We start from the raw sequence: 55793 nt of genomic DNA, 5'->3' as shown, positions 1-55793 counted from the left end.
CGTCGGCGTAGCGGGCGACGGGGATCCAGTCGGAGTCCTGCAGCCAGTCGCTGAAACCCCCGATGCGGCTCAGCGCCGGCATCACCGCGTCCCGGGTCCGGGTGACCGCGCGTCTGCGCTCGGTGATCATCCGGCCGACGAACACGGCCCGCCTGGTGACCTCTTTGACGTGCGGCTTGCGTTCGGCCTCGTAGGAGTCGAGGACCGACTCGGGCAGCTCGCCGCGCAGCACCGCCCGCAGCTTCCAGCACAGGTTCGCCGCGTCGCGCACGCCGGCCGCCATGCCCTGGCCGATCCACGGCGGCATCGCGTGCGCCGCGTCCCCGGCGAGGAAGACCCGGCCCACCCGGAACCGGGCCGCGAAGCCGATCACCGCTACGTCGTAGGTACCGCCCCCGGCACTCTCCGCGGCGCTCTTCTCACTCACCAGGCCACCTCACCGTGTCCCTCGACCCTTGCTGTAGCGTCCACTACAATTGGAACGGTCGCTACGTTAATTTGGGTGTGGAATATGGTCAAGAGCCGCAAGGGCGGAAGGGCGTACTCGACGACCAGGCCGCAGACGGCACTCAAGAAGCGCGCGAACGGAGTGGAGTCCCGGCAGAAGATCCTCGACGCCACCGTGGAGATCGCGGGCGAGCGCGGGTACGAGGGCACGTCCATCGCCGCGGTCAGCGCCAAGTGCGGGCTGCCGGCCAGTTCGATCTACTGGCACTTCAAGGACAAGGACGACCTGATCGCCGCAGTCATCGAACGCAGCTTCGAGACCTGGCCGGCCGCCGTGGAACTGCCGGGCAAGGAGGCGGACACCCCCCTGGAACGGGCCACCGCCATGGCCGCGAACGTGGCACGGTCACTGGTCGACGAGAAGGCGAAGCCGGATCCCCGCCGGGAGACCTCACGCCGCGGATCCGCGGCGGTCAGCGGCCGTCGCGGAGCACCCGGGACAGCCCCAAGGCTGCCGTCCGGACCGCGGGGGCCAGCTGCGCGGGGCGGTAGCGTTCACGGGGTACGGCCACCGACAGAGCGGCCACCACGGCGCCGCCGGCGAAGACGGGGGCGGCGATACAGCTCACCTCCGAAGCGGCCTCCTGCTCTTCGTAGGCGAGCCCGGAGACCTGGATCTTCTCCAGCGCCAGGCGCAGGCGGTCCGGGTCGGTGATGGAGTGCGGGGTGAGGCTCGGCAGCGGGCGTGACAGGACGTCCTCCAGCAGTTCCGCACCGGAGAAGGCGAGCAGGGCCTTGCCGACGCCGGTGCAGCTCAGCGGGAGGCTGCCGCCGATGCGCGAGGGCAGCCTGAGGGCCTCATGACCGTGGATGCGTTCGAGATAGACGACGTCCATGCCGTCCCGCACGCCGAGATGGACGGTCTCACGGGTGGCCTCGAACAGATCCTGGAGGAAAGGCAGGGCCGCCTCCCGCAGATCGAGGCGGTGCGGCACCAGCGAGCCCAGCTCGAACAGCTTCGCGCCCAGCCGGTAGTGCGGGCCGGTCCGCTCCAGCCACCCCAGCCGGACGAGGTCCCCCGCCAGCCGGTGGACCGTCGGCTTGGGCAGACCGGTGCACTCCGAAAGTTCCGAGAGCCGGAAGGGTCCCCCGGTCGGGCTGAAGCAGTCAAGAATGATCGCGGCCTTTTCCAACATATTGCCGCTCAGGTTGTTCCGTGTCACGGAACAGAGTTTGTCCATTCGCCAGTCCGCTGTCTATATCGAAGGCGAACCACCCCTTTCTCTGCTTCTGGAGACGCCCCATGGCGAATACCACTTTCTCGGCCGTGGTCAAGGCCGCCGATCTGCTGGCGGAGGCCACCCGTACCGGTGTCGCCTGCCCGCCGGTGCGTGAGCTGTTCGACGACGGCGGCGACCTGGAGACCGCGTACGCCGTGCAGCAGCTGAACGTCCGGCGCGGTCTGGACGCCGGCCGCCGGATCGTCGGCCGCAAGATCGGTCTGACCTCCACCGCCGTGCAACGTCAACTCGGCGTGGGCCGCCCCGACTTCGGTGCCCTCTTCGCCGACATGGCGGTGCCGGACGGCGGCCGGGTGGCCGGCGGCCGGCTGCTCCAGCCCAGGGTGGAGGCCGAGGTCGCGCTCGTGATCGGCCGGGACCTGCCGCATCGGGAGTGCACGGTCGTGGACGTGGTGCGTGGGGTCGACTTCGCGCTGCCCGCGCTGGAGATCGTCGACAGCCGGGTGCGGGGCTGGGACATCTCCCTGGTCGACACCGTCGCCGACAACGCCTCCTGCGGCCTGTACGTGCTGGGCGCGACGCCGGTACCGCTCACCGCCGTCGACCTGCGCGCCGTAACCATGTCCATGACGCGGAACGGCGGGACCGTCTCCGAGGGGACCGGCGCCGACTGCCTCGACGGCCCCCTGAACGCGGCGGTCTGGCTGGCCTCGGCGCTCGCCGAACGGGGCGATCCGCTGCGCGCGGGCGACCTGGTCCTCACCGGCGCCCTCGGCCCGATGACGCCCGCCGAGCCGGGTGACGTGTTCGAGGCCCGCATCTCGGGGCTCGGTGCCGCACAGGTCCGCTTCGCCACGGAAGGAGACGCCCGGTGAGCACCAGAACCAAGGTCGCCGTCATAGGTTCCGGCAACATCGGCACCGACCTCATGATCAAGATCCTGCGCCTGTCGGAGACCCTGGAGATCGCCGCCATGGCCGGCATCGACCCGGACTCCGACGGCCTGGCCCGGGCCCGCCGTCTGAAGGTGGCCACGACGCACGAGGGCGTGGCGGGGCTGGTCGCCCTGGACGAGTTCGCGGACGTCGAGATCGTCTTCGACGCCACCTCGGCCGGCGCCCACCGCCACCACGACGCGGTGCTTCGGCCGCTGGGCCGCACCCTCGTCGACCTCACCCCCGCCGCGATCGGCCCGTACGTGGTCCCGCCGGTCAACGGAACCGACCACCTCGACGCCCCCAACGTCAACATGGTCACCTGCGGCGGACAGGCCACCATCCCCGTCGTCGCCGCAGTCGACGCCGTGACCCCGGTCCACTACGGCGAGATCGTCGCCTCCATCTCCTCCCGCTCCGCCGGCCCCGGCACCCGCGCCAACATCGACGAGTTCACCGAGACCACCTCGTCCGCGATCGAGAAGGTGGGCGGCGCGGCCCGCGGCAAGGCGATCATCGTCCTCAACCCGGCCGAACCCCCGCTGATCATGCGGGACACCGTGCACTGCCTGGTCTCCGACTGCGCCACCGAGGCCGTCACCGCGTCCGTCGAGGAGATGGTCGGCCGCGTCCAGGCCTACGTGCCCGGCTACCGCCTCAAGCAGCAGGTCCAGTACGACCGTGTGGCCGCCGACGACCCGCTGCGCACCCTTGTCCCCGGCACCGACGGGGCCCTGAAGGTGTCCGTCTTCCTCGAAGTCGAGGGCGCCGCGCACTACCTGCCCGCCTACGCCGGCAACCTCGACATCATGACCTCGGCCGCGCTGCGCACCGCGGAGCGCATGGCCGCCTGCCGCGCCCCGGAGGTGGCGTCCCGATGACCCGTCTGTACGTCCAGGACGTCACCCTGCGGGACGGCATGCACGCCGTCCGCCACCGCTACACCGTCGACCAGGCCCGCACCGTCGCCGCCGCCCTCGACGCGGCCGGAGTCGCGGCCATCGAGATCGCCCACGGCGACGGCCTCGCGGGCTCCAGCGTCACCTACGGTGTGGGCGCCCACACCGACTGGGAGTGGATCGAGGCGGTGGTGGACGCCACGCAGCACGCGGTGCCCACGACCCTGCTCCTGCCCGGCATCGGCACCCTGCACGATCTCCGGCAGGCACACGCTCTCGGTGTCCGCTCCGTTCGCGTCGCCACGCACTGCACCGAGGCCGACATCTCCGCCCAGCACATCTCCGCGGCCCGGGACCTGGGCATGGACGTGGCCGGGTTCCTGATGATGTCCCATATGGCCGAGCCCGCCGAACTGGCCCGCCAGGCCAAGCTGATGGAGTCCTACGGCGCCCACTGCGTGTACGTCACCGATTCCGGCGGCCGGCTCACCATGGACGGCGTCCGCGACCGTTTCCGCGCCTACCGGGACGTCCTGGAACCGACGACGGCACTGGGCATCCACGCCCACCACAACCTCGCTCTCGGTGTCGCCAACACCGTCGTCGCCGTCGAGAGCGGCGCCGTACGGGTGGACGCGTCCCTCGCCGGACAGGGCGCGGGCGCGGGCAACTGCCCACTGGAGGCGTTCGTGGCCGTCGCCGACCTGATGGGCTGGGACCACGCCTGCGACCTGTTCCCCCTCATGGACGCCGCCGACGATCTCGTGCGGCCGCTGCAGGACCGCGAGGTGCGGGTGGACCGCGAGACCCTCAGCCTCGGCTACGCGGGCGTCTACTCCAGCTTCCTCCGCCACGCCGAGACCGCCGCCGCCCGCTACGGCCTGGACACCCGCGGCATCCTCGTCGAGGCCGGCCGGCGGCGCATGGTCGGCGGGCAGGAGGACATGATCACCGACATCGCCCTGGACCTGGCCGCCCGCGCGGACGCCACGCCCTGATCCGGTCCCCCGGTGGGCCCTTGGCGGCCCGGCAGGGCGGCCGGGACGCCGGTCCGGGGGCGGTGGCTGCGCCGGCCCGCAACAGGCCCTCGTGCCGGCCCCCGCCCGGCTACGGAGTCAGCCCTGCCTTCGCGCAGGCGGACCGCAGCTGCGGTGTGCAGATCTGGGCGATGGTGTACACGCCGTCCTTGACGAGGGTCTGCTCGATGTTGGCGGTTGTCACGGCCACGGGGGTGAGGAGCACCGACGGGATGTGGTGGGTGGTGGGGCTGTCGGTCGTCGTCGGGGCGATGGTGTGCAGTTTCTCGCCGCGGCCCAGGTCGACGGCCATGGCAGCGGCCGCTTCGGCTTCGGCGCGGAAGGACTTGTACACCGTCATGGACTGCTCGCCGTCGACGATGCGCCGCACCGCGTCGAGGTCGGCGTCCTGGCCGGTGACCGGGGGAAGGGGCCGGACGTGGGCGGTCTTGAGCGCCGAGATGACGCCTGCGGCCATGGCGTCGTTGGCGGCCAGGACGCCGTCGATCCGGCCCGGGCCCAGGGCCGAGACGGCCGCGGACATGTTGGCGTTCGCGTTGTCCGTGCTCCAGCCCGGGGTGTCGTAGGAACGGCCGATCCTCACCTTGCCCCGCAGGACGGACAGTGCGCCCCTCTTGTACGACGCGGCGTTGGCGCTGGTCGGGTCGCCGTTCATCATGACGATGGTCCTGTCCTCGGTCGGGGCGTGCATGGCCTTCAGGAGAGCCTGGCCCTGCAGCGTGCCGACCTCTACGCCGTCGAAGCTGACGTAGCCCGAGATCGGGCCGTCGGCGAGCCTGTCGTAGGCGACGACGGGGACGCCCGCGTTGTGCGCCTCCTGGACGGTGGAGCGCAGCGCCCGGTTGTCGGTGGCGCCGAGGACGATGACCCTGACCCCCTTGGTGATCATGGCGATCATCTGTTGCCGCTGGACGGTCGAGTCGTCGTCGGCGTTGGCATAGGCGACGTCGCAGTGCGGGCAGAGCTGTTTGACCCGTTGCTCGATCAGCGGCTTGTCGGAGTTCTCCCAGCGTGGCACCACCCGGCTCGGCAGCAGCAGGCCGACGGTGAAGCTGTCCGTGGTGGCTGTCCCGTCTCCGGTACAGGCGGCCGACGGCACGGCCAGCACGCCTGCGACCAGCGCGCCGACGACATACCGCGCACGAGACGCCACGCGTTGCCTGCGATACGTCATGATCGGTCACCGTCCTCGGCGCCCGGGTCCGCGCCCACGGAAACGGGTTCACGGCGCGGTACCGCTATCTCGCTGCACACCTGCTTGCCGCCGGCCATCGGCATGGTGCCGAAGGACTCCGACACCGCCTCGACCAGGAGCAGCCCCCGGCCGCCGGTCGACTCCCAGTCCACGATCACAGGCCTGGCGGGCGCCCGCGGAGAGGAGTCGCTCACACAGACACGCACCCGGCCACCGCGGAGCGTCAGTTCGAGGCGGACCGGACCCTGGGTGTGCACCAAGGCGTTGGTGACGAGTTCTGACACCACCAGCAGCACCGGGTCGGTGGCTTCCTCGACCTTCCAGCGGCGCAGCGTGCGCGCGGTGAAGCGGCGGGCGTGCATGACGGCGTCGGGCAGCCGCCACACCGCCCAGCCCGAGCGGATCGGCCGGGTCTTCATGCCGTCGTAGCGCAGCAACAGCAGCGCCACGTCGTCCTCGCGACGACCGTGGTCGCCCAGCAGCTCGTCGGCCACCCGCCCGGGATCCGACGGGTCGGCCGTGGCGAGGGTGGCAAGGGCGCGGCGCATGCCCTCGTCCAGGGGCAGATCGGCGGCCTCGACCAGACCGTCGGTGACCAGGGCGAGCAGCGTTCCGGGCGTCAGCGCCACCGCGGTCATCGGGAAGTCGGCCTCCATGGAAATGCCCAATGGAAGGCCGCCCTCGACCTCGACCTCCTCGGTGCTGCCGTCGGGATGGCGCAGCAGCGGAGCGACGTGCCCGGCCCGGACGAACAGGACGTCGCCCTCGTCCACGTCCAGTTCGGCGTAGCAGCAGGTGGCGAACAGATCCGTCTCCATGCCGACGAGGAGGCGGTTGGCATGGGAGACGACCACGTCGGGCGGGTGGCCCTCCACCGCGTACGCCCTGACCGCGGTACGCATCTGTCCCATGATCGTCGCGGCTGCGGCGCTGTGGCCCTGCACGTCGCCGATGACCAGCGCCACCCGGTCCTCGGAGAGGGCGATCACGTCGTACCAGTCGCCGCCCACCTGCAGTCCCCGCCGGGCGGGCAGATAGCGGGCGACGGCGATCCCGCCGGGAAGCTCGGGCAGACGCCGCGGCAGGAGGCTGCGCTGCAGCATCGTCGCGAGTTCCTGTTCGGCGTCATGGGCGTGGGCGCGGGTGAGGGCCTGGCCGGCCAGTGAGGCGGTGGCGATGAGCAGCGAACGTTCCTCGGGGAGGAACTCGTGCGGCCGGTCCCAGCCGATCAGGCACACGCCGACGGCCCGGCCCTTGGCGGGCAGCGGCAGGACGGCAAGGCCTCCTGGGCCGATGCCGTCGAGTCCCGGTTCGAAGGCAGTGCCTGCCGGCCGCAGGTCCATACGTCCGTCTCGCAGAGCCGTCTGCAGGGTGGGCAGGGCACTGAGGGGTGCGTCGGGCCATTCCGAGCGCCACTGGAGACGCCATGTCCGCGGCCAGGCGGCGGGCTGCGGCGGGTCGAGCAGAGTCACCTGGAGCCGTTCGTCCTGCAGCTCGGCGAGTGCCACCCGGTCGGCGCTCAGGGGCTCGCGCAGGGCGGTGACGACCACGTGGCTGACGTCGCGCACGGTGGTGGCCTCGTCGAGTGCGGCGGTCAGCCACTGGATCCGGGAGACGTCGTCGGCCCCCCGGTGCAGGACCGAGGTCGCCGTCACCACACCCAGCACCTGCTCCGGCCTGCCGTCGGTACCCGCCGCCACACGGCACCTCAGGCTCAGCCAGCGCATCTCACCGGTGGGGTAGCGGACGCGGAAGTCCAGTTCGCGTCGGCCGAACGTCCGGGTGGACGGCTCCAGCACCGACATCAGCGCGGGCAGGTCTTCCGGCAGGGCGTGCGCGAGCAGGGAGTCCGCCTTGCCGTCGAAGTCGTCCGGCTTGATGCCGACCAGTTCGCGGAGCGTCTCGTCCGCCTCGATCACGCCGGTTTCCGGCACCAGGACGAAGGAACCCACGCCCATACGGCGCAGCGCGGAAGCCAGGGGGGCCGACGGCGGCCCTCCCTCGGCCCCCGCCTCCAGTACGCCGGCGACCGCGTTGGCGTAGCGCTCCAGGAAGCGCTGCTGCTCGGCTTCGAAACCGTTCTCGCCGGCGCCCACCACGACGAGGCAGCCGAGCCGTCCGTCCTCGGCACCCAGGGGCAACGCGCCGAGCGATGTCCGGCCTCGCGGCGGCATCGGACATCCCTCGGGACAGGAGGCGAGGGCCGCGGGGGTCAGCCACACGGCGTGGGAGGCGCGGAAGGCGCGGGCCGCGGGTGAGCCGCCGGACAGGGCCAGGCGCTCCGGCAGTCCGTACTCGCCGGGGGCGCATCCGGCCGTGTCCACCGAGCGAAGGCCGTCAGAACCCGCGTCGGGCACATAGAGCACGACCAGCGCCGCTCCGGCGAAGGTCAGGGCGCGGATGCCCGCGGGGGTCTCCGGCCCCGGCGGTGAGCCGGTGCCCGCGACGCCGGGCCCGGACGTACCCGGCTGTGGGAGTCCGGCCCGGGCGCTGCCGTGGTGAGGCATGTCCGCATCCACCTCCCGTCCGCGCCGGGGGTGCCGACCTGCTGCCACTGCGCACTCCCCCTCACCAGAATCGCATAGAGGGGCAAACGTGACAGGTTGCCACATGTCGGCCGCGTGGCACCGAGTTCGCAGTTCACCGTGGCCGGTGTCAGACTGGCGAGGCGGTGGTTTTGCCGCTTTCACCCGATATGGGCGAGTGCGGGCCGAGACCTCGCCTCGCTCCGGCGCGCCACGCCGCTGCACCGCGGTCGCAGCCGCACGGCTTCGGGAGGAGGGAGGCCTCGCGCATGAATGCCTGCGTCCGGGACACCGCCCTTGCCCTGGCGGCGGTCTCGACGGCCGTGTCCCTCACCGCCTGCGGATCGGGCGCCGGGAACACCTCCGGCTCGGGGAGCGCGCGGACGATCGGCGTGCTGCTGCCGGACTCCACCACCGCCCGCTGGGAGACGCAGGACAGGCCCCTGCTGGAACAGAAGATCCGGCAGCTGTGCGGCGACTGCAGGATCGAGCACGCCGACGCCAAGGGCGACGTGGCCCTCCAGCAGGAACAGATGGACTCGTCGATCGCCCATGGGGTCGACGCCATCGTGCTGGCGGCCGTCGACGCCCGGGCCATGGGTGCCTCGGTGGGAAGAGCGGCTGCCGCGCACATCCCGGTCATCGCCTACGACCGCCTCGCCGAGGGCCCGATCTCGGGCTACGTCTCCTTCGACGGCGAGGACGTCGGCAGACTCCAGGGCAAGGCGCTGCTGACGGCCATGGGCGCCAAGGCGCACGGCGGCCGGATCGTGATGATGAACGGCGACCCCGGTGACCCCAACGCGCTGTCGTTCAAGCAGGGCGCGCTGTCCGAACTCCAGGGGAAGGTGACGATCGCCAAGCAGTACGACACCCCGCAGTGGAGCACGGAGGCGGCAGACCTGAACATGGCCGCAGCCATCTCCGCCCTGGGCGCCGACAGCATCAACGGCGTCTACGCCGCCAACGACGGGCTCGCCGCCGGCAGTATCGCCGCCCTCAAGGCCGACAAGGTCAGCCCGTTGCCACCCGTCACCGGGCAGGACGCCGAGCTCGCGGCCGTACGACGCATTGTGGGCGGGGACCAGTACATGACGGTCTACAAGCCCTTCGGACCCGAGGCCGCCGCGGGCGGCGCCATGGCCGTGGCCGCCGCGCGTGGCCGGCCCCTCGACGAGGTGGCCACCAGACGGGTGAAAACCCGCAGCGGCGCGGAAGTTCCGGCCGTGCTGCTCACCCCGGTGTCCGTGACCCTTGCCACCATCAAGAACACCTTGGTGAAGGACGGCGTGTACACGCTCGGACAGATCTGCGGCCCGCCACTCGTGCGTGACTGCCACAAGGCCGGACTGACCTGACAGGCGGGACCGGCCGCCCCGGGCCCCGGAAGGAGATGATTCCCTTGCCGCCCCCCTTGCTCGCCCTGCACGGCGTGTGCAGGCGGTTCGGAGTCGTCGAGGTCCTCCGGGACATCGAGCTGGAAATCCACGCCGGCGAGGTCCTCGCTCTGCTGGGCGACAACGGAGCCGGCAAGTCCACCCTGGTCAAGGTGATCTCCGGGGTCGCTCCCGCGGACAAGGGGAGCATCGAGTGGGAGGGCCGGCCCGTTCACATCCGGCGTCCCCAGGAAGCCCGGGACCTCGGCATCGCCACCGTCTACCAGGACCTGGCGCTGTGCGGAAGCCTCGACGTCGTCGGCAACCTCTTCCTCGGACGGGAGATCCGCAGGTTCGGCTTCCTCGACGAGGTCGAGATGGAGCGCCGCACCACGCAGCTGTTGGAGCGCCTGACCCGGAGCGTCCCCGATCTGCGCGGCCCCCTGGTGTCACTGTCCAGCGGGCAGCGGCAGACCGTCGCCATCGCCCGCTCGCTTCTCGGCGACCCGCGCGTCCTCCTTCTGGACGAACCGACCGCGGCGCTGGGGTTCGAGCAGACCACCGAGGTCCTCGACCTCGTCGACCGCCTCCGCGACCAGGGCCTGGGGATTCTGCTCATCAGCCACAACATGGGTGACGTGAAGGCCCTCGCGGACCGGGCCGCCGTGCTGCGGCTCGGCCGCAACAACGGCTTCTTCGACGTGAGCACCACCTCCCAGGAGCAGATCGTCTCCTCCATCACGGGCGCCACGGACAACGTGCCCCGCCGGCCGGCCCACCGAGATGCCGAGTGGTGAAAGGGATGCGTGACATGCCGGACGAGACGCGGGCCGATCCCACGGCAGCCACCGCGAAAGCCCGTCAGAACCATGCCGGGCGGGCCGTCGGCCGTGCCGTGGCGGACTGGATCGCCGTCCGGCGGCGCCGGCTGAGCGCCGGTGAGCTGGGCTACCTGCCCGTCACCCTGGTCCTCGCCGCGGTCTGGATCATCTTCCAGGGCCTGGATTCCACCTTCCTCTCGCCCCGCAACCTGTCCAACCTCAGCGTGGACATCGTGGGCACGGGTTTCATCGCGGTGGGCATCGTCTTCGTGCTCCTGCTCGGTGAACTCGACCTGTCGGTCGGCTCGGTCAGCGGGTTCGCCGCCGCGGTCTTCGCGGTGCTCAACGTCAACAACGGCGTGCCGGAGTGGCTCGCCCTGATCGCCGCAGTGCTCACGGGCACCGCGGCGGGAACGGTCCAGGGGTACTCCATCGCCAGGACCCGGGTGCCGGCCTTCGTGGTCACCCTCGCCGGGCTGCTGACGTGGAACGGCCTCATGCTCGCCATCCTCGGCACCAGCGGCACCATCAACCTCGACGAGGACGGACTCATCGCCCATCTCACCGGCTACTACTTCACCAACGCCGGCGTCGGGTACGCGGTGGCGGCGCTCGCCACGGCTCTGGTCTTCCTCGCCTCCTACCTGGACAGGCGCCGCCGCAGGGCCGTAGGCATGCCGCACCGCCCGCTGCACACCATCGCGGTGCGCACAGGAGCAGTGGCGGTGATCGCGTTCGGCTCCGTCTACCTGCTGAACCAGTTCCAGGGCCTGCCGCTGGCTCTGCTGATCTTCCTCGTCACGGTGGCGGGCCTCGACATCGTGCTCCGGCGCACGCACTACGGCCGGCAGGTCTACGCACTGGGGAGCAGCGTCGAGGCATCCCGTCGCGCCAGCCTGAACGTGACCGCCGTACAGACGGCCGTGCTCGCGGTCTCGGGCACCCTGGCGGCGACCGGTGGCCTGTTCCTGGCCTCGCGCATCACGTCGGTGAGCCAGAACTCCGGCTCCGGCGTCCTGCTGCTCAACGCGATCGCCGCCGCCGTCATCGGCGGCACCAGCCTGTTCGGAGGACGCGGTACGACCTGGTCCGCGGTGCTCGGCATACTGGTCATCCAGTCGATCGCCTCGGGTATGGCCCTCACCGACACGCCCACCGCCGTCCAGCTGGTGATCACGGGCGGGGTGCTCTTCGTCGCGGTGGTCCTCGACTCACTGTCCCGACACACTCTGCAGGCGCACGGGCGCGCCTGAGACGGGATTCGTAGGGGGGTTCCTCCCGCACGTATATTGGACAAACAGACAATTCGGCATCGGCCAGGTGGCATGTGTCCGCCGGCCAAGCGAGCCCGCCACCGGACGGCAGGCGCTTCGGGACCCAGCGCGAGGAAAGTACCGATGAGGCCCAGACCCGTCCTCTGCGCCACTGCTTCCGCCCTCTCCGCGCTGGCGCTGCTCAGCGCCTGCGGCGGCGGTTCCGGCAGCACGGCCACGTCGAGCGGCGACAAGCCGCTGGTCGGCGTCGACTACCCGCGCTCCGACACCGACTTCTGGAACGCGTACATCAAGTACACGCCGGAGTACGCCAAGCGACTCGGCCTCTCGCTGAGGACCACCAACTCGCAGAACGATGTCGCCAAGCTCGCCGCCAACGTGCAGACACTCATCCTCCAGGGCGCCAAGGGCATCGCGGCGGCCCCGCAGAGCACATTTGCCATCGCGCCGATTCTGGCGCAATTGCAGGCGGCGAAGATCCCGGTCGTCACCATCGACACGCGCCCCGACACCGGCAAGGTCTACATGGTGGTCCGCGCCGACAACCGCGCCTACGGCGAGAAGGCATGCAAGTACCTGGGCACCAAGCTGGGCGGCAAGGGCAAGGTCGTGATGCTCCAGGGCGACCTCTCCTCGATCAACAGCCGTGACCGCACCGAGGGGTTCAACGCGTGCATGAAGGCGGACTATCCGGACATCAAGGTGTTCGCAGAGGCCACCAACTGGGACGGGGACGTCGCCGCGCAGCGGCTCCAGACCGACCTGACCGCGCACCCGGACATCAAGGGCATCTACATGCAGGCCAGCTTCGCCCTTTCCGGCACGCTCCACGTGCTCAGGCAGCAGGGACTGCTGGTCGGCCCGAGGGACCCGAAGCACGTGTTCGTCGTCTCCAACGACGGCATCCCCAGAGAGCTCAGGAACATCTCCAGCGGCACCATCGACGCCACCGTGTCCCAGCCGGTCGACCTCTACGCCAAGTACGCCCTGTACTACCTGAAGGCCGCGATCGACGGGAAGACGTTCAAGCCCGGCAGGACCGACCACGGGAGCACCATCGTGCGGGTTCGCGACGGACTTCTGGAAGACCAGCTCTCCGCCCCGCTCGTCACCGCCGACGGCGGCACGTACGGCGGCGTCCCCAGCCTCAAGAGCACCGACCCCTCCCTGTGGGGCAACAGCCTCGGCTGACACCGGTGCCCACGACGTCAGCAGTCTCCGTCCGATCAGGCGATGAGCAGGCCGCCGTCGCTCACGAAAGCGAGTGTGGCGCCGAGAACCTCATCGTGCCCGGTCAGATGGCACCATGGATGGCCTGTTCGAAGCCCTCGACGTGGCTGCGGGCGAGTTGCGCCGCCCGGTCCGGATCGCCGGCGACGATCGCCTCGATCAACGGCCGGTGCTCCTCGACATGGCCGGCCATGTCGGAGAGCCGGTCGATGAACAGGCACCAGATACGGGTGGCCAGGTTGTCGTACCGGACGAGGGTGTCCTCCAGGTACGGGTTGTGCGTGGCGCCGTAGATGGTGCGGTGGACCTGAAGATCCAGGTGCATGAGCTCGGCGGCGTCACTCGACCGGGAGTCCGCGGCCTCCAGGCGTCGCCGCAGCGCCGTGAGTGCGGCACGGTCCGCTGCCGTCGCGCGCCGGGCGGCCTGGGCGCAGGCCAGGGGTTCGAGCTCCTTACGCACCTCGGAGATGTGCGCGAGGTCGGTGATGTTGACGTCGGTGGCGAAGGTTCCCCGGCGGGGGTAGGTCGTGATCAGGCGCTCGTACTGGAGGCGCTTGAGCGCCTCGCGCACCGGGGTGCGGCCGACGCCGAGGGACTGGCCCAGCTGCTCCTCGTTGATCGGCGCACCCGGCCGGATCTCCAGCATGACGAGCCGGTCCCGGATGGCCCGGTAGGCGCGTTCGGCGAGGGAGAGCTCCTCAGCTTCCGCGGTCTCGGCCGCCACCTGCTGCATGAATTGCCCCCTTGACCTGGTTCGCGAGCTCACATACCTTACCGCAGAGTCTAATATATTAACTGGACACCAGACGGCTGTCAGGATGGTGCACGGATGACAACCCACTCGTCGCTCAGCACACCCACATCCCCCCTCGCGCTCCCGCTCGGTGAACTGGACCCGGAGATCGCCGCCGCGGTCGACGCCGAGCTGCACCGCCAGCAGTCCACCCTGGAGATGATCGCCTCGGAGAACTTCGCCCCGGCCGCCGTCATGGAGGCCCAGGGCTCGGTGCTGACCAACAAGTACGCCGAGGGTTACCCGGGCCGCCGCTACTACGGCGGCTGCGAACACGTCGACGTCGTCGAGCAGCTGGCCATCGAGCGGGTGAAGGAACTGTTCGGCGCCGAGGCCGCGAACGTGCAGCCGCACTCGGGCGCCCAGGCCAACGCGGCAGCGATGTTCGCGCTGCTCCAGCCCGGCGACACGATCCTCGGCCTCGACCTGGCGCACGGCGGGCACCTCACCCACGGCATGCGCATCAACTACTCGGGCAAGCTCTACGACGTCGTGCCGTACCACGTGCGCGAGTCCGACATGCGCATCGACATGGACGAGGTGGAGCAGCTAGCCCTCGCGCACCGGCCCAAGATGATCGTCGCCGGGTGGTCGGCCCACCCCCGGCAGCTGGACTTCGCCGGGTTCCGGCGGATCGCCGACGCGGTGGGCGCCTACCTGATGGTGGACATGGCGCACTTCGCCGGACTGGTGGCCGCGGGTCTGCATCCCAGCCCGGTGCCGTACGCCGACGTCGTCACGACCACCACGCACAAGACCCTCGGCGGCCCGCGCGGCGGGGTGATCCTCAGCCGGGCCGGCCTGGCCAAGAAGATCAACTCCGCGGTCTTCCCGGGCCAGCAGGGCGGCCCCCTGGAGCATGTCATCGCGGCGAAGGCGGTCGCCTTCAAGGTGGCGGCGGGCGAGGAGTTCAAGGACCGCCAGCAGCGCACGCTCAAGGGCGCGAAGATCCTCGCGGGCCGGCTGCTGGCCGACGACGTGGCCGAGGCCGGTATCACCGTGCTGACCGGAGGCACCGAGGTCCATCTGGTCCTGGTCGACCTGCGCAACTCGGCGCTCGACGGGAAGCAGGCCGAGGACCGGCTGCACCGCATCGGCATCACCGTCAACCGCAACGCGGTGCCGTTCGACCCCCGCCCGCCGATGGTGTCGTCGGGCCCGCGGATCGGCACCCCGGCCCTGGCCACCCGGGGTTTCGGCGAGACGGAGTTCCGCGAGGTCGCCGACATCATCGCCCAGGCCCTGAAGGGCGAGCGGCTCGGCGACGAGCGCGCCGCCGAGCTGCGCGGCCGGGTCGAGAAGCTCGCCGCCGCCTTCCCCCTGTACCCCCACCTGCCCTACGCGAACGGAGCCGCGGCATGACCGCCGAGCCGCTGCCGGAGCACCCGGACTTCCTCTGGCGCAACCCCGAGCCGCGCTCCTCGTACGACGTCGTCATCGTCGGCGCGGGCGGCCACGGTCTGGCCACCGCCTACTACCTCGCCAAGAACCACGGCATCACCAACGTCGCGGTCCTGGAGAAGGGCTGGCTGGCCGGCGGCAACATGGCCCGCAACACCACGATCATCCGCTCCAACTACCTGTGGGACGAGAGCGCGGCGATCTACGAGCACGCCCTCAAGCTGTGGGAGCGGCTCCCGGAGGAGCTGGACTACGACTTCCTGTTCAGCCAGCGCGGTGTCCTCAACCTCGCGCACACCCTCCAGGACGTCCGCGAGGGCACGCGCCGGGTCAACGCCAACAAGCTCAACGGCGTCGACGCCGAGTGGCTCGAACCGGAGGACGTCGCCAAGGTCTGCCCCATCGTCAACGTCTCGTCCCGCACCCGGTACCCGGTCCTCGGCGGCACCTTCCAGCCGCGGGCCGGCATCGCCAAGCACGACCACGTCGCCTGGGCGCTGGCCCGCCGGGCGGACGAGCTGGGCGTGGACCTGATCCAGGGCTGCGAGGTCACCGGCTTCGTCAAGGACGGCGACCGGGTCGTGGGCGTAGAGACCAACCGGGGCCGTATCCTCGCCGGCCGGGTCGGCCTCGCGGCCGCCGGGCACAGCAGCGTGCTCGCGGAACTGGCCGGATTCCGGCTGCCGATCCAGTCCCACCCGCTCCAGGCGCTGGTCTCCGAGCTGCACGAGCCGGTGCACCCGACGGTCGTCATGTCCAACCACGTGCACGTCTACGTCTCCCAGGCGCACAAGGGCGAGCTGGTGATGGGCGCGGGCGTCGACTCGTACAACGGCTACGGGCAGCGCGGCTCCTTCCATGTGATCGAGCAGCAGATGGCCGCCGCGGTCGAGCTGTTCCCGATCTTCGCGCGGGCGCACGTGCTGCGGACCTGGGGCGGCATCGTCGACGTCTCCCCGGACGCCTCTCCGATCATGGGTGCCACTCCCGTCGGGAACCTGTACGTCAACTGCGGCTGGGGAACGGGCGGTTTCAAGGCCACTCCGGCGGCCGGCTGGGCCTTCGCGCACACCCTCGCGACCGGCGCACCGCATGCGCTGAACGCCCCCTTCGCCCTCGAACGCTTCACGACGGGCGCGTTGATCGACGAGCACGGCGCAGCAGCCGTGGCCCACTGACGAGACGGCTGAAAGAAGGACACCGTGCTGCTGATCAGCTGCCCATGGTGCGGTCCCCGTGACGAGACCGAGTACCACTACGGCGGACAGGCCCACGTCCCCTACCCCGGGGATCCCGCCGAGCTCACCGACGAGCAGTGGGCCGAGTACGTCTTCTACCGCGACAACCCCAAGGGCCCCTTCGCCGAGCGGTGGGTGCACAGCACCGGCTGCCGCCGCTGGTTCAACGTCCTGCGCGACACCGCCACCAACGAGGTGCTCAGCTCCTACCGGTCCGACGAGCCCCGCCCCGAACTGCCCCAGGCCGGAGGGAACCGATGACAGACCAGGACTTCCGGCTCCGGGAGGGGGGCCGCGTCGACCGCGGCACCGTGCTGCGCCTCACCGTCGACGGGCGGGAGCTGACCGGGCACCCCGGTGACACCGTCGCCTCGGCGATGCTGGCGAACGGCCTCGTCGAGGTCGCGCCCTCGCTCTACCGCGGCCGTCCGCGCGGGATCGTCGCCGCGGGCGTCGAGGAGCCCAACGCCCTGCTCCAGATCGACGGCCCCTGTTCCGAGGGCATGCTGCCGGCGACCGCGGTGGAGCTGTACGACGGCCTGTCGGCGACGTCGCTGTCCGGCATGGGCCGGCTCGACCCGAGTCCCGACCCCGCCGTCTACGACAAGAAGTACGTGCACACCGACGTCCTGGTCGTAGGCGCCGGGCCCGCCGGGCTCGCGGCCGCCGCCGCTGCCGCCGGTTCCGGCGCCCGCGTGCTCCTCCTCGACGACCAGCCCGAGCCCGGCGGTTCGCTGCTCTCCGGGCGCTCCGAGCGGGTCGGCGGGCACAGCGCCCTCGAATGGGTCGCCGAGGTCCGCGCGGTGCTCGACGCCGCCCCCGAGGTCACTGTCCTGTCCCGCACCACGGCCTTCGGCTCGTACGACGCCAACTACGTGCTGGCCCTGCAGCGGCGCACCGATCACCTCGGCGCCTCCGCGCCCGAGGGCGTCTCCCGCCAGCGGCTGTGGCACATCCGGGCCCGCCAGGTGGTCCTGGCGACCGGCGCGCACGAACGTCCGCTGGTCTTCGCCGGGAACGACCGGCCCGGGGTGATGCTCGCCGGGGCCGTGCGCACCTACCTCAACCGGTACGGCGTGGCGGCGGGTTCGCGGGCCGTGGTGAGCACCACCAACGACAGCGCCTACGACACGGTCGCCGACCTCCATGCCGCCGGCATCGGCATCGCCGCCGTCGTGGACGCCCGGCCCGAACTGTCGCACCGCGCCGCCGAGGTCGCCGTGGCGACCGGGGTGCGGGTACTGACGGGCAGCGCGGTGGTCGACACCGCGGGCGCCGGCCGGCTCACCGCCGTCACCGTCCAGTCCCTCGACGCCGAGGGCCGGCTGACCGGCGCACCCGAGTCGTTCGACTGCGACCTGCTCGCCGTCTCGGGCGGCTGGAGCCCGGTGGTGCACCTGCACAGCCAGCGGCAGGGCCGGCTGCGCTGGGACGAGACCCTGGTCGCGTTCGTGCCCGACGGCAGCGTCCGGGACCAGCAGGTCGTCGGTGCGGCCCGCGGGACGTACGACCTCGACGGCAGTCTGGCCGAAGGGGCCCACGCGGGCACGCGGGCCGCGACGGACGCCGGGTTCCCGGTCGCCGTACCGTCGCCCGGCGAGGCCCGGCCGGCGGGCCCGACGCGTGCCCTGTGGCTGGTGCCCGCCCCCGACGGCGAGCCCGGCGGCTGGGACAGCCACTTCGTCGACCTCCAGCGCGATGTCACCGTCGCCGACGTCTGGCGGTCCACCGGGGCCGGCATGCGCGGTGTCGAGCACGTCAAGCGCTACACCTCGCTCGGTACCGCCAACGACCAGGGCAAGACGTCCGGTGTCAACGCGATCGGGGTCATCGCCGAGGCCCTCGGCGGTTCGCTGGGCGAGGTCGGCACCACGGCCTACCGGGCGCCGTACACGCCGATCGCCTTCGCCGCCCTGGCCGGGCGCGAGCGCGGTGAGCTGTTCGACCCGGAGCGGACCACCTCCATCCACAGCTGGCATGTGGCGCACGGCGCTCAGTTCGAGGACGTCGGACAGTGGAAGCGCCCCTGGTACTACCCGCGGCCCGGTGAGGACATGGACACCGCCGTGGCCCGCGAGTGCCGCGCGGCCCGGGAGGGGGTGGCGTTCATGGACGCCTCCACCCTCGGCAAGATCGAGATCTGGGGTGCCGACGCGGGCGAGTTCCTCAACCGCATCTACACCAACGCCTTCAAGAAGCTCAAGCCCGGTCTCGCCCGCTACGGCGTGATGTGCAAGCCCGACGGCATGATCTTCGACGATGGTGTCACGCTGCGCCTCGACGACAACCGCTACTTCATGACCACCACGACCGGCGGCGCCGCCGGGGTCCTGGACTGGCTGGAGGAGTGGCTGCAGACCGAGTGGCCCGAACTCGACGTGCACTGCACCTCGGTGACCGAGCAGTGGTCGACGATCGCCGTTGTGGGCCCCCGCTCGCGGGACGTGGTCGCCCGGCTCGCGCCGGACGTCGACCTGTCCGCCGAGGCGTTCCCGTTCATGGCCTTCCGCGAGACCACCCTGGCCTCCGGCATCCCGGCCCGGATCTGCCGGATCTCCTTCTCCGGCGAACTCGCCTACGAGATCAACGTCTCCGCGTGGTACGGCCTCGCCGTCTGGGCGCAGGTGTACGGGGCCGGACAGCCGTACGGCATCACTCCCTACGGCACCGAGACCATGCACGTGCTGCGGGCCGAGAAGGGCTACATCATCGTCGGCCAGGACACCGACGGCACGGTCACCCCACAGGACGCGGGCATGTCCTGGGTGGTGTCCAAGCAGAAGGACTTCGTCGGCAAGCGGTCGTACTCCCGCGCCGACACGTCCCGCGCCGACCGCAAGCAGCTGGTCGGCCTGCTGCCCGCCGACCGCACGACCCGGCTGCCGGAGGGCACCCAACTCGTCGCGCCGGACGTCGACTTGGCGACAGTGCCGGTACCGATGCTCGGCCATGTCACCTCCAGTTACCACAGCCCGGCCCTCGGCCGCCCGTTCGCCCTGGCCCTCGTCGCCGGCGGGCGGGCGAGGATCGGCGAGACCCTGCTCGCCCCGGTGGGCGAGGACCTCGTGCCCGTCGAGGTGACCGACTTCGTCCTCTACGACCCCGAAGGGACCAGGCGAGATGGCTGAGCCGACGATCACGGCGGACGCGGGCGCGGGACCGGTGGCACTGCGTACCAGCCCCCTGGAACATCTGGCGGAGCGGATGCGCGAGGCCGCCGTCACCGGCGCCCGGGGAGTCACGCTCGCCGAGTGGCCGTTCATCACGATGGTGAACGTGCGCGTCGACCCCGAGTCCGAGGCGGCCGACCGCATCGGGAGCGCCCTGGGCGCGCCGCTCCCCCGCGCGTGCGGCGGCACCGCCACCCGCGGCCCGCACACGGTCGCCTGGCTCGGCCCCGACGAGTGGCTCGTGCTGTCCCAGGCCGACGCGGGGGCCGTGACCGACGAGTTGCGGCAGGCGCTCGGCGGGGATGCGGGCTCGGTGGTGGACGTGTCCGCGAACCGCACCACCCTGGAGCTGGGCGGTCCGGCCGCCCGGCAGGTGCTGGAGAAGGGGTGCCCGCTGGATCTGCACCCCCGCGCGTTCGGCCCCGGCCAGGCGGTGTCGACCACGGTCGGCCCGGTCGCGGTGCTGCTCTGGCAGGTCGACGAGGCGCCGACGTACCGGCTGCTGCCCCGTTCCTCCTTCGCCGACCACCTGGCCCGCTGGCTCATCGACGCGATGGGCCAGTACCGCGTCCCCGAGGTCCCCTGACGGCGCTCAGCGCGTTCGACCTGTACTCGGCCGGCATCGCAACGGACGGCGTTCGCCGCTCTCGCGCGGGGCGAGGCGTGGCAACCCGGGAAGATCCTGGGCAGCCATGACGGCCGGGGGACACCGGTGTCCGGGTCGAGCACCGTGACCAGGGCTGGGCCCCCAGATCGGTGGCGAACTCACGCACCGGGGGGTCGATGGTCCGGGCTGGCCGTCCAGCGCGGGTTGGGGAGGAAGGGCAGGTGGCGCTCACGCGCCAGGTCGACCCTGGTCGAGTGAACCAGCTGGGTGCTGCCGAGTCCCCGCAGCCTGCGCTTAATCGCCGGGGCCGCCCTGTCCCACTGCACGTAGGGCAAGGACCTGTCGGTATCGAGGCCGTTGGCAGCGATCTGTTCCAGGACGTCGGCTACGACCGCACTGAACGCGCCATCGAAGGCGGGGCGGTCAGAGCTGGTGGCGGCGATCACCCAAGCGTGCAGCTCCGCGTCCGAGGATCTGGCCAGCTGCGCGATCCGGGCCGCCCGGCCGGCATGGCAGAGGTCCACCACGAGGAGCGTCGGCTCCGATCGAAGCTCGGACGGCCGACTGTCAGCGAGGCCAAGGCCATACCCAGGAACAAGATCCGGACCTTGCTGAGGGCCGGAACATCATCGCCGGATTCACTCGTTCACGCTGGTCAGAGCCGCGCAGAAGCTGTACCACCAGGAGCCCGGAAACCCGCTGGCGTGACCTTCGCGCCCACAAGGTCGATACTGCCGTGAGGAAAAGTACAACGCTCGTGCTCACATCCCCATCCACACCTGACGAACCGTCATCGAAGTCAGCATTGAGTCAGCATCAGCCTCGCCACAACCCGCCGCGTACCGCTACGGGGCGCCAAGATCAAGAACTGCCGAAACCTACTCTGCCCTGGAAAGAAGCAGGTCAGAGACGAGTCTGCTAATCTTGCTGGGAGTATCACATGAAGATGCTGATCAACGTTCCGGAGACCGTGGTGGCGGATGCGCTGCGAGGCATCGCGGCGGCTCATCCCGACCTCACCGTGGACGTGGAGAACCGGGTGATCGTACGGCGGGACGCCCCCGTCGCCGGACAGGTCGCGCTGATCTCGGGCGGCGGTTCCGGGCATGAGCCGCTGCACGGCGGATTCGTGGGTCCCGGGATGCTGTCGGCCGCCTGTCCCGGCGAGGTGTTCACGTCCCCCGTCCCGGACCAGATGGCCCGGGCCGCCGCGGCCGTGGACAGCGGGGCCGGGGTGCTGTTCATCGTGAAGAACTACACCGGTGACGTGCTCAACTTCGACATGGCCGCCGAACTCGCCGAGGACGAGGGCATCCAGGTGGCGAAGGTGCTCGTCAACGACGACGTGGCCGTCACGGACAGTCTCTACACGGCGGGCCGGCGCGGCACCGGCGCCACCCTCTTCGTCGAGAAGATCGCCGGGGCGGCCGCCGCCGAGGGGCAGCCGCTGGAGCGGGTGGAGGCCGTCGGGCGCCAGGTGAACGAGAACTCCCGCAGCTTCGGCGTCGCGCTGAGTGCGTGCACCACTCCGGCCAAGGGCACCCCGACCTTCGACCTGCCGCCCGGCGAGCTGGAGTTGGGCATCGGCATCCACGGCGAGCCGGGCCGGGAGCGGCGGGCCATGATGACCTCCGGCGAGATCGCCGACTTCGCGGTCAACGCCGTCCTGGAGGACATGCCCCCGCACAACCCGGTCCTCGTCCTGGTCAACGGCATGGGCGCGACCCCGCTCCTTGAGCTGTACGGGTTCAACGCCGAGGTCCAGCGGGTGCTCGCCGAGCGCGGCGTGAGCGTGGCCCGCACACTGGTCGGCAACTACGTGACCTCCCTGGACATGGCCGGTGCCTCGGTCACGCTCTGCCAGGTCGACGAGGAGCTGCTGCGGCTGTGGGACGCGCCGGTGAAGACGCCGGCGCTGCGCTGGGGCATGTGAGCGAGAGACAGCACCGACCTGCGTCCGTACCGCAACGCAACGCAAGGAGATCCAGTGCTCGACGCCGACTTCTTCCGCCGCTGGATGGCGGCGACCGCCGCCTCCGTCGACCGCGAGGCGGAGCGGCTCACCGCCCTCGACTCCCCCATCGGGGACGCCGACCACGGCAGCAATCTCCAGCGCGGGTTCAAGGCCGTGGTGGCCGCGCTGGAGAAGGACGCGCCGGAGACCCCGGGTGCCGTGCTGACGCTCGCCGGACGCCGGCTGATATCGACGGTCGGCGGCGCGTCCGGGCCGCTGTACGGCACGCTGCTGCGCAGTACCGGCAAGGCGCTCGGCGACGCGGCCGAGGTCAGTGAGGGCGAGCTCGCCGAGGCGCTGCGGGCCGGGGTGGACAAGGTCATGGCGCTCGGCGGGGCCGCGCCCGGGGACAAGACGATGATCGACGCCCTGGTGCCGGCCGTCGACGCGCTCGGCGACGGTTTCGGGGCGGCTCGGGCCGCCGCCGAACAGGGCGCCGAGGCGACGATTCCGCTGCAGGCCCGCAAGGGCCGCGCGAGCTATCTCGGCGAGCGCAGCATCGGCCACCAGGACCCCGGCGCCACCTCGTCGGCGCTGCTCGTCGCGGGACTCTCGGAGGCGGCCGGTGAGTGAGAACAAGCTGGTAGGGATCGTGCTGGTGTCGCACAGCGCACAGGTCGCGGCGTCCGTCGCGGAGCTGGCCGAGGGACTGGCGGGGGGCCCCACGACGGTGCCGGTCGCCCCGGCGGGCGGCACCGAGGGCGGCGGGCTCGGCACCAGCGCCGAGCTGATCGCCGCCGCCGCCGCGTCCGTGGACCGGGGCGCCGGGGTCGCCGTCCTCACCGACCTGGGCAGCGCGGTGCTCACCGTGAAGGCGCTGCTCGCCGAGGGCGGCGAGCTTCCGGACGGCACCCGGCTGGTGGACGCGCCGTTCGTCGAGGGCGCGGTCGCCGCGGTCGTCACGGCCGCCACCGGGGCCGACCTGGACGCCGTGGAGGCGGCGGCCGCCGAGGCGTACACCTACCGCAAGGTCTGAGGCCGCCCTAGCCGAGTCCCTCCGCCGCCACCGCGAGGGCCGAGCGCATGGTCGCCGTGAGCTCGGCCTCCGCCGTGGCCGGGTCCGTGGTCTCGTCGGCGACCCGCCAGGCGTAGTGCTCGACGGCCGCGCGCAGGGCCGCGTTGAACATGGCCGCCTGAATGGTGGGCCGCAGGTCGTCGGCGGGCAGCCCGGAGCGTTCGGCGAGGGCGCGGGCGAACGCCGGTTCGGCCTCGTCGTAGGACTGCAGCCACTCCGCCCGCAGGCCCGGTTCGCCGCGGGTCAGCCGGACCAGGGCGCCCATGGTGGCGCGGTCGGGGCCCGCGACCAGCCGGCTGTCCGTCGGTACGGCGTCCTCGAAGGCCTCCTCCAGCGGCTCTCCGGGCCGCCAGGCCCGCAGGCAGTCGGCGACGGCCTCGATGCCGGCCGCGAACAGCGGCCGTACGCAGGCCTCCTTGCTCGGGAAGTAGCGCCACACCGTGCGCGCCGAGACCCCGACCGCCTGCCCGATCTGCTCGCCCGTGGTCGCGGCCACCCCCTGGGCGACGAACAGCTCCACCGCGGCGCGGGCGATCTCCAGTCTGATCTCGGCCTTGCGCTCCTCGGTCAGCGGCGGCCGTCCCGTGCGTCCCCCTGCGGTCATCTGTCCCTCCGGTGCCGGTGCCTGTCGCACCCGGATTCTCCCCGAGGAGCCGAGGTGGTGGAAATTCCGGCCCGACTTTATGTCACTTAGCGACATTAAGTCGTATGGTGTGACCGCACCGGGCGCGTGGCGCCCACGAACCACCTGATGGGAGCACCACATGGCCAGCGGACTCGACGGGCGCGGCGTCATCGTCACCGGCGCGGGATCGGGGATCGGGCGCGCCGCCGCCCTGGCCTTCGCGAGGGAAGGCGCCCGGGTCCTGGTCGCCGACCTGAACGCCGAGGCCGCGGGCGCGGCGGTGGCGGAGATCGAGAAGGCGGGCGGTACGGCCGTGGCCGTCACCGGCGACCTCAGCGAGCAGTCCGTGGTGGACCAGGTGGTCGCGACCGCGGTGGAGCGGTTCGGCGGGGTGGACGTCCTGGTGAACAACGCCGGGATCATGGACCGGATGTCCGCGCTCGCGGACGTCAGCGACACGGAGTGGGAGCGGGTGATACGGGTCAACCTCACCGCGCCGTTCCTGCTCACCCGGGCGGTGCTGCCGCACATGCTGGCGGCGGGCCGGGGCGCGATCGTCAACACCGCCTCCGAGGCCGGTCTGCGCGGCAGCGCGGCGGGTGCCGCCTACACGGCCTCGAAGCACGGTGTCGTCGGCCTGACCAAGAACCTGGCGGTGATGTACCGCAACCAGGGGATCCGGGCCAACGCGATCGCGCCCGGCGGCACCAGGACCGGCATTCAGATCGACCTGGAGGACGGCGCCCACGGGCCGGCCGCGCTCGGCCCGTACTTCGGCAACGTGGGCCAGGTCTCCGAGCCCGAGGAGCAGGCGGCCGCGATCGTCTTCCTGGCCTCGGACGCGGCGAGCAACATCAACGGCGCGATCCTGCCGGTCGACAACGGCTGGGCGGCCGTCTGACCGGCACGGGCGGGGGCGGCCCGGTCACCGGTCAGCGTCCTCGGTGAACTGCTCCGCCAGCCGCTCCCCCTCCGCCTCCGCGGCCGCGCGGTCCTCGATGGGGTCGACCGCGGAGTCCTTGAAGACGATGTAGGTGACACCGGAGGCCACCCCGCCGACCCGCGGGTCGGGGTTCACGCCCAGCGCCTTCGCGGTGGCGTACGAGGCCTCACCGATGATGTCCCGCGGCCCGGTGTCACCGACGACGGCGTACTGCACCCGGCCCTTGTAGATCACCGCGGCGACCGCACCGCCCCGGATGCCGGACGCCCAGTGGTTCCAGCGGCCGCTGGGGCCGGGTACGACGACGTAGGGCAGCTTCTCGGCGTTGAGCTGGCGGCCGTTGGACTGCTGGTAGGCGGTGGCTGCGGAGAACGCCGGGTCGGCGCCGCGGTTGCAGTGGGCGGTGGGCCGGCCGTCGCAGTCGATGTCGAGGTCCGCCTTCCAGAAGACGACCTGCGGGGTTCCGCACACGGGGACGGTGGCGGCGGTGTCGGCGTCGGAGCGGTAGCGGCCCTTGGAGACCTGAACGCAGTCATGGACCCGGGCCAGCAGGTCGGTGGCGGTGATCCGGTGCCGGTCACCGGAGGCCGCGAACGAGACGCCGGGGACGGGCAGTGTGGCCGGGGCGAGCAGGGCGGCGCCGGCCGCGGCCAGCGTCAGCGACTGGACACGCACGATGAGGGACCCTTTTCGTGGGGGACATGGAGTCACCGGAACAATCTGGTGCGGGTCGGGCGGCCGGGCCAGCACGTGGAGGCCGTACAGGGCCGTTCGGAGCAACGAAACTGACACTTCGTGAGAGGCCGTCGAGGGCCGGGGCGCTGAGCCGGTGTCAGCCCAGACCGCCCCGGCCGCCTGTGCCGGCGCGGGATCAGCGACGACAGCGTTCCGCGCCACAGGCGCGAACTCCCCTGTCCTCCGGGGAAGTTCGGCCGCAGTGCCCTCAGCATACGTAACTCTTCCCCGTCGTCTCCAATACGGCCCTCTTGATGTCGGCCTACCGGCCAGGCCATATTGGTCCGGACCATTGCCGTGCTGCCGTCCCCGGGAGGCGGAACCGTGCGCCGAGCTGTCGTGGTCTGCGTGCTGCTGGCGGTGACGTCCTGCGGCTGGGGCGGGGCCTCCGACGGCGACAGCGGGCGGCTGCCAGGCGCCCCGACCGGGGTGACCGCGGCGGCCGGGAGCGCCACCAGCGTGCACGTCATGTGGAACGCGTTGCCGGACGGTTCCGGGATCCGCGGCTACGAGGTGTATCGGGGCACCACGAAGGTCCAGGAAGTGCCCGGTTCCCAGCACATGGTGGACGTCACCAGGCTCAGGCCTTCCACGGTGTATGTGTTCAGCGTGCGGGCCCGGGGCGGGGACGGCAGCCTGGGGCCGCGCAGCCGTGCGGTGCGGGCGACCACCCCGGCGATGGTGGCGGCGGACCGATCGGCGCCGACCCGGCCGACCCGGCCGGACGGGCGGGCCGTGGGCAGCCGTGCCGTGCAGCTGTCCTGGGGCGCCTCGACGGACGACCGGGCCGTGGTGTCGTACGACATCTGGCAGGGCGGAGCCAAGATCCACAGTGTGGGCGGGAACCAGACCTCGGCCGTGGTCACCGGGCTGCGGCCGGGCACCCGCTATGTCTTCACCGTCCGGGCCCGGGACGCGGCCGACAACCTCTCGCCCGCGAGCGCAGCGGTGCGCCTGACCACGCCGGGCACCGGCGACGGGCGGGACACCGCGCCGACCGCGTTCACGGCGCGGACCCACGAGGAGAGCGGGGCCTGCTACCTCGATCTGGCGTGGGAGCCGCCGCAGGTGGACGGTGTGGTCACGGAGTACCAGATCCGGCTCGACGGCGGTACGACCACCTCCCTGGTGTGGGGCGGCACCCCGCCGAAGGGCCGTTCGACCTATAGCTTCTATGTGGGCCGCGACCATGGGGCGGTGCACCAGGTGCGGCTTCGCGCGCGGCTGCCGGACGGCACCTGGGGCGGCTGGTCGGCGGAGCGGACCGTGACGACGGGTGCCTGAACCGCATCCGGGCGGGGCCGGACGGAGGAAGAAGTCACCTGGCCGGTCGCGCTCCGGGTGCGGGACGCGCCGAATCCCCTTTCGCTGAACCTGAGGCAGCACGGGCGTTTCCCCACCCTCGGCGGCGCAAGGGACGTTCCGCCAACCGTGCCGCCGGAGGGCAGACCATGCGCACTACACGACTTCTCCTCCGCTCCGGCCTGACCCTGGCGGCCGCCGCCGCGTTCCCGGCCTGGCTCGCCGGCCCGTCCGCCGCGCTCTCGGGCATCTCGGTGAGCACCATCGGCACCACGGTCTCGGTGGTCACCAGCGCCTGCACCCAGAACAACGGCAGCTGGGGCAACGCCTCCCTGCTCAACAGCGGTCAGACCGCCTTCGCCCAAGGGCGGCAGGTGGCCCTGGCGGGCACCACCGTGAGCCAGTCCGCCGCCTGGTCGGGGGTGTCTCCGGGCACCTACACGGTGGTCGTCGTCTGCTCCAACGGCGGTACGGCGGGCACCCAGTCGGTGATCGTCTCCTCCTCCGCCGCAGCGCCGACGACCTCCTCCACCACGAGATCGGACGCGCCCGCCCGCGGCGTGATGGGCGGCCTGGGCGGTGCCGCCCGCGACTACGGCCCTCTCACCCTGGGCATCGGCGCGGCGCTGGTCGGATCGGGTGTCATCGCCACCGGCTGGTACCTGCGCAAGCGCTCGAAGCCGTACCGGCTCTAGGGCAGGTCGGGAAGTTCGCCGAACTCTTCCAGGGCGTGGCTGAGCCACTGCGTCCAGAAGGTCTCCAGATCGATGCCGGCCCGGAGCACCAGGTGCCGCAGCCGGTCCTCGGGAGTGTCCTTGCCCGGCGGGAAGTCGCGGCGCTGGATCTCCTCGTACTCGGCCAACTGCCTTTGATGCAGCTCCAGATGGCGGCGCAGGTCGGCTTCGAGGCCGGCGGTGCCGACGACCGCGGCCGCGCGCAGCCGCAGCAGGAGCACGTCCCGCTGCGGCTTGGGGTCCTGGGCGGCGGCGGTCCAGCGGGCCAGTTCGGCGCGGCCCGCGGGCAGGACCTCGTAGCTCTTCTTCTGCCCGCGGGCCGGCTGCTCGGCCGGCAGGGTGCGGATGTACCCCTCGGTCTCCAGTCTTCCGAGCTCGCGATAGATCTGCTGGTGCGTGGCCGACCAGAAGTAGCCGATCGACCTGTCGAACCTGCGGGTCAGCTCAAGCCCCGACGACGGCCTTTCGAGCAGGGCGGTGAGGATCGCGTGCGGGAGTGACATGGGCTCATCCTAGGGAGGAGCCCTACAGGGCGGCGGCCAGCTCGGTGCCCTGCTTGATGGCCCGTTTGGCGTCCAGCTCGGCGGTGATGTCGGCACCGCCGACGAGGTGCGCGCTGCAGCCGGCGGCGACCAGTTCCTCGTACAGGCCCCGGCGCGGTTCCTGCCCGGTGCACAGCACCACGGTGTCGACCTCCAGGACGGTGCTCTCCCCGTCGACGGTGATGTGCAGTCCGGCGTCGTCGATCAGGTCGTACCGCACACCCGGGACCATGGTGACGCCCCGGTGCTTGAGTTCGGTGCGGTGGATCCAGCCGGTGGTCTTGCCGAGTCCGGCGCCGACCTTGCCGGTCCTGCGCTGGAGCAGGTGGACGGTGCGCGGGGGCGCTGGGCGTTCGGGGGCTGCCAGGCCGCCGGGGCCCCGGTAGTCCATGTCGACGCCCCAGTGCCTGAAGTACGTCGCCGGGTCGTCGCTCGCCTTGTCGCCGCCGTCGGTGAGGTACTCGGCGACGTCGAAGCCGATGCCGCCGGCGCCGAGGATCGCGACCCGGTCGCCGACGGGGGCGTTGTCGCGCAGCACGTCGAGGTAGCCGAGGACGCGGGGGTGGTCGATGCCCGGGATGTCGGGGGTGCGCGGGGTGACGCCGGTGGCTACCACGACCTCGTCGTATCCGGTGACGTCCGCGGGCCCGACGGTCGTGTTCAGACGTACGTCGACGCGGTGGGCGTCGAGCCGGTGGCGGAAGTAGCGCAGGGTCTCGTCGAACTCCTGCTTGCCGGGGACCTTGCGGGCCACGTTGAGCTGGCCGCCGATCTCGGCCGCCGCGTCGAACAGGGTGACCTCGTGGCCGCGTTCGGCGGCGGAGACCGCGCAGGCGAGGCCGGCCGGTCCGGCGCCGACCACCGCGACGCGCTTCTTCAGCCGGGTCGGGGCGAGGACCAGCTCGGTCTCGTGGCAGGCGCGCGGGTTGACCAGGCAGGAGGTGATCTTCCCGCTGAAGGTGTGGTCGAGGCAGGCCTGGTTGCAGCCGATACAGGTGTTGATGGCCTCGGGCGTCCCGGCCTCGGCCTTGGCGACGAAGTCGGGGTCGGCGAGCATCGGGCGGGCCATGGAGACCATGTCCGCGTAGCCCTCGGCGAGCAACTCCTCGGCGAGTTCCGGGGTGTTGATGCGGTTGGTGGTCACCAGCGGTACGGACACCGCGCCCATCAGCTTCTTGGTGACCCAGGTGTAGGCGCCGCGCGGCACCGAGGTGGCGATGGTGGGGATGCGGGCCTCGTGCCAGCCGATGCCGGTGTTGATGATGGTCGCCCCGGCGGCCTCGACGGCCCTGGCGAGGGTGATCACCTCGTCGAGGGAGGAGCCGCCGGGGACCAGGTCCAGCATGGACAGCCGGTAGATGATGACGAAGTCCTCGCCGACCGCCTCGCGCACCCGGCGGACGATCTCGACGGGGAACCGCATCCGGTTCTCGTACGAGCCGCCCCAGCGGTCGGTGCGCCGGTTGGTCGGGGCGGCGATGAACTCGTTGATCAGGTAGCCCTCGGAGCCCATGATCTCGACGCCGTCGTAGCCGGCCTGCCGGGCGAGGCGGGCGGCGCGCGCGTAGTCGTCGATGGTGCGCTCGACGTCGGCGTCGGTCAGCTCGCGGGGCGGGAAGGGGCTGATCGGGGCCTGGAGAGGGCTCGGGGCGACCAGGTCGCGGTGGTAGGCGTACCGGCCGAAGTGCAGGATCTGCATCGCGATCCTGCCGCCCTCGCGGTGCACGGCCCCGGTGATTGCCCGGTGCTGCCCGGCCTCCTCCTCGGTGGTGAGCTTGGCGCCGCCCTCGTACGGGCGGCCCTCGTCGTTGGGCGCGATGCCGCCGGTGACGATGAGGCCGACTCCCCCGCGGGCCCGGGCCGCGTAGAACTCCGCCATCCGCTCGAAGCCGCGCTCGGCCTCCTCCAGGCCCACGTGCATGGAGCCCATGAGCACGCGGTTGGGCAGCGTGGTGAAGCCCAGGTCGAGGGGTTGCAGCAGGTGCGGGTAACGGCTCATCGGGGCCTCCGTGCGCGGTGTCGTCACCGTAGTTGTAGAGGACCGCGCACGGATTATGCAACTAGTTGCACAACAGCTCCGATGTGACGTGTCTCAGATCACCGGTGGTCACCGGCTTTCGAGCAGGACGTGCAGCTCCCGCTCCTGGTCCCCCGAGGCGGAGGACAGGTTGCGCACCGCGAACAGGGAGTCGAGGGTCGTACGGAGCCGGTCGATGGCCCAGTAGCCGCCCTGCGCGTCGGCCTCCACCGAGGCCGAGAGCCGGGGCGGCGGGGTGCACTCGTGGGTGTCGGTGACCTCGAACGTGCCGAGCCACACCATCGGGCGGGTCTCGTGGAGCTGTTGCGGCACGTCCTCCATGTCCCGGTCGGACTCGAAGCACTGGCACAGCGCGTCGAACACGATCCGGGCGTCCTCCTTGCTGCATCCGCTGATCTCCAGCGAGACGGGTTCCTCGTGCGGTCGCTCACGGACCATCGTGATCGCTCCTCTCATGGCAGTGGCGCGGTAGCACGGGTTCCCCCGCGAACCGCGCCATGCCAACAGAAAAGCACCGATCTCCGGGCCCTGCACCACCCGCCGGGGCAGGCGGCCGCGGGCTCAGCTCCGGGTGAACCTGTAGGTCTTGCTGTCGGTGAGGACGCAGATGCTCGGCGACATCACGATGACCCGCAGGGTGCCGGTGCGCCGGTCGTAGTCGATGCCCTCGGCCTCGAAGGTGCCCGAGCAGGAGCTGCGCAGCGGGAGCTGGCGCAGCGCGGTGACATGTCCGGTGACGTTGCCGGTGCCGGGCTGCGCGGACAGGTCGATCTGCAGCAGCGGCTTGGTGTAGCCGAAGAGGCTGCCGTCCGGGTCGTCCGAGGAGCACAGCAGCGTGGTGGCGCCGGAGAAGTCGCAGCCCTGCACGTCACGGACGGCGTGGTCCAGGTTGACGACGGACGCGAGCGGGAGGTTCGCGGACGGCGAGGTGCTCTTGTTGGCCCCCGGCGTCGGGAAGACCAGGAAGCGGGTCATGGTGCCGTACTCGCCGGAGAGCATGTACTGGCTGTCGGGCGTGACGGCGGACCAGGAGTTGTTGAGGGCCTCACCGGAGGCGAGCGTGTGGACGTACTCCGACCAGGTGCCGTCGGGGGCCTGCACCCGGTACATCTTGGCGGTGCCGGAGTCCGCCTGGTAGGGCTCGACGTAGTAGCCGTCATAGGACTCGTCGGGGTCGCCGACGTGGTTCCAGCCGCGACTGGAGACGCTGAGCGGGATGGTGCCGATGCCGGTGTACCGGTTGGCGCTGCCGGCCGGGACCTCGACCGAGGTCAGGCCCTGGCTCTCGGTGAGCGCATCGGCGTGGTCGGAGCCGGTCTCGGTCCAGGTGTCGGCGGCAAAGGCCGGGGCGGCGGTCGCGAGGACCAGGGTGGTGGCGAGGGCGACCAGGGCGGTCAGGCCTGCGCGACAACGTTGCCGGGTGGACGCGGGCATGGAAGCCTACTCCTCGGTATCTGGGGGGTGGGACGCGCGTGCGCCGGTCAGTCTGGCGTGGCTTCGATGGGCATGTACAGGCCAATGACGGGACGGGAAAGTGAACTCACGCCACAGCCGCCTCTGTGGTCGCTTCGCCGTACGGATGCCGCCGTGTTGAGAGATGGTGGAAAAGTCGGCGGCGGCTACGGAGAGACGGGTGTGAGCGCGATAGAACAAGGGGAGTCGGCACGGGGGACGACGTGCCGTACGAGAGTTCGAAGGCGGTGCGTGCGATGAGTCCAGCCGAGGCTGCGGTGCCCGGGGGCCGGGAGCCCGTGCGCGGACCCGTGCGGCCGGGCGGGCTCCTGGACGTCCTGAGCGTGGCCTCGGTGGTGCTGGACGCCAAGGGGCGCATCGTGCTGTGGAGCCCGCAGGCCGAGGAGCTGTTCGGTTACTCGGCGCGGGAGGCGCTGGGCCAGTACGCGGCCCGGCTGATGGTGGACGAGCGCCACATCGAGCTGGTCGGCAAGTTGTTCGCGGACGTGATGAGCACCGGGCGGAGCTGGGCCGGCGGTTTCCCGATCCGGCACAAGGACGGCACCACCCATGTGGTCGAGTTCCGCAACATGCGGCTCATGGACGACAACGGCGACGTGTTCGCGCTGGGGCTGGCCGCCGACCAGTCGACGGTGCGCCGGCTGGAGCAGGACGTGGCGCTGTCCGAGCGGATCGTCAAGCAGTCGCCGATCGGGCTGGCCGTCCTCGACACGGAGCTGCGGTTCGTGTCGGTCAACCCGGCCCTTGAGCAGATGAACGGTGTCCCGGCCGAGGAGCACGTGGGGCGGACGATCCGGGAGGTGCTTCCCTATCTGGACGCCGACGCCCTGGAGACGGCGTACCTGCGGGTACTGCGGACCGGCGAGCCGGTCGTCGACGAGCCCGCGGTGGGGCGTACGCCGGCCGACCCGGACGAGGAGCACATCTGGTCGGTGTCGATGTACCGGCTGGAGGACGCCCTGGACAACGTGCTGGGCGTGGCCACCTCGGTGGTGGACATCACCGAGCCGTACCGGGCCGGGATCGAGGCCGAGAACGCGCGCCGCCGCCTGGCCGTGATCGCCGACGCCTCCACCCGCATCGGCACCACCCTGGACCTGGAGCGCACCGCCCGGGAGCTCGCCGAGGTCGCCGTGCCGGAGCTCGCCGACGTGGCGGCCGTCGACCTGCTGGACTCGGTGGTCGAGGGCCGGCGCAGCACGCTCGGGCCGGGCGAGCCCGCCACGCTCCGGTCACTCGCCGTCCGCGCGGGCCAGGAGGCGGACGCGGTCCAGGCCGCCGACGTGCCGGGCACGGTCGCACGGTACGCGCCGGACCGGCTGATCACCCGGTGTGTACGGACCGGCGAGGCCGTCGTCGTCCCGCAGGTCAAGGACGAGGACCTGGCGCGGATCGCCCCCTCCCCCGAGGCCGCGGTGGAGCTGGGCCGGGCCGGGGTGCACTCCTATCTGGCCGTGCCGCTGATCGCGCGCGGCGAGGTGCTGGGCGCCCTCGACCTCAGACGCACCCGCAATCCGGCCTCCTTCGACGACGACGACCTGCTGCTGGCCCGGGAACTGGCGGCGCGGGCGGCGGTGCAGATCGACAACGCCCGTTGGTACCAGAACGCGCGCACCACCGCCCTGACCCTCCAGCGCAGCCTGCTGCCCACGCATCCCCGGGTCGCCCCGGGCCTGGAGGTCGCCTCCCGCTACCAGCCGGCGGGTGCCACCGTCGAGGTGGGCGGCGACTGGTTCGACGTGATCCCGCTGGACGGCGGCGGCACGGCCCTGGTGGTGGGCGACGTGATGGGCAGCGGCATCAACGCGGCCGCCACGATGGGCCGGCTGCGCACCGCGACGACCACCCTGACCTCGCTCGGCCTCGATCCGGCGGTGCTGCTCGAACACCTGGACAAGACCACGTCGGGCCTCGACCACTCCATCGCGACCTGCGTGTACGCCGTGTACGACCCGCATCTGCGCCGGTGCCGGATCGCCAACGCCGGCCATCTGCCCCCGGCCCGGGTCCGCCCCGGCCGGCCGCCGGAACTCCTCGACCTGCCGACCGGGGTTCCGCTGGGCGTCGGCGGGATCCCCTTCGCCACCACGACCGTGGACTTCGAGCCCGGTGACGAGCTGGTCTTCTACACCGACGGTCTGGTCGAGACGCGCACGCACTCCCTGGACGAACGGCTCGACGAACTGCTGGCCCTGCTCGACGATCCCGCCCGCCCGCTGGAGGAGGCCTGCGACCTGCTGCTGCGGGAGCTGCACCACCCCGACAACCACGACGACGTGGCACTGCTCATCGCGCGGGCACGGGAACTGCCGTAGCGGGACAGGCGCCGGGGCGCCGGGGCGGATTCATGGAATTCACAGGGACTGATTACCAGGTTCTTATCGGCGAGCTCCCACAATTCACAGAGAGGCATGCATCGCGCGATGCCGCGTGCCGTTCGCCGATGGGAGCGAGCCGTGACGCACGAACCGGAGCAGGAAGACCGCCGTGACGTCGACGCAACCGAGCCGTCGATCCCCCCGATGCCCGACCGTGCCCCGCAGGCCGCCCCGGAGTGGGAGGTGCTGTCGGGGCCGGGCCCGGACCGCGAGCCGGGCGCGCCGCTGCGCGACCTGTGGCGCCGCCAGTCGTTCCGGGTGCGCGCGGTGACCGTGGCCTTCGTCGCCGGGGCGCTCGCGCTGGGCGGCACCGTGGCCTTCGCCGCCGGCTCCGGCGGCAGCGGCTCCACGACGCCGCCCGCGGCCTCCGGCGCACCGTCGGCGCGGCCCTCCGCACCGGACGGACGCGGACCCGGGCACGGCTGGTTCGGGATGGGCGGCATGGGCGTGCACGGCGAGGCGACCGTCAAGGACCCGGACACCGGCAAGTACGTGGTGCGGGTCTGGCAGCGGGGCACGGTGCAGAAGGTGGACGGCGACCAGGTCACGGTCAAGAGCGACGACGGCACGTCGTGGACGTGGACCATGGGCTCGGACGTCAAGGTCCGGGGCGACTCCGACGCCCTCAAGAAGGACGCGACGGCCTTCCTCGTCGGCACCCGGGGCGACGACGGCAAGCTGACCGCGTCCGGCGCGTTCTCGGGCGATTTCACGGGCATGGGCCGAGGCGGCATGCACGACCGCGGCGGCCCGTGGCAGCGCCCGGGCGACCGCTCACCGTCGCCCAGCCCGTCGGGGAGCGGGGCCACCACCTAGCGCCGTGGCCGGCAGCGTCCACGGCATGGGGAATCCGGCCGCACCGAGCCGGCGAGAGGGCCGCCGCCCTTCATGAGGCGGGGGTGAAGCGCCTCCAGCGGCCCTCGGAGACGACTTCCACGGTGCCGTCGGTCACCTTGATGGCGGTGTCGTCGTCGATCGCGTACGCCGGACCCGCGATCTCGGCCGCCCACCGCTCCGCGGCGGCCATGGTGTGCTCCGGCAGGTCCGGATGGTCCAGGTGCGGGAAGACCGAGAAGCCGACCATCCCGAGGGTGCGGTCGTCGCCGGTCGGCGACTCCCGGTCGACGAAGGCCCGCCCGACGCGCGGGGTCAGCACCAGGCTGCCGGCGCTGAATCCCACGTACACCGTCTCGTGCAGTGACGGCAGGAGGCCCGCCAGCCCGGACTCCCGCATCCAGTGGCCCAGGTACAGGGTGTCGCCGCCGTTCACCAGCAGGACGTCGGCCTCTCGGACCCAGCGGACCCAGCGGTCCTGGTCGATGCCGGGCAGTGCCGTGAGCTCCAGCACTCCCACGGACTTCCACCCCAGATCGGCAGCGCGCAGGAACCGCCATGGCCCGGCCGGTCCGTAGGAGCTCCCGTAACCCGCGGTGGGGATGCAGAGGGCGTTGGACTCGGCGATCGGTCGGCCCAGGAGGTCGACCAGCGCATCCTGGATGGTCGGGTTGCTGATGCCGGCAGAGGTGAGCAGAAGCCGCATGCCGCCCTTGCCTCCAACCGGCCGCAGAATGAACGTGGTTGACACCGTACCGTCGCCACTCGACGGCAGCCGCCCGGGACCCGACGCGCCACGGGTCGTACGGGTGGGTCGTGGCTGGACTCGTGGCGTCGACGCGGTCGGTGGTCGCCGGTTCGGCGCCCGTGGGCGGATGGGAGGCACTCTGGTGTGCACGGTGGATCACGAGGCCGCGGCGGTGACGGCGTCTCCGACGGCGGCCCACCCGCACCTGGCGCATCCGGCACTGGAGGGGTGCGAGGACGTGGCGTGGCCGGCCGTTCCTGGCTGCCCGGTCGATGTCCCGGTCGTCCTGCGCATCCCGCACCGGCAGCCGAGCCAGGACCTCGTGTCTTCGCGGCCCGCGATGGAGTGAGAGGACGAGAAGACGTGGACGTGTATGAAGCCGTGGAGAGTCGCAGGGCCGTGCGGGCGTTCAGCGACGAGCCGGTGACCAGGGAGGTACTCGAACGCGTGCTGGCAGCAGCGACGCGGGCGCCGTCCAGTGGGAACCTCCAGCCGTGGCACGTGTATGTCGTGACCGGCGAGCCGCTGGCGGAGCTGAAGCGGCGTGCGACGGCCAGGGCACTGGCGGGAGACCCGGGTGACGAGCGGGAGTATCCGATGTACCCGGCCGGACTGACCTCACCGTATCTGGACCGCTTCTCCGCCGCGGCCGCCCAGCGATACGAAGCGCTGGGAATCGAGCGGGACGACCTCGACAGGCCTGTGAAGATCGCTGCCTTGAACTCGGAGGCGTTCGGGGCGCCGGTCGTGCTGTTCTGCTACCTCGACCGGACGATGGGGCCGGGGCAGTGGGGAGACGCGGGGATGTACCTGCAGACGGTCATGCTGTTGCTGCGGGCGGAAGGGCTGCACAGCTGCCCGCAGGTGATGTGGACGATGTACCGCCGGACCGTCAGCCGGATGGTCGGAGCCGAGGCCGGACTCGTGCTGTTCTGCGGGGTCGCGGTGGGATTCGAGAAAGAAGGCGTGCCGGCGATGCGCACCGGGCGGGCGGACATGACAGAAACGGTGAGCTTCATCGGAGGCTGAAGAGCCGACCGGTGAGCCGCACGGCGGACTCCGCGAGCCGGCTCACCGGCAGTCGCCGCCCCTCCGCGAACGCGTGGTGCCACATGCGGCCGGGCGTCGTCTTACAGAGGCAAGGGCACGCAAGCGACGTCGGATTCCGGGGGCTTGAGGAGTTCCCGGCGCTTCGGCCCGTGGAAGCGCGTCGCCTGCCGGGCCTGGCCAAGGCCAGGCTGGAGCAGGACGTCCGGCTGCGGGCGTAACCCTCTGGCCTGACCCGGCGACCGGAAGCTGAGGAAGCCGTCCGCGCAGCTTCTCCTAGAAGGGGTCCGAGACGACCGGGCGGGGCAGCTGCCGGGCCCGGACCGTGAGCGGGAGGCCCGCGAACGCGTGATCGGCGAGGCGCTCCAGCGAGGCGACGTCGAGCCCGGCCTTGGCCATTACTTCCATGCCCCGGTTGACGGCCATGAGGAGTTGACCGATCTCGGAGGCGTCCGCCTCGGGATCGAGGTCGCCATGGCGCTGCGCAGCCCGAACGCACTCGGTCAGTGAACCCTCGATCCTCCCGAGTGCCTGGCGGACCCGCGCGCCGGCCTGCGGATCATGGTCGGCCCCCTCCACGACGAAGCCGGTCACCATGCAGCCGAGCCCGTCGGGGTCGTCGTGGACGAACCGCGCCGACTTCACGAGATATGCGTGCAGCCGAACCAGGGCCGTCTCGTCGGGGCCTTCGAGCACGGCCGCCCAGGCGGCCTCCGTGCGGTCGCAGTACTCCGACAGCGTCTGCAGGTAGAGCTTGCTCTTGTCGCCGAAGGCGGCGTACAGGCTGCCGCGGCCCAGGCCGCCTGCCCTGGCGATGTCATCGACGCTCGTACCGACGTATCCGGCACGGCGGAACTGCCGCTCGACGGCCTGCATGACCTTGGCCCTGTCGAAACCTGGTGGACGCCCCATGGCCCCAGCTTACAGGGCACACGACCTTTCTTGACACACCATTCCAGAACTCCGTAAGGTTTTTGACAAGGCGGTCCAGAACTCTGCAGCCCGTCACGCACGGCATCCCTCGAAGCCCACGGAACGGACAGAACACGCATGTCTTCGCAAGATCAGATGGCTCCTGTGAAAGCGCCCCAGGCGCAGCGGGGAGGCCGCGGTGCGCCGAACGCACGGCCGGCTCTCGTCCTCGCCGTGCTGGCCATGGCGAGTTTCCTCGGCCAGCTCGATGTATGGATCACCAACGTCGGTCTGCCGAACATCGGGCAGGGACTGGGTTCGACCTCTCTGGCGGACCTGAGCTGGGTGCTCAATGGCTACGCGATCGTCTTCGCCGCCCTGCTCGTCCCCGCGGGACGGCTCGCCGACCGCTTCGGGCGCAAGAGCGGCTTCCTTCTCGGCATGGCCGTCTTCGTGGCGGCGAGCCTCGGGGCGGCACTGTCCGGTGACGTATGGGTGCTGGTCCTCTTCCGCGCCCTTCAGGCGGTGGGCGCCGCCCTGCTGACCCCGGCCAGCCTCGGCCTGGTCCTGACGAGCGCCCCCGCCGACAAGGTGGAGCGGTATGTCAAGATCTGGTTCACCGCGGGCTCACTGTCCGGGGTGTGCGGGCCGATCTTCGGCGGGCTGCTGGTCCAGGTCTCCTGGCGGTGGCTGTTCCTGGTGAACATCCCCGTAGGGCTGCTCGCCCTCGTGCTGGCCGCCCGGCTCGTGTCCAACGTCAGGCACCAGCAGGACGCCCGCATCCCCGACCTGCTCGGCGGTGTTCTGCTGATCGTCGTGGTCGGCGCCCTGGCTCTCGGAGTGGTGAAAGCGCCCGACTGGGGCTGGTCGGACACCCGGGTCATCATGTCCCTGGTCGTCGCGGCGGTCGGGTTGGCCGCGTTCCTGCTCCGCTCGTCACGGCACCAGGTGCCCGTGGTCGACCTTTCTCTCTTCCGTGACCGGATCTTCGCCTCGGCGAACCTCGCCGGCATGCTGCAACTGGCCTCGTTCGCGGGCCTCCTGCTGTCGACGATCCTCTGGCTGCAGAACCACTGGCACTACTCCGCCATCAAGACCGGATGCGCCAGCCTTCCCGGCCCGATCGGCTTCGCGGTGGCCGCCACCGCCAGTGAAACCCTCCAGCGCCGATTCCGGATCCCGGCCGGTGTCGTCGCGGCGGTCGGCAGTGCGATCGCCTCCGCCGGCATCCTTCTCTTCGCCGTTCTCCTGCACAACGACCCGAACTACGCTTCCGGAGTCCTCCCGTGCTGGCTGCTCTTCGGGTTCGGCGCCGGCCTGGCGCTCCCGACCGTCGTCTCTTCCGCGACGGTCGGTCTGCGCCCCGAGCAGGCCGCTACCGGCAGCGCCATCGTGACCATGTCGACTCAGATCGGTTCGGTCGTCGGCATCAGCATCCTGGTCGCCATGCTCGGCACCGCCTCCGGCGGAGCCTCTCTGGAGACCTACCGGCACGCATGGTGGGTCACGATGGCCCTCATGGCTGTCGCGGCCGTGGTGTCGCTGGGCGTGTCCCGGAAGGCGACGGTGGCAGTCCGATGACGGCGTCGGTTCCGGCCCGGGCGTCCCGCGCCGCGGCCCCCGGCAGCGGGCGGGCCCGCTGGCTCGGCCTCCTGGTGGTCTGTCTCGGCGTCATGATGGCCTTCGTCGACGTCACCTCCACCATCTCGGCCCTGGGCGACATACAGAACGACCTGCACATCACCGCGAGCACGCTGGTATGGATCACCAGCGCGTACAGCCTCGCCGTAGTGAGCTTCGTGATGTCCGCGGGAACCTTCGGCGACCTCGTGGGACGCCGGCGCGTGTTCAGCCTGGGGACCGCCGTCTTCCTGGCGGGCAGCGTCCTCGCTGTCTTCGCCCACAGCGCCGGCATGCTCGTCACCGCACAGGCGATCGCGGGCCTCGGCGGCTCGGCCGTGCTCCCGACGAGCCTGGCGATCGTCAGCGCCACGTTCACCGACCCGCACGAGCGCACCGCCGCGATCGGCATCTGGGCCGCGTGCTCCGGAGTGGGCCTGGCCATCGGCCCGATCCTCGCCGGAGCCCTGCTCGAACACTTCTCCTGGCACTCCGTCTACATCGCCAACATCGTCATCGCCGGCACCGCTCTCCTCCTGGCCCCGGTCTTCGTGGCCGAGTCCGGACACCCCACGCGCAAGCCCGATCTCGCGGGCCTGGTCCTGGGCACGGTGATGACGGCGTCGGCCACCTACGCGATCATCCAGGGAGGCGCCACCGGGTACGCCAAGGCGCCGATCATCACCACGTACGTGGTCTTCGCCGTATCCCTGTTCCTGTTCGTACGCGTGGAACTCCGTCACCCCGACCCGATGCTGGACCTGAGGCTCTTCAGGAGCACTTCCTTCTCGGCCGTCATGGGCGTGGCCGCTGTCAGCGTTTTCGGACTGGTCGGCGTCGCCCTGCTCAGCGTGCTCTACATGGAACGTGTGGGGCAGACCAGTCCCCTCGACGTCGGCGTGCGCCTGCTGCCGCTGTTCGGAACGTTCCTCCTGGTCACCGTCGTGACCGCCCGGGTCCTGGTGCACCGGGTCGGCTTCATGCCCCTGCTCACTGCCGGCCTGGTCCTCATCGGGGCCGGGTCCCTCGCGCTGCTCGCGACCGATGCCTCGGGAGGTTACGGGGCCATGTGGCCAGGGCTGCTCGTGGCGGGCGTCGGCGCGGGGCTGCTGACGGCGCCCTCGACGGCTGCCGCGGTCAACAGCGTCCCGCCACAGCAGGAGGGCATGGCGGCGGCAGCGGTGAACATGGCTCGTCAGCTGGGAACGGTGCTCGGCCCCAGTGTGCTCGGAACCGTCGTCACCAGTCGCTTCCCCCGCAACCTGCACGACCGTCTCGTCGAGGCAGGGATCCCCTCAGCACAGGCGGCCAGGATCGTGGAGGGGGCGTCACACGGCGGCGGCGCGGCAGACCTTCCCGCGTCCCTGGCTCACGTGGTGGGGACGGCGGTACCGAGGGCGTTCACCGACGCCGTGCACCTGGGCAACGTCATAGGCGGAGTCGTACTGATCGTCATGGCCGTGCCCACGGCGCTGTTCGTCCGCCACAAGGTGCACGGTCCGCGGACATCCGCGAAGGCGTAGGCGGTACGTCGACCGACGGTGCGAGGCACCTGCCACCGGCGCGGCGGCCCCCGGCCCGCCGGCGGCCACGTGCTCGTGCCGGTCAGGTGCCGCCGCCAAGCAGGGCCGCGCCGAGGGGGGTCAGGACGTGCAGCATGCCGACGGCGTGGCGTTGGCTGGTGATCAGGCCCGCGTCGCGCAGCACGGTGGTGCGGTGGGTGGCGGTGGCGGAGACACCTACGGCTCGGGCGAGTTCAGTGGCGGTGGCCGCTCCGTCGGCGGTGACGCGCAGCACGGCGGCACGGGTACGGCTGAGCGGTGCCGCCAGAGGTGCCCCGGGCCGGCTGCCGAAGGGTTCGCCCTCCGGTGTCGGCGGTGGAAGGGGGTGGACCAGCACCGGGGGCGGGTCGGGATCGGCCGGTGAGATCGGGCTGTTCCAGCAGAAGTAGGACGGCACCAGGGTCAGGCCGCGGCCCTTGAGATACAGGTCGCGGTCGTCGCAGTACTCCACCGACAGGACGGGCCACTGCCAGTGCATACCGGGTCCCAGGGCGCGCAGGACGCCCTCGACGCCCCCGTCGAGGAAGGCGCGGGCATGCACGGCGCGTTGGGCGTCGACGCGGGCCTGGATGTGGTTCCCGTAGGGAGCGATGACGGCGTCGTGACAGCTGCGCAGCGCCCGGACCAGGTCGGCGCGGTGCTCGGACTCGGCCACCCGGGGAGGCGGAGCCCAGGGGCGGACTCCTCTGACCTGGGCGAGCCGGTCCAGCTCGTGCAGGACTCGGCCCGGTGACGCGGCGACGATGGCTTCCAGCCCTCTGTCAGGCCCTCGGCGCCTGGACGGGGGGTGAGGAAGTCGGGGAAAGCATGGCCGGTGGCGGCAGCAGGGAGACCGCCCGCCTGGTCGAGGCGGGCGGTCGACGGCCGGTCGAGCGGGACCGTCAGTTCGCCCAGCGCCTCAGGCACGGCCAGGTCTTGGGCCCCACCTCACCGTCCCACTGACTGGAGTCGGAGGGGAAGCAGGCCTTCTGGGCGTTGATCACCGCGTTCTCCGTGTTGGTGCCGAACTGGCCGTCGATGCCCTTCGGGTCGTACTTGCTCTCGCCGACCCGGTTGGCCCAGTAGGTCATCAGACACTGCACCTCGATCACACGGTTGCCGGTCTGCCCTTTCTCCGTGTTGATCGTGTTGGTGTCGCTGTACCCGGCGTACAGGTACGACAGGGAGCCACTGGTCGTCCACGAGTAGTGGCAGGTGTAGGTCGTCGCGGAGGCGGCGGGCGCCAGGGCGACGAGCGAGGCCCCGAGGACTCCGGCCGTCACGAGAGCCCTCAGCGCGGTGCTCGCCGCCCGCACCCTGGTACCGGTGGTGTTCCTGATCATGAGCTGTCCCCCTTGTTCGCATCGGATCTGGTGAAACAAAGATGTCAACGTGGTGCCACGAGGATCCAGGCTTTTCGAACCAGATCTAAAGTCGCAGGTCAGCGCGGGCGGCACGCATCACGGGCGTGCGGCAGGCGTCTCGTCCGGCTCACCGCCCGGGTGCGGTCTCAGTCGCGTACGCCGATCACGACGTTCGCGTACAGCTCCTCCGAGACCGCGAGCCGGGTGGTCAGGCCGGCGTGGCGGAAGGTCTCGGCGGCCTGTTCGGCCTGGCGTTCGCTGGTCTCGACCAGGACGCAGCCGCCGGGCGCGAGCCACTCGCGCGCTCCGGCCGCGACCCTGCGCAGCACGTCGAGGCCGTCGCCACCGCCGTCGAGGGCGACCAGGGGCTCGTGGTCGCGGGCCTCGGCGGGCAGCAGCCCCACCTCGCCGCTGGGGACGTAGGGCACGTTGGCCGCGAGGATGCCGGTCCGGCCGCGCAGGGCGGCGGGCAGGGCGTCGAAGAGGTCGCCGACGTAAGCGTGGCCGCCGTAGGGGGCGATGTTGCGGCGGGCGCAGCCGACCGCGGCCGGGTCGATGTCGGCGGCGTGCAGTTCGACGGCGCCTAGGACGGCCGCGAGGGCCGCGCCGACCGCGCCGGAGCCGCAGCACAGGTCCACGACCACGGACGCGCCCGGGACCTGTGCCAGGGCCTGGTCGACCAGGAACTCGGTACGGCGGCGGGGCACGAACACGCCGGGTTCCACAAGGACGCGCAGCCCGTGGAACCCGGCCCAGCCCAGGACGTGTTCGAGGGGCCGGCCGGCGGCGCGCCGGTCCACCATGGCGGCCAGTTCCTCCGGGGTGCGGGCGGTGGCGAGGATCAGCTCCGCCTCGTCCTCGGCGAAGACGCAGCCGGCGGCGCGCAGCGCGGAGACGACGGCGGTCGTGGTGGCGGTGTCGGAGAGTGAGGTCATCACCGGGGAGCCTATCCGGACGCGGGCGCGCGGGCGGACGGTTTACCGGTCGAGCGGCGGATGATCCGCCGGGCGGTCGGACGCCGACCGTTTCCTCGGTCTCCGCCTCGGAGTCCTCGGCCGCTTCGTCAGGGAACTCCGGTACGACCACGCAGGCGGCCGGGGCTGCTTGGCGCGCTCGTAGGCGCCGGCCGACCGCGGTGACCACGAGGCCGGGCCGGCAGCCAGAGCGCGAGGGTCCGCGATGAGGTCACCGGCAGTGCGCCCTTCGTCGAGGCGTCCGCAGCCTGCTGTCCTTCGGCAGCGACGGCCCGCGGCAAACTGGTTGGTTTATACAACTCATGGTCAAGTTGTACTATGCAACTAGACCGTCGGAGGAGGTATTCCGTGAGGGCGTTGTCGTGGCAGGCACGGCCGTCGAAGGCCTGGCCGTCCAAGGTGTTCCCGTGACCGCGGCGGAGACGGCCGTCGAGACCATCCAGCGCGAGATGACGATCTTCGCGCGCCGGGCCCGGGCATCGGCCGGGCGCATGCACCCCGAGCTGTCGCTGGTGTCGTACACGCTGCTCGGGCATCTGGAGGAGAGCGGCGGCTGCCGGGCCACCGATCTGGCCGCGCACTACGCGCTGGACAAGTCGACGGTCAGCCGGCAGGTGGCGGCGCTGGAGCGGACGGGACTGGTCGAGCGCCGCCTGGACCCGGAGGACCACCGGGTCCAGGTGCTGCATCTGACGGAGGCCGGGCAGGAGATCCTGGCCCAGGTCACACGGAGCCGCCGGGCCGCCTTCCGGGAGCGGCTGGCGGACTGGCCGGAGGCGGACCTGGTCAGGTTCGCCGGATACCTGGAGCGTTACAACGCCGGGACCTCGGCGGACTCCGCGGACGGCTGACCGAGCGAGGCCGGCACCCTGGCCGCGACGAAGGCCGTACGCCGGCGCAGGCGGAAGCCGAGCGACTCGTACAGCCGGATCGCGGTGGTGTTCTCGGCACCGGTGTGCAGGAAGGGGGTCTCGCCGCGGTCCCGGATGCCGTGGGCGACCGCGCGGATGAGCCGGGTCGCGAGGCCCTCGCCGCGGTAGGCCGGGTCGGTGCAGACCGCGCTGATCTCGGTCCAGCCCGGCGGGTGCAGCCGCTCCCCCGCCATCGCGATCAGCCTGCCGTCGCGGCGGATGCCCAGATAGGTGCCGAGTTCGATGGTGCGGGGCAGGAACGGGCCGGGGCGGGTGCGCTCGACCAGGTCGAGTATCTCCGGTACGTCGGCGGGTCCGAGACGGACCGCGGCCGGTTCCGGTGCGGCGTCCATGCCGTCGTCCACCAGCTGTACGCCCGCGATGTTCATCGTGAGCTCCCAGCCCTCCGGGAGCTCACCGCGGTACCCGGGCAGCGGCACCTCCGAGCCGGGGCCGGCCAGGGCGGCGAGATCCGCCCAGTCGTCGGCGTCGGGCGCCTCGGGCAGCGCCAGCCACGGGGAGACGTCGACGGGATAGCGCAGGATCCGGCCGCGCCGCTCGGCGAAGCGGGCGTGCGGGCCGGCCAGCGAGGCGCGGGCGGGGTTGTCGAGGACGTGCGGGGCGCCCTCGCGGGAGCTCGGGACGCTCATATGCCGACCTCGATCACGATCTTGCCGAGGGCGTGTCCGTCCTCGACGGCACGCAGCGCCTCGTCGGCCTTGTCCAGCGGGAAGGTCAGCGAGACATGCGGGTCCAGCTCACCGGCGACGACGAGCTCGGCCACCTCGTCCAGCACCGCGGCGGTCCGGGCACGCTCCACCCGGGCGCCGCCCAGCGCGCCGACGGTCTGCGGCGGGGCGGCCGCGGTGATCAGCCTGGTGCGGTCGGCGAGCAGACCGGCCGCCTCGGTCAGCACCTCCCCGCCGACCAGGTCGTAGACGCCGTCCACACCCTCGGGCGCTGCCGCCCGCACCCGGTCGGCCAGACCCGGACCGGAGGGCACGTGCACGGCGCCCAGCGACTCGACGAGGTCCTTCTTGGCCGCGCTCGCCACGCCGACCACCCGCAGCCCCCAGGCGCGGGCGATCTGCAGGGCCGCCGCGCCGACCCCGCCGCCCGCACCGGTGACCAGCAGGGTCGCGCCCTCGGGCAGGTCCAGCTGGCGTACGCCGTCGTAGGCGGTGGCCGCGGCGACCGGCAGGGTGGCGGCGTCGGTGAAGGACAGCGCGGCGGACTTGTGCGCCGTCACGGACGCCATCAGCAGGGCGTACTCGGCGAACGCGCCGCCGGGCGTGTTGCCGAAGACCTCGTCGCCGACCGCGAACCCGGTCACGCCCGCGCCGATCTCCTCGACCACACCGGCGGCCTCGCTGCCGAGGACGACGGGGAACCGCGCCGCCCCCTCGCCGGGGCGGCGCAAGCCGTCGCGCAGCTTCCAGTCGACAGGGTTGACCCCCGCCGCGCGGACCGCGATCAGCAGTTCGCCGGGTCCCGGGACGGGCCGGTCCACGTCGGCGAAGGCCTCGGCCGCGGGCCCGCCGTGCCTGGTGTAGACGTACGCCTTGGGCATCCTGCTTCCTCGCTCTCTGGTGCTGTCACCGGTGTCCCGGCAGCGGCACTCAGCGCCAAGCACGCGCACGCGGCGGCTATTCCCGCACTCCCGGATCGTTCATACGGCCGCAATGATCGGGGCCTGACCTGGTCCCTTCACCGCCCGCAAGGCACTCCCCTTCTCCGGCGCCCACCACTACGATGCGCGGGCTCGCTCGTCGAGGGCAGGGGGGATGATGCAGCCGACGCTGACGCTGAGGTACGTCCCGGAGGCCGACGACCTCCTTGAGTTGCTGGCCCGCTCTGCCATGCGGCGGCGTGTGCGGAGGCGGGCGCTGGGCCAGGCGGTCGCCGTTCTCGTGATCCTGTGGGGCCTGCTGGTGTTGCTGGCCGCCGCCGACCCCGCCCGGCAGTGGTGGATTTTCGCCCTGGTGCTCGCGGTGGTCCTCGTCCACTACGTCGGCAGAACGTTCGCCGTCACGTCCCGCCGGAGTCTCGGCCGCAGGGCACAGGCGTCCCGCCGGCGCTCACCGGGTATGTGGCTGCCGCACGAGGCGGAGATCGCACCGGAAGCCCTGACGATCCGCACAGCGGGGAGAACCACCGCCTACGCCTGGTCGCAGTTCGGTTCGTTCACGGAATCCGACCGGCAGTTCGTCCTCCTGGACCGCACGGGCAGACCCGCCGCCGTCCTGCCCCGACGCGGCCTGTCCGGCGCGGAACTCGTCCCGGTCTGCCGCGACCTCCTCACCCGGTACATCGCGGGCCCCTCCGCCACGCCCGGTGCCTGACCGGCGCCCGGTCGGGGCGCGCGGCGGAACCTGTGCTCCGGCCGCTGCCGCATCCGGGGAAACCGGCGGGAGCGAGCTGCTCCGTTCGGGGTACCAGTCCCGTGTGGACGCTCGCGTGCGAGCGGGGGCACGCTGGGAGCTGCGGACCGGCTGTCCGGCCCTCCGGCTCTTGTGGCGGCGAGGAGGTCGACATGCGTACCCGGGTGCGTTGCTGGCGCTGGCGGCAGAACCCGCTGCGGCGCAAGTCCGACGTGGTGGAAGCGTGGATCGCGCTGGCCGTCGCGGTCCTGCTGTGCGTGGGCGCGCCCCTGGTGGGGGCGGTCGCGGGGCTGTGGGCCCATGAGCAGGCGCGGTCGGTGGCGACGGCGGAGCGGTCCGAGCGGCACATGGTACGGGCCGTGGTCGTCGGCGGCGCCCCGGAGCAGCTGCCCTCGGTGCAGGGCGGCGACCGGGCGCACGCCTACCAGACGAGTGTCCGCTGGACGGTGCCCGGCAAGGGGACGAAGACCGCCCTGGCCCGGGTGCCGGCCGGGACCCGGACCGGTGACTCGGTGGACGTGTGGTTCGACCGGCAGGGGCACGGGGTCGCCCCGCCGCCCGACGACGTCGCCGTCTGGCAGCACACGGTCACCGTGGGCCTGTGCGGGGCGAGCTGCGCGGCGGCCGTGGTGCTGCTCGGCCATGGCGTCGTACGCCGGGTGGCGCTGCGCCACCGGCTCGCCGAGTGGGAGCAGGAGTGGGCGCGCACCGGCCCGGACTGGACCCGCGGGCGCGCCTGAAAAGAAAGCGGGTGGTGGGTGTCGAGGAGACCGGGCGTGACGAGCCCTCCGGACGCGGTGACGACCGTACGGGCCTCGGGCGCGCTGCGCCGTTCCGACGGAGGTGACCCGACCACCCACCAGGGGCACCCAGCCGCCCGGGATCTCCCGCGCTCCCTCCGCTGCGGCCGGTCCGGCCTCCCTGACCAGCACGTCAACGGCTGACGACGGGGGCTCGTCGTAGGGCTCGGGCGATGCAGGGGCCTGGCGATTCGTCGGACCACCCACGTACGGTGTGATCATCCGCACCTTCCCTTCACCAAGGCGGTTGTAGATGGCCCTGTTCGACCTTCCCCTCGACGAGCTTCGGGAACACCGCAGTACGTCGGTGGCGCCCGACGACTTCGACGCCTTCTGGTCCAAGACGCTCCAGGAGGCCCGCGAGCACGACCTCGACGCCCGCTTCGAGCCGGTCGGCACCGGGCTGTCCACGGTGGACGTCTACGACGTGACGTTCGCCGGGTTCGGCGGCCACCCGGTGAAGGGCTGGCTGCGGCTGCCGGCCGGCACCACCGAACCGCTGCCGCTGATCGTGGAGTTCGTCGGGTACGGCGGCGGGCGCGGGCTCGCGCACGAGAACCTGCTCTGGGCGTCGACGGGACGGGCGCACTTCACGATGGACACCCGGGGCCAGGGCAGTGTCTGGGGCGGCGGGGGCGGCACCGCCGACCCGGTGGGCGGCGCGCCGGCGTACCCCGGGTTCATGACGCGGGGCATCGACGCGCCGGAGAACTACTACTACCGGCGGGTGTTCACGGACGCGGTGCGGGCCGTGGAGGCGGCCCGTTCGCACCCGCTGGCCGACGCGACACGGACCGCGGCGCTCGGGTCCAGCCAGGGCGGCGGGATCACCGTCGCCGTCGGCGGACTGGTCCCGGACCTGGTCGCGGTCGCGCCGGACGTGCCGTTCCTGTGCGACTTCCCGCGTGCCACCACGCTGACGGACCGTCACCCGTACCGGGAGATCGGCCTGTTCCTCAAGACCCATCGCGGCCGGTCCGCGGACGTGCAGCGCACTCTCGCCTACTTCGACGGGGTGCACTTCGCGGCGCGCGGCCGGGCCCCGGCGCTGTTCTCGGCGGGCCTGGAGGACCAGACCTGCCCGCCGTCCACGGTCTTCGCGGCCTTCAACGCCTGGGCGCACGAGGACAAGACGATCGAGGTGTACGACTACAACGACCACGAGGGCGGCGGTCCGTACCACGAGGCGGCGAAGGTGCGCTGGCTGCGCTCGTACGTCTGAGGAGGCGGCCACGATGGACACGCGCGAGGCCGCCGAGCGGTTCGTCCGGGTCTGGGAGCGGGGCTGGGCCGCGCACGACGTGGACGCGCTGCTCGCCCTGTACGCCGAGGACTGTGCGCACCGCTCGATGCCGTTCCGCGCCCCGCACCGGGGGCGGGACGAACTCGCCGCCTATCTGCGCTGGTCGTTCGAGGCGGAGCGGGTGACGGAGGTCAGGTTCTCGGCGCCGCTGGTGGGCCCGGGCGGGGTCGCGGCGGCGGAGTTCCGGGTGCGGTCGGAGGAGGAGGGCACGGCGGCCACGCTGGCCGGGTGCGTGTTCATGCGCTTCGACGCCCGTGGGCTCGCGGTGGAGACCCGCGACTACTGGCACACCGCCGAGGGCGACCAGGAGCCGGCCGGGCGGCTCTTCCTCCTCTGATCTTCCCTTCTCCGGCCTTCCCTCCAGTCCGACCAGTCGGTACGTTCGGAGTGCTCGGGCCGCGGCGTCGCGGTCCGGGTTTTCCGGCGTACGACGGAGGGCGCATGTCCGAGCACGAGCCACAGGTCCACGGCCACTGCGAACCGCGTTTCGCGGCGGTGCGGGAGGCGTTCGAGGAGAACTTCCGGGACCGGGAGGAGCTGGGCGCCGCCGTCGCGGTGACGGTCGGCGGCGAGACGGTGGTGGACCTGTGGGGCGGCTGGGCGGATCCGGCGCGCAGCCGGCCGTGGGAGCGCGACACGGTGGTCAACGTATGGTCGACCACCAAGGGCCCGGTGGCCCTGTGCGCGCACATCCTGGCCGACCGGGGGCTGCTCGACCTCGACGCACCGGTGGCGGACTACTGGCCCGACTTCGCGGCGGCGGGCAAGGAGCGGGTCCTGGTCCGCCATCTGCTCTCGCACCGGGCCGGGCTGTCCGGGCTCCGCGAGCCGCACTCGCTCCAGGGCCTGTTCGACTGGGAGCTGACGACCGCACGACTGGCGGCGACCGAGCCCTGGTGGGAGCCGGGGACCAGGTCCGGCTATCACGCGCTGACCTACGGTTTCCTGGTCGGCGAGGTGGTGCGACGGGTGTCCGGGCTGCTGCCGGGCGCGTTCCTGGAGCGGGAGGTCACCGGTCCGCTGGGGATCGACTTCACCGTCGGGCTGCCGGAGAAGGAAGCGGGCCGGGCGGCCGAGCTGACGCATCCCAGGGTCGTGTCCGACAGCGAACAGGCCGCGATCTTCAGCCAGTTGGCGCCTGCCGCGGTCGCCGCCCTGGCCAACCCGGGCGTGGGTGCGGGCGCGGCGAACACGCCCGAGTGGCGGGCGGCCGAGATCCCGGCGGCCAACGGGCACGGCACGGCGCGGGCGGTCGCCGCGCTGTACGGGGTGTTCGCGGGCCGGGGCGAGTACGGGGGCCTGCGGGTACTGTCGCCCGAGGCGGCCGAGCGGGTGCGGGAGGGCCAGGGCAGCTGCCGCGACCTGGTGCTGGGGGCGGGTTTCGAGCACGAGACCGAGATCGGGCTGGGGCTCTGGCTGAGCGGGCCGAACGGCTCGTACGGGCCGAACCCGCGCGCCGTCGGGCACGACGGGTTCGGTGGCTCCTGCGGGTTGTCCGACCCGGAAGCGGGGGTCTCTCTCGGTTACGTCATGAACCGCATGGGTCCGCGGATCGCGGACGACCCCCGTAAGACGGCCCTGGTCAACGCCGTTTACGCGAGTCTGTGAGGCCCGCACGGTTTCGGCCGAACCCGTCGGCCGCTCTTCCCTGATGGTTTAGACCAATGCTAGATGTGGTCGCGGAACGAACCCGCACGGCTACTTCTTGTCACCCACAGGAGGAGCGGCATGGCCCGCACCACCCCCCACCATCACTCCGAGAGCGAAGGGCAGCCCCTGTACTGGCGGATCGCGACACAACTTCTCGGGGAACTGCGCGACGGCACCGTACCGCCCGGTGAACGGCTGCCGGGAGAACGGCAGTTGGCCCAGCACTTCGGGGTCAGCCGGGAGACCGTCCGGCAGGCGCTGGACGTGCTGCGGCACAGCGGACTGGTGGCCACCGACCGGCGGGGCAGTCATGCGACGCTGCACGGCCGTCCGGTGCAGAGCCCGGTCTCGCTGGCCTTCCCGGTGGGCGCCGGGCCCACGGAACACGGGGCGGTCGACCGGGCCACGGTGACCTGGGAGGAGCCACCGCCCGAGCACGCGACGGCGCTGGGGCTGGCCCCGCACCGGCCGACCCTGGTGCACCGCTACGAGTCCGCCTCCCCCGACGGCCACGCCCTGCGCACCGCCGTGACCTCCTTCTCGGCGGTGGCTCTGACCGAGGTCGAGGAACTGGGCCGCTACCGCGACCGGGCCGACGGCTGTGCCGCCGCCCAACTGCGCCGGGCCTACGACTGGATGCGCAAGGCGGGCCTGACCCTGCACCACCGGGACTCCATCACCCAGGTCGCGAACGCGTCCACGGTCCGGGTCACCCGCCGGGTGCATGACCAGTACGCGCGCCCGCTGGAGATCACCGACCTGGTGGTGGACGCCCAGCAGGACGCGCTCGTCTACGAGTTCACGGTCCCGGCCGCGGGCTGACCCCGGCGGGCCACGACCAGCCGGGCGCGCGGGCTGCCGTCGTCGCGCGCGCCGAACGCGCGCAGCGGGTACCGGTCCACCGAGAACCCCGCCCGCTCCAGCTCCTCCAGTACCGAGCCCAGCCGGAAGGCCCGGTAGTACATGACGAACGGCGGCCGCCACAGGGCGTTGCGCACCCGCATCACGGCGTCGAAGCCCAGCAGCATCCAGAACGCGGGGCTGGTGGGCCGCGGCGGCGCGAGCACCGGAAAGGCGAAGGTGCCGCCCGGCCGCAGCACCGCGTGCACCTGGTCGAAGAGCCCGGGCAGCTCCCGGGGCAGGAAGTGCCCGAACGCCCCGAAGCTGACGACCAGGTCGAAGGCGGGCCCGAACGGCAGGGCCCGGGCGTCGCCGCGCACATACGCGACGTCCGGGCCCTCGGGCGAGGCCTGCCGACGGGCGACCTCCAGCATGCCGGCGCTGAAGTCGACCCCGGTGACGCTGTGCCGGCACACCTGGGCCAGCACCTCGGTGCCGGCTCCGGTCCCGCAGCACAGGTCGAGGCCGTCCTCGAAGGGGCCGAGCGGAGTGAGCGCCTTCGCGACCGCCTCAAGGACCGAATCGGGGGTCCGGAAGGGGGTGTGGTCGAACTTCGGGGCCAGCAGGTCGTAGCCGCGCTCGACCGAGGACAGGGCCTGGACGGTGAGTTCACGGAGGCTCGGGCCTTCGGGGCTGAACATCCGGCCAGCTTACGGGAGCCGGTGCCGCCGGACACGGCGCAGGCGCGGCCCGTGGAAGGGACCGCGCCTCGGGCCGTCTGGCGCGCCGGCGCCGGGTGTCAGCGCAGGGCGCCTGACGTCACGCGACGGTGAGCGTGAGGGCGCCCGTGTAGGTGGAGCCCGCGGTGATCGCCGTGTCGGTGCCGTCGACTGTCAGCTTCACGGACTTGCCTCGTGGCGCCTTCACGGCCGCGTCGGCCGCGAGGCTGAGGCTGGTCAGGTACGAGGTCCCGGTGACCGTCCAGGTCGAGCCGCTGTTCAGCGCGACCACCACGCCGTTGTTGACGGCGGCCTGCACGGTGTTGGTGACGATGCCCAGTTCGTAGAAGGTGGACGAGTCGATCGAGGAGACCCGGTGCTTCGCCCTGGTCGCCGAGATGACGCCCTCGACGGTGGAGTCCTCGAAGGTGAGGACCATGTTCTTGCCGCCCCGCATGCCGTTGTAGAAGTCGCCCTTCAGCCGGATCGAGCTGAAGGTCGCGGCGCCGTCGGTGGAGTGGGCGGCGGTGACGTCGAAGGAGGAGTTCCTCACCGGGTCGGTGGTGGGCTCGGTGTAGACGCCGATGTTCATCATCTTGCCGTTGACGTTGACCGGGCCGGGGTCGTCCAGCTCGATCATCTGCAGGATGATCCCGTCCCGCGGGTTGAGCCGGGCGCCCTTGGAGCCGTCGACCGTGATGGTCGTCTGCTGGCCCTTGTTGAGGAAGGTGGCCCGCTCGGAGTTGACGACGGTGCCGCCGTCCAGGGTGAGTTGGCCGGCACCGAAGAACATGTAACCGAAGTGACCGGAGTCGACCACCGTGCTGCGCTCCGGGATGCTCCGCAGTTCGCCGTCGGACAGGCCGAGTTCCAGCTCGGTGTTGAGGGCTGCGACGGCTTCGCGGGTGCTGTCGCCGTAGTGCACGACGGCGGCCGGCCCGGCGATGATCGTCGCGTAGGAACCGACGTCGAAGCGGGAGCCGAGGACGCGCACGGTGGCGTCGCCGATGGCGTAGGTGCCGTAGCCGTAGTCACCGGTGTTGCCGACATGGGAGTTGATCGCGGTCAGCTTCAGGCCGCTGCCGCCCTCCACCGACAGCGCGCCCCAGGTCTCCGAGAACACCGTCGAGTTGAGGTAGGTGGCGATGCTGTTCTCGCCGATGAGGTTGGTGGCGCGGACATTTCCGTCCAGGCCAAGCATCCACGGTACCGACTCCATGTACGGGGTCTCGACGGTCGCCTGGTAGTCGGCGGGCAGGACGCCGTTGCGGGCGCGCAGGAAGGAGTCCTTGACGAGGACGTTGGCTCCGCCGTTCGCGATGACGGTGGTGCGGACCACACCCTTGTTGCTGATCCGGGCGCCGTCCACGACCAGCTTGGTCGCGGAGCCGTCGCCGACCACGGCCGCGCCGTACCCGGCGAAGTCCGAACGGCCGTTTCCGTCGAGGGTGATGGTGGGGCTCTGGAGGGTGTAGCTGCCGCTCTCGACGTACACGCCGTTGAAGCACTCGCCGGTGGAGGAGATCGACACGTTGCGGGCGGCGGAGTCGGTGACCTTGCCGCCGCGTACGGCCGACAGCACGGACTTCGCGGAGTCGACGCCGTCGGAGCCGACGTACAGCGCCTGCCGGAACGGGAAGGTCAGCGTCTGGTAGGTGACCTCGTGGGACTCGGCGACCGTGAGGACGACGTCACCGCGGTAGGTGCCGGCCTGGATGAGGGTCGCGGTGCCGCCGGTCGCGGTGAGCACCTGGCCGGTCTCCACACCGTCGACGGTGAGGCTGATGTCGTACCCGTCCGGGGCGACGATCCTGCCGCCGTCGCCGATGGTCAACTGGTTCACCTGGGTGGTCACGGCGAGGTCGTAGGTCTCCCCCGCGGCGACGGAGATCGTCCTGCCCGACGCCTTCGGCGCGGCGGTGGCGGTGCCGGAGGCGATGGGGACGAGCACGGCCGCCGCTGTGGCGGATCCGGCGATCAGGAACGAGCGTCGGGATGTCAGCGTCATTGCAGGCCTTTCCACGGATGGGATGCGCCGTCGCGCAGAGTTACGAGTCGCCCGTCGGAACCAAGGCGACGAAGGCACCGGAGGTGTGCAGGTGGGAGTGAATCAGCCCTGGGAAACCGGGGACAGTCATCGCACACACGCATCCCGGAACCCGATGCCTCCGATCGGGCGGTCCACTTCATGGCGCTCACACAGAGTGGTCACAGTCCCGTGTGGAGCGCGCACACGACGGCGAGGCGGAACGGCCCGCATGCCGTCCACCTCGCCGTGTGCCGGTGGGTGACCTACGCCGGTGCGATCATCCCCGCCGACAGGTCGATGTCCGCCCCGCACAGTCCGGGCATCGCCAGCATGGCGACCAGCGCCCGCGCGACCTCGTCCTCCTCGACCAGCCGGCCGAGCGCGGCCCGGGAGGCGAAGTCCCGTTCCGCCTCCTCGACGGAGCAGCCGGTGAGTTCGGCGGTGAGCCGGAAGTTGCGGTCCATGCGGGGTCCCCGGACCGGGCCCGGGGAGAGGGAGTTGACCGCGACACCGTGCGGGCCCACCTCCCCGGCCAGCGTCCGGGTGAGACCGATCAGCGCCATCTTGGACGCGGTGTACGGCGTCCGGTTGAGCAGCGGGCGCTTGCCGCTGACCGAGGCGACGTTGACGATGTCACCCCGTCCGGCGGCGAGCATGGGCGGCAGGAAGGCCCGGCACATGAGGTAGACACCGCGCACGTTGGCGGCGAACACGTCGTCCCACTCGCCCGGTTCGATGTCGACGAGCGGCCGCACCGGTCCCGCGACACCGGCGTTGTTGACGAGCAACGACACGTCCTCGTCGGCGAGTTCGGTGGCCAGCGCGTGCACGGCGGCAGGGTCGGAGACGTCGCACACCGCCGTGCGGGCCGCTTCGCCGACCTTGGCCGCCGCCTGGGCGAGGGCCTGCTCGTTCCGTCCGACGAGGATCACCCGGGCCCCGGCCCCGGCGAGCGCCGACGCGAAGGCCCGGCCGAGCGGCCCTCCCCCGCCGGTGACCAGGGCCGTGCGGCCGTCCAGGCTCACGCCTCGTTCCACGGCAGCGCGTCGCCGGCGGCCTTGGCTGCCCGTACGTCACCGGAGCGTGCGTGGCCCTCGAACAGCTCGACTCGGGAGGCGCGTCCGCACAGCCGCCCGAGCAGGGCCTGCGAGGCGGTGTCGGTGACCTCCTGGTAGGTGACCGTCTTGAGGTACTTCCCCACCCACAGGCCGCCGGTGTAGCGGGCGGCACCACGTGTGGGCAGCACGTGGTTCGTGCCGATGACCTTGTCGCCGAACGACACACAGGTTCCCTCGCCGAGGAACAGGGCACCGTACTGGGTCATCTTCTCCAGGGCCAGGCGCGGCTCGGCGGTGAGCACCTCGACGTGTTCGAAGGCGAACGCGTCGGCGAGTTCGTACAGTTCGTCGATCGAGCCGACGACGTGCACCTGGCCGTGGTCGCGCCAGGCGGGCTCGGCGTAGTCGCGGGTGGGCATGGAGGGCAGGATGCGCTCGACCTCGGCGATGGTCTTCTCGGCGACCTCGCGGGAGGTGGTGATCAGGACCGCCGGGGAGTCCGGGCCGTGCTCGGCCTGGGAGAGCAGGTCGACCGCGCAGACGAACGGGTCCGCCCGGTCGTCGGCGAGGACCAGGATCTCGGTCGGTCCGGCGAACAGGTCGATGCCGATCTCGCCGAAGAGCTGGCGCTTGGCCTCGGCTACATAGGCGTTGCCGGGGCCCGCGATCAGGTTGACCGGCTCCATGGTGTCGGTGCCCACGGCCATCGCGGCCACCGCCTGGACGCCGCCGAGCAGCCAGATCTCGTCGGCGCCCGCGAGGTGCATGGCGGCGACGGTGGCGGCGGGGATCTCGCCGTGGATCGGCGGGGTGCAGGCGACCACGCGCGGCACGCCGGCCACCTTGGCGGTGACGATGGTCATGTGGGCGGAGGCGGTGAGCGGGTAGCGGCCGCCGGGGATGTAGGCGCCCGCCGCCTGCACGGGGATGTGCTGCTGGCCGAGCCGGACGCCCGGCAGGGTCTCCACCTCGAACTCGCCCAGCGAGTCCAGCTGGTGGCGGGCGAAGGTGCGGACCTGTTCCTGGACGAACCTGATGTCGTCGATGACCTGCTGGGGCACCGAGGCGACGATC

The 55793-nt window shown here is 71.7% G+C and carries 54 protein-coding genes and 2 pseudogenes (2 of these 56 cut by a window edge); 33 read left to right on the top strand and 23 right to left on the bottom strand.

Annotated elements, in window-relative coordinates; genetic code table 11:
• Positions 1-370 (bottom strand): annotated as a pseudogene (locus OHB00_RS46295) (FAD-dependent monooxygenase); its annotated part reaches 392 nt to the left of the window's first position; the annotation flags it as partial.
• Positions 371-511: 141 nt separating this feature from the next.
• On the opposite strand from OHB00_RS46295, the pseudogene OHB00_RS46290 reads away from it, so the two are divergent.
• Positions 512-865 (top strand): annotated as a pseudogene (locus OHB00_RS46290) (TetR/AcrR family transcriptional regulator); the annotation flags it as partial.
• Positions 866-920: 55 nt separating this feature from the next.
• Here OHB00_RS46290 and OHB00_RS46285 read toward each other — a convergent pair.
• The gene (locus OHB00_RS46285; RefSeq protein WP_406446295.1) at positions 921-1643 is read right to left on the bottom strand and encodes an IclR family transcriptional regulator; all 723 of its coding nucleotides are present in this window, start codon (positions 1641-1643) and stop codon (positions 921-923) included.
• Between the two features lie 107 nt (positions 1644-1750).
• Here OHB00_RS46285 and OHB00_RS46280 point away from each other — a divergent pair, with 107 nt between their 5' ends.
• The 3 genes from OHB00_RS46280 to dmpG are packed head-to-tail and all read left to right on the top strand — an operon-like array spanning position 1751 to position 4520.
• Positions 1751-2563 (top strand): 2-keto-4-pentenoate hydratase, encoded by an 813-nt coding sequence (locus tag OHB00_RS46280; RefSeq protein WP_406444367.1) that lies wholly within the window; start codon positions 1751-1753, stop codon positions 2561-2563.
• Positions 2560-3504 (top strand): acetaldehyde dehydrogenase (acetylating), encoded by a 945-nt coding sequence (locus OHB00_RS46275; protein WP_406444366.1) that lies wholly within the window; start codon positions 2560-2562, stop codon positions 3502-3504. The genes OHB00_RS46280 and OHB00_RS46275 overlap by 4 nt, the downstream gene beginning before the upstream one ends.
• Positions 3501-4520: a 4-hydroxy-2-oxovalerate aldolase gene (dmpG, locus tag OHB00_RS46270; RefSeq protein ID WP_406444364.1), complete on the top strand. Its 1020-nt coding sequence runs from the start codon at positions 3501-3503 to the stop codon at positions 4518-4520. Before OHB00_RS46275 ends, dmpG begins: the two co-directional genes overlap by 4 nt.
• Before the next feature lie 109 nt (positions 4521-4629).
• Here dmpG and OHB00_RS46265 read toward each other — a convergent pair whose 3' ends face one another.
• Together OHB00_RS46265 and OHB00_RS46260 are read right to left on the bottom strand one after the other, a co-directional pair.
• On the bottom strand, positions 4630-5733 hold the full coding sequence (locus OHB00_RS46265) for a sugar ABC transporter substrate-binding protein (RefSeq protein WP_406444362.1): 1104 nt from the start codon (positions 5731-5733) through the stop codon (positions 4630-4632).
• Positions 5730-8261 (bottom strand): SpoIIE family protein phosphatase, encoded by a 2532-nt coding sequence (locus tag OHB00_RS46260; RefSeq protein ID WP_406444360.1) that lies wholly within the window; start codon positions 8259-8261, stop codon positions 5730-5732. The genes OHB00_RS46265 and OHB00_RS46260 overlap by 4 nt, the downstream gene beginning before the upstream one ends.
• Before the next feature lie 287 nt (positions 8262-8548).
• Here OHB00_RS46260 and OHB00_RS46255 point away from each other — a divergent pair, with 287 nt between their 5' ends.
• The 4 genes from OHB00_RS46255 (at position 8549) to OHB00_RS46240 (ending at position 12941) form a co-directional block, all read left to right on the top strand.
• Positions 8549-9637, top strand: a complete 1089-nt coding sequence (locus OHB00_RS46255) for a sugar ABC transporter substrate-binding protein (protein ID WP_406444358.1) — start codon at positions 8549-8551, stop codon at positions 9635-9637.
• A gap of 35 nt (positions 9638-9672) precedes the next feature.
• Positions 9673-10452 carry an ATP-binding cassette domain-containing protein gene (locus OHB00_RS46250; protein ID WP_406444356.1) on the top strand — a complete coding sequence of 260 codons (780 nt, stop codon included), beginning with the start codon at positions 9673-9675 and terminating at the stop codon, positions 10450-10452.
• Positions 10453-10457: 5 nt separating this feature from the next.
• A complete protein-coding gene (locus OHB00_RS46245) occupies positions 10458-11729 on the top strand; it encodes a sugar ABC transporter permease (protein ID WP_406444355.1) in 1272 nt (423 codons plus the stop codon).
• A gap of 144 nt (positions 11730-11873) precedes the next feature.
• On the top strand, positions 11874-12941 hold the full coding sequence (locus OHB00_RS46240) for a sugar ABC transporter substrate-binding protein (RefSeq protein WP_406444353.1): 1068 nt from the start codon (positions 11874-11876) through the stop codon (positions 12939-12941).
• A 103-nt stretch (positions 12942-13044) separates the two neighbouring features.
• Here OHB00_RS46240 and OHB00_RS46235 read toward each other — a convergent pair whose 3' ends face one another.
• Positions 13045-13713 (bottom strand): GntR family transcriptional regulator, encoded by a 669-nt coding sequence (locus OHB00_RS46235; protein ID WP_406444351.1) that lies wholly within the window; start codon positions 13711-13713, stop codon positions 13045-13047.
• 96 nt (positions 13714-13809) lie between these two features.
• Here OHB00_RS46235 and glyA point away from each other — a divergent pair, with 96 nt between their 5' ends.
• The 5 genes from glyA to OHB00_RS46210 are packed head-to-tail and all read left to right on the top strand — an operon-like array spanning position 13810 to position 20168.
• Positions 13810-15135 (top strand): serine hydroxymethyltransferase, encoded by a 1326-nt coding sequence (gene glyA / locus OHB00_RS46230; protein WP_406444349.1) that lies wholly within the window; start codon positions 13810-13812, stop codon positions 15133-15135.
• Positions 15132-16352, top strand: coding sequence for a sarcosine oxidase subunit beta family protein (locus tag OHB00_RS46225; RefSeq protein ID WP_406444347.1), 1221 nt, complete (start codon positions 15132-15134; stop codon positions 16350-16352). The genes glyA and OHB00_RS46225 overlap by 4 nt, the downstream gene beginning before the upstream one ends.
• A 24-nt stretch (positions 16353-16376) precedes the next feature.
• Complete coding sequence (locus tag OHB00_RS46220; protein ID WP_406444346.1) at positions 16377-16673, top strand: sarcosine oxidase subunit delta; 297 nt, start codon at positions 16377-16379, stop codon at positions 16671-16673.
• Entirely contained in the window at positions 16670-19540 is a 2871-nt protein-coding gene (locus OHB00_RS46215) for a sarcosine oxidase subunit alpha family protein (protein WP_406444344.1), read from the top strand. The genes OHB00_RS46220 and OHB00_RS46215 overlap by 4 nt, the downstream gene beginning before the upstream one ends.
• A complete protein-coding gene (locus OHB00_RS46210) occupies positions 19533-20168 on the top strand; it encodes a sarcosine oxidase subunit gamma (RefSeq protein WP_406444342.1) in 636 nt (211 codons plus the stop codon). Before OHB00_RS46215 ends, OHB00_RS46210 begins: the two co-directional genes overlap by 8 nt.
• Positions 20169-20347: 179 nt before the next feature.
• On the opposite strand, the gene OHB00_RS46205 is transcribed toward OHB00_RS46210, so the two are convergent.
• Positions 20348-20713, bottom strand: a complete 366-nt coding sequence (locus OHB00_RS46205) for a hypothetical protein (RefSeq protein ID WP_406444340.1) — start codon at positions 20711-20713, stop codon at positions 20348-20350.
• Positions 20714-21129: 416 nt separating this feature from the next.
• Here OHB00_RS46205 and dhaK point away from each other — a divergent pair, with 416 nt between their 5' ends.
• From dhaK to OHB00_RS46190, 3 genes are read left to right on the top strand one after another with little or no spacing between them, the layout of a single operon-like run.
• A complete protein-coding gene (gene dhaK / locus OHB00_RS46200) occupies positions 21130-22122 on the top strand; it encodes a dihydroxyacetone kinase subunit DhaK (RefSeq protein WP_406444338.1) in 993 nt (330 codons plus the stop codon).
• A gap of 54 nt (positions 22123-22176) precedes the next feature.
• Positions 22177-22776 (top strand): dihydroxyacetone kinase subunit DhaL, encoded by a 600-nt coding sequence (gene dhaL, locus OHB00_RS46195; protein WP_406444336.1) that lies wholly within the window; start codon positions 22177-22179, stop codon positions 22774-22776.
• Entirely contained in the window at positions 22769-23179 is a 411-nt protein-coding gene (locus OHB00_RS46190; protein ID WP_406444334.1) for a PTS-dependent dihydroxyacetone kinase phosphotransferase subunit DhaM, read from the top strand. The genes dhaL and OHB00_RS46190 overlap by 8 nt, the downstream gene beginning before the upstream one ends.
• Positions 23180-23186: 7 nt before the next feature.
• Here OHB00_RS46190 and OHB00_RS46185 read toward each other — a convergent pair whose 3' ends face one another.
• Positions 23187-23822 (bottom strand): TetR/AcrR family transcriptional regulator, encoded by a 636-nt coding sequence (locus OHB00_RS46185; RefSeq protein ID WP_406444332.1) that lies wholly within the window; start codon positions 23820-23822, stop codon positions 23187-23189.
• 160 nt (positions 23823-23982) lie between these two features.
• Here OHB00_RS46185 and OHB00_RS46180 point away from each other — a divergent pair, with 160 nt between their 5' ends.
• Complete coding sequence (locus OHB00_RS46180; RefSeq protein ID WP_234539937.1) at positions 23983-24744, top strand: SDR family NAD(P)-dependent oxidoreductase; 762 nt, start codon at positions 23983-23985, stop codon at positions 24742-24744.
• Between the two features lie 24 nt (positions 24745-24768).
• Here OHB00_RS46180 and OHB00_RS46175 read toward each other — a convergent pair whose 3' ends face one another.
• Entirely contained in the window at positions 24769-25461 is a 693-nt protein-coding gene (locus OHB00_RS46175; RefSeq protein WP_406444330.1) for a glycoside hydrolase family 75 protein, read from the bottom strand.
• Positions 25462-25845: 384 nt separating this feature from the next.
• Between OHB00_RS46175 and OHB00_RS46170 the strand changes: the two genes are divergently transcribed.
• Both OHB00_RS46170 and OHB00_RS46165 read left to right on the top strand, forming a co-directional pair.
• Positions 25846-26805, top strand: coding sequence for a fibronectin type III domain-containing protein (locus OHB00_RS46170; protein WP_406444328.1), 960 nt, complete (start codon positions 25846-25848; stop codon positions 26803-26805).
• Between the two features lie 167 nt (positions 26806-26972).
• Entirely contained in the window at positions 26973-27518 is a 546-nt protein-coding gene (locus OHB00_RS46165; RefSeq protein WP_406444326.1) for a hypothetical protein, read from the top strand.
• Here OHB00_RS46165 and OHB00_RS46160 read toward each other — a convergent pair.
• The 4 genes from OHB00_RS46160 to OHB00_RS46145 form a co-directional block, all read right to left on the bottom strand.
• The gene (locus tag OHB00_RS46160) at positions 27515-28060 is read right to left on the bottom strand and encodes a PadR family transcriptional regulator (RefSeq protein WP_406444324.1); all 546 of its coding nucleotides are present in this window, start codon (positions 28058-28060) and stop codon (positions 27515-27517) included. The genes OHB00_RS46165 and OHB00_RS46160 overlap by 4 nt on opposite strands.
• Before the next feature lie 22 nt (positions 28061-28082).
• Positions 28083-30098: an FAD-dependent oxidoreductase gene (locus OHB00_RS46155; protein ID WP_406444322.1), complete on the bottom strand. Its 2016-nt coding sequence runs from the start codon at positions 30096-30098 to the stop codon at positions 28083-28085.
• Positions 30099-30206: 108 nt separating this feature from the next.
• Positions 30207-30575 carry a hypothetical protein gene (locus tag OHB00_RS46150; protein WP_406444320.1) on the bottom strand — a complete coding sequence of 123 codons (369 nt, stop codon included), beginning with the start codon at positions 30573-30575 and terminating at the stop codon, positions 30207-30209.
• Positions 30576-30698: 123 nt separating this feature from the next.
• The gene (locus OHB00_RS46145) at positions 30699-31571 is read right to left on the bottom strand and encodes a hypothetical protein (protein ID WP_406444318.1); all 873 of its coding nucleotides are present in this window, start codon (positions 31569-31571) and stop codon (positions 30699-30701) included.
• A gap of 275 nt (positions 31572-31846) precedes the next feature.
• On the opposite strand from OHB00_RS46145, the gene OHB00_RS46140 reads away from it, so the two are divergent.
• Together OHB00_RS46140 and OHB00_RS46135 are read left to right on the top strand one after the other, a co-directional pair.
• Positions 31847-33925 (top strand): SpoIIE family protein phosphatase, encoded by a 2079-nt coding sequence (locus OHB00_RS46140; RefSeq protein WP_406444316.1) that lies wholly within the window; start codon positions 31847-31849, stop codon positions 33923-33925.
• A 141-nt stretch (positions 33926-34066) separates the two neighbouring features.
• Positions 34067-34804 (top strand): hypothetical protein, encoded by a 738-nt coding sequence (locus tag OHB00_RS46135; protein WP_406444314.1) that lies wholly within the window; start codon positions 34067-34069, stop codon positions 34802-34804.
• A gap of 70 nt (positions 34805-34874) precedes the next feature.
• Here OHB00_RS46135 and OHB00_RS46130 read toward each other — a convergent pair whose 3' ends face one another.
• Positions 34875-35528 (bottom strand): Type 1 glutamine amidotransferase-like domain-containing protein, encoded by a 654-nt coding sequence (locus tag OHB00_RS46130; protein ID WP_406444312.1) that lies wholly within the window; start codon positions 35526-35528, stop codon positions 34875-34877.
• A gap of 169 nt (positions 35529-35697) precedes the next feature.
• Between OHB00_RS46130 and OHB00_RS46125 the strand changes: the two genes are divergently transcribed.
• Together OHB00_RS46125 and OHB00_RS46120 are read left to right on the top strand one after the other, a co-directional pair.
• The gene (locus OHB00_RS46125) at positions 35698-35919 is read left to right on the top strand and encodes a hypothetical protein (RefSeq protein WP_406444310.1); all 222 of its coding nucleotides are present in this window, start codon (positions 35698-35700) and stop codon (positions 35917-35919) included.
• 14 nt (positions 35920-35933) lie between these two features.
• The gene (locus tag OHB00_RS46120; protein WP_406444308.1) at positions 35934-36599 is read left to right on the top strand and encodes a nitroreductase; all 666 of its coding nucleotides are present in this window, start codon (positions 35934-35936) and stop codon (positions 36597-36599) included.
• A gap of 294 nt (positions 36600-36893) precedes the next feature.
• Here OHB00_RS46120 and OHB00_RS46115 read toward each other — a convergent pair whose 3' ends face one another.
• Positions 36894-37529 carry a TetR/AcrR family transcriptional regulator gene (locus OHB00_RS46115; RefSeq protein WP_406444306.1) on the bottom strand — a complete coding sequence of 212 codons (636 nt, stop codon included), beginning with the start codon at positions 37527-37529 and terminating at the stop codon, positions 36894-36896.
• Positions 37530-37685: 156 nt separating this feature from the next.
• On the opposite strand from OHB00_RS46115, the gene OHB00_RS46110 reads away from it, so the two are divergent.
• Both OHB00_RS46110 and OHB00_RS46105 read left to right on the top strand, forming a co-directional pair.
• A complete protein-coding gene (locus OHB00_RS46110) occupies positions 37686-39110 on the top strand; it encodes an MFS transporter (RefSeq protein ID WP_406444304.1) in 1425 nt (474 codons plus the stop codon).
• A complete protein-coding gene (locus tag OHB00_RS46105) occupies positions 39107-40672 on the top strand; it encodes an MFS transporter (RefSeq protein ID WP_406444302.1) in 1566 nt (521 codons plus the stop codon). Before OHB00_RS46110 ends, OHB00_RS46105 begins: the two co-directional genes overlap by 4 nt.
• 82 nt (positions 40673-40754) lie before the next feature.
• Here the strand turns inward: OHB00_RS46105 and OHB00_RS46100 are convergent, their stop codons facing one another.
• The 3 genes from OHB00_RS46100 to OHB00_RS46090 form a co-directional block, all read right to left on the bottom strand.
• On the bottom strand, positions 40755-41366 hold the full coding sequence (locus tag OHB00_RS46100; RefSeq protein ID WP_406444300.1) for a winged helix-turn-helix domain-containing protein: 612 nt from the start codon (positions 41364-41366) through the stop codon (positions 40755-40757).
• A 226-nt stretch (positions 41367-41592) separates the two neighbouring features.
• Positions 41593-42033, bottom strand: a complete 441-nt coding sequence (locus OHB00_RS46095) for a peptidoglycan-binding protein (protein WP_406444298.1) — start codon at positions 42031-42033, stop codon at positions 41593-41595.
• 167 nt (positions 42034-42200) lie between these two features.
• The gene (locus OHB00_RS46090) at positions 42201-42989 is read right to left on the bottom strand and encodes a putative protein N(5)-glutamine methyltransferase (protein WP_406444296.1); all 789 of its coding nucleotides are present in this window, start codon (positions 42987-42989) and stop codon (positions 42201-42203) included.
• 446 nt (positions 42990-43435) lie between these two features.
• On the opposite strand from OHB00_RS46090, the gene OHB00_RS46085 reads away from it, so the two are divergent.
• On the top strand, positions 43436-43879 hold the full coding sequence (locus OHB00_RS46085) for a MarR family winged helix-turn-helix transcriptional regulator (protein WP_406444294.1): 444 nt from the start codon (positions 43436-43438) through the stop codon (positions 43877-43879).
• Here the strand turns inward: OHB00_RS46085 and OHB00_RS46080 are convergent.
• Both OHB00_RS46080 and OHB00_RS46075 read right to left on the bottom strand, forming a co-directional pair.
• Complete coding sequence (locus OHB00_RS46080; RefSeq protein ID WP_406444292.1) at positions 43840-44589, bottom strand: GNAT family N-acetyltransferase; 750 nt, start codon at positions 44587-44589, stop codon at positions 43840-43842. The genes OHB00_RS46085 and OHB00_RS46080 overlap by 40 nt on opposite strands.
• Positions 44586-45509 (bottom strand): NADP-dependent oxidoreductase, encoded by a 924-nt coding sequence (locus tag OHB00_RS46075; RefSeq protein ID WP_406444291.1) that lies wholly within the window; start codon positions 45507-45509, stop codon positions 44586-44588. The genes OHB00_RS46080 and OHB00_RS46075 overlap by 4 nt, the downstream gene beginning before the upstream one ends.
• A gap of 214 nt (positions 45510-45723) precedes the next feature.
• Here OHB00_RS46075 and OHB00_RS46070 point away from each other — a divergent pair, with 214 nt between their 5' ends.
• The 7 genes from OHB00_RS46070 (at position 45724) to OHB00_RS46040 (ending at position 50895) form a co-directional block, all read left to right on the top strand.
• A complete protein-coding gene (locus tag OHB00_RS46070; protein WP_406444289.1) occupies positions 45724-46281 on the top strand; it encodes a YcxB family protein in 558 nt (185 codons plus the stop codon).
• 191 nt (positions 46282-46472) lie between these two features.
• Complete coding sequence (locus OHB00_RS46065; protein ID WP_406444288.1) at positions 46473-47060, top strand: DUF3592 domain-containing protein; 588 nt, start codon at positions 46473-46475, stop codon at positions 47058-47060.
• Positions 47061-47096: 36 nt separating this feature from the next.
• A complete protein-coding gene (locus tag OHB00_RS46060; RefSeq protein ID WP_406444286.1) occupies positions 47097-47264 on the top strand; it encodes a hypothetical protein in 168 nt (55 codons plus the stop codon).
• Positions 47265-47373: 109 nt separating this feature from the next.
• Positions 47374-48342, top strand: coding sequence for an acetylxylan esterase (locus tag OHB00_RS46055; protein WP_406444284.1), 969 nt, complete (start codon positions 47374-47376; stop codon positions 48340-48342).
• A 13-nt stretch (positions 48343-48355) separates the two neighbouring features.
• On the top strand, positions 48356-48760 hold the full coding sequence (locus OHB00_RS46050; protein WP_406444282.1) for a nuclear transport factor 2 family protein: 405 nt from the start codon (positions 48356-48358) through the stop codon (positions 48758-48760).
• A gap of 104 nt (positions 48761-48864) precedes the next feature.
• On the top strand, positions 48865-50031 hold the full coding sequence (locus OHB00_RS46045) for a serine hydrolase domain-containing protein (protein ID WP_406444280.1): 1167 nt from the start codon (positions 48865-48867) through the stop codon (positions 50029-50031).
• A 120-nt stretch (positions 50032-50151) separates the two neighbouring features.
• Positions 50152-50895 (top strand): GntR family transcriptional regulator, encoded by a 744-nt coding sequence (locus tag OHB00_RS46040; protein ID WP_406444278.1) that lies wholly within the window; start codon positions 50152-50154, stop codon positions 50893-50895.
• On the opposite strand, the gene OHB00_RS46035 is transcribed toward OHB00_RS46040, so the two are convergent.
• The 4 genes from OHB00_RS46035 to hisD form a co-directional block, all read right to left on the bottom strand.
• The gene (locus OHB00_RS46035; protein WP_406444276.1) at positions 50865-51614 is read right to left on the bottom strand and encodes a class I SAM-dependent methyltransferase; all 750 of its coding nucleotides are present in this window, start codon (positions 51612-51614) and stop codon (positions 50865-50867) included. The two genes, OHB00_RS46040 and OHB00_RS46035, sit on opposite strands and share 31 nt — an antisense overlap.
• Positions 51615-51732: 118 nt before the next feature.
• Entirely contained in the window at positions 51733-53640 is a 1908-nt protein-coding gene (locus OHB00_RS46030; protein WP_406444274.1) for a hypothetical protein, read from the bottom strand.
• Between the two features lie 284 nt (positions 53641-53924).
• The gene (locus tag OHB00_RS46025) at positions 53925-54686 is read right to left on the bottom strand and encodes an SDR family NAD(P)-dependent oxidoreductase (RefSeq protein WP_406444273.1); all 762 of its coding nucleotides are present in this window, start codon (positions 54684-54686) and stop codon (positions 53925-53927) included.
• A protein-coding gene (gene hisD, locus OHB00_RS46020) for a histidinol dehydrogenase (RefSeq protein ID WP_406444272.1) crosses the window boundary here: on the bottom strand, positions 54683-55793 show its 3' portion. 191 nt of this gene lie beyond the right edge of the window; only the last 1111 of its 1302 coding nucleotides appear in the window; the start codon falls outside the window, past its right edge; its stop codon occupies positions 54683-54685. Before hisD ends, OHB00_RS46025 begins: the two co-directional genes overlap by 4 nt.

Origin of the sequence: Streptomyces sp. NBC_00631 (genome assembly GCF_045206895.1) — a bacterium.
Taxonomy (GTDB): Bacteria; Actinomycetota; Actinomycetes; order Streptomycetales; family Streptomycetaceae; genus Streptomyces.
The sequence above is the reverse complement of the archived record's forward strand: the minus strand, read 5'-3'. Positions and strand labels throughout refer to the sequence as shown.

Bases quoted from the DNA above. Each gene is read 5' to 3' on its own strand.
- OHB00_RS46185 (WP_406444332.1), bottom strand. From the start codon at position 23,822: ATGACCGCAGGGGGACGCACGGGACGGCCGCCGCTGACCGAGGAGCGC.
- dhaK (WP_406444338.1), top strand. From the start codon at position 21,130: ATGAAGATGCTGATCAACGTTCCGGAGACCGTGGTGGCGGATGCGCTG.
- OHB00_RS46280 (WP_406444367.1), top strand. From the start codon at position 1,751: ATGGCGAATACCACTTTCTCGGCCGTGGTCAAGGCCGCCGATCTGCTG.
- OHB00_RS46225 (WP_406444347.1), top strand. From the start codon at position 15,132: ATGACCGCCGAGCCGCTGCCGGAGCACCCGGACTTCCTCTGGCGCAAC.
- OHB00_RS46105 (WP_406444302.1), top strand. From the start codon at position 39,107: ATGACGGCGTCGGTTCCGGCCCGGGCGTCCCGCGCCGCGGCCCCCGGC.
- OHB00_RS46050 (WP_406444282.1), top strand. From the start codon at position 48,356: ATGGACACGCGCGAGGCCGCCGAGCGGTTCGTCCGGGTCTGGGAGCGG.
- OHB00_RS46145 (WP_406444318.1), bottom strand. From the start codon at position 31,571: ATGCCCGCGTCCACCCGGCAACGTTGTCGCGCAGGCCTGACCGCCCTG.
- OHB00_RS46285 (WP_406446295.1), bottom strand. From the start codon at position 1,643: ATGTTGGAAAAGGCCGCGATCATTCTTGACTGCTTCAGCCCGACCGGG.
- OHB00_RS46075 (WP_406444291.1), bottom strand. From the start codon at position 45,509: ATGCCCAAGGCGTACGTCTACACCAGGCACGGCGGGCCCGCGGCCGAG.
- OHB00_RS46210 (WP_406444342.1), top strand. From the start codon at position 19,533: ATGGCTGAGCCGACGATCACGGCGGACGCGGGCGCGGGACCGGTGGCA.
- OHB00_RS46265 (WP_406444362.1), bottom strand. From the start codon at position 5,733: ATGACGTATCGCAGGCAACGCGTGGCGTCTCGTGCGCGGTATGTCGTC.
- OHB00_RS46150 (WP_406444320.1), bottom strand. From the start codon at position 30,575: ATGGTCCGTGAGCGACCGCACGAGGAACCCGTCTCGCTGGAGATCAGC.
- OHB00_RS46255 (WP_406444358.1), top strand. From the start codon at position 8,549: ATGAATGCCTGCGTCCGGGACACCGCCCTTGCCCTGGCGGCGGTCTCG.
- OHB00_RS46180 (WP_234539937.1), top strand. From the start codon at position 23,983: ATGGCCAGCGGACTCGACGGGCGCGGCGTCATCGTCACCGGCGCGGGA.
- dmpG (WP_406444364.1), top strand. From the start codon at position 3,501: ATGACCCGTCTGTACGTCCAGGACGTCACCCTGCGGGACGGCATGCAC.
- OHB00_RS46160 (WP_406444324.1), bottom strand. From the start codon at position 28,060: ATGTCACTCCCGCACGCGATCCTCACCGCCCTGCTCGAAAGGCCGTCG.
- OHB00_RS46140 (WP_406444316.1), top strand. From the start codon at position 31,847: ATGAGTCCAGCCGAGGCTGCGGTGCCCGGGGGCCGGGAGCCCGTGCGC.
- OHB00_RS46165 (WP_406444326.1), top strand. From the start codon at position 26,973: ATGCGCACTACACGACTTCTCCTCCGCTCCGGCCTGACCCTGGCGGCC.
- OHB00_RS46080 (WP_406444292.1), bottom strand. From the start codon at position 44,589: ATGAGCGTCCCGAGCTCCCGCGAGGGCGCCCCGCACGTCCTCGACAAC.
- OHB00_RS46115 (WP_406444306.1), bottom strand. From the start codon at position 37,529: ATGGGGCGTCCACCAGGTTTCGACAGGGCCAAGGTCATGCAGGCCGTC.
- OHB00_RS46065 (WP_406444288.1), top strand. From the start codon at position 46,473: ATGCGTACCCGGGTGCGTTGCTGGCGCTGGCGGCAGAACCCGCTGCGG.
- OHB00_RS46240 (WP_406444353.1), top strand. From the start codon at position 11,874: ATGAGGCCCAGACCCGTCCTCTGCGCCACTGCTTCCGCCCTCTCCGCG.
- OHB00_RS46250 (WP_406444356.1), top strand. From the start codon at position 9,673: ATGATTCCCTTGCCGCCCCCCTTGCTCGCCCTGCACGGCGTGTGCAGG.
- OHB00_RS46130 (WP_406444312.1), bottom strand. From the start codon at position 35,528: ATGCGGCTTCTGCTCACCTCTGCCGGCATCAGCAACCCGACCATCCAG.
- OHB00_RS46045 (WP_406444280.1), top strand. From the start codon at position 48,865: ATGTCCGAGCACGAGCCACAGGTCCACGGCCACTGCGAACCGCGTTTC.
- OHB00_RS46090 (WP_406444296.1), bottom strand. From the start codon at position 42,989: ATGACCTCACTCTCCGACACCGCCACCACGACCGCCGTCGTCTCCGCG.
- OHB00_RS46095 (WP_406444298.1), bottom strand. From the start codon at position 42,033: ATGATCAGGAACACCACCGGTACCAGGGTGCGGGCGGCGAGCACCGCG.
- OHB00_RS46035 (WP_406444276.1), bottom strand. From the start codon at position 51,614: ATGTTCAGCCCCGAAGGCCCGAGCCTCCGTGAACTCACCGTCCAGGCC.
- OHB00_RS46125 (WP_406444310.1), top strand. From the start codon at position 35,698: ATGGGAGGCACTCTGGTGTGCACGGTGGATCACGAGGCCGCGGCGGTG.
- OHB00_RS46055 (WP_406444284.1), top strand. From the start codon at position 47,374: ATGGCCCTGTTCGACCTTCCCCTCGACGAGCTTCGGGAACACCGCAGT.
- OHB00_RS46155 (WP_406444322.1), bottom strand. From the start codon at position 30,098: ATGAGCCGTTACCCGCACCTGCTGCAACCCCTCGACCTGGGCTTCACC.
- OHB00_RS46245 (WP_406444355.1), top strand. From the start codon at position 10,458: ATGCGTGACATGCCGGACGAGACGCGGGCCGATCCCACGGCAGCCACC.
- glyA (WP_406444349.1), top strand. From the start codon at position 13,810: ATGACAACCCACTCGTCGCTCAGCACACCCACATCCCCCCTCGCGCTC.
- OHB00_RS46040 (WP_406444278.1), top strand. From the start codon at position 50,152: ATGGCCCGCACCACCCCCCACCATCACTCCGAGAGCGAAGGGCAGCCC.
- OHB00_RS46110 (WP_406444304.1), top strand. From the start codon at position 37,686: ATGGCTCCTGTGAAAGCGCCCCAGGCGCAGCGGGGAGGCCGCGGTGCG.
- OHB00_RS46215 (WP_406444344.1), top strand. From the start codon at position 16,670: ATGACAGACCAGGACTTCCGGCTCCGGGAGGGGGGCCGCGTCGACCGC.
- OHB00_RS46070 (WP_406444289.1), top strand. From the start codon at position 45,724: ATGATGCAGCCGACGCTGACGCTGAGGTACGTCCCGGAGGCCGACGAC.
- OHB00_RS46235 (WP_406444351.1), bottom strand. From the start codon at position 13,713: ATGCAGCAGGTGGCGGCCGAGACCGCGGAAGCTGAGGAGCTCTCCCTC.
- OHB00_RS46030 (WP_406444274.1), bottom strand. From the start codon at position 53,640: ATGACGCTGACATCCCGACGCTCGTTCCTGATCGCCGGATCCGCCACA.
- OHB00_RS46260 (WP_406444360.1), bottom strand. From the start codon at position 8,261: ATGCCTCACCACGGCAGCGCCCGGGCCGGACTCCCACAGCCGGGTACG.